Source organism: Neobacillus drentensis (assembly GCF_021560175.1).
In the GTDB taxonomy this organism is placed as follows: Bacteria; Bacillota; Bacilli; order Bacillales; family Cytobacillaceae; genus Neobacillus; species Neobacillus drentensis_A.
Window position 1 is genome coordinate 4,620,623 of sequence record NZ_CP091110.1, and the last position, 57,671, is coordinate 4,678,293.

The window sequence follows — 57,671 nt, forward strand, 5'->3', positions numbered from 1 at the left end:
ACGTCCTCACAAATAGATCATGCAAGGTTGGATAATCAGACAGTCCTTTATCCATTTCCTCTAGATTTAATTGATAAATCCTTGCGAAGGATGGGACAACAAAACGACTGACCGGCGAACGGGCAAACTTTTTTAAAATCCCAGATGACCACCTTCCATTGGTCAATTCTATTAATAGCCGATAAAAACCTTGCAACATGATAATACCCCCAAATAGTGTAAAAATACTCTTTACGGAATGACATAAAACCCGTAGAATTAAATATTATAGAATAATCTAGCTTAAAAATATATTCCCTTCTGTTTTTCAAAAAAAGGAGTGGTGTGGAGAATGTTTTTATTGGATGTATTGGATCTCACAATAAAAAAACTGAAATCGCAAACAGCAAATGTTATTACCATAACAAACCTTTCACTGGGCGGATTTGCAATCGTGCTTGGTTTACATGGAAATTTACGTTTAAGCTTATTGCTCATTTTCATTGCCGCTCTGGCCGATCGCTTTGACGGCATGGTCGCCAGAAAGTTTAATATTGAATCTGAGTTAGGCAAACAATTAGATTCCATGAGTGATATTATATCATTTGGAGTTGCACCAGCACTATTACTATATCAAGGTATTTTATCTGAATTTGGCGGACCTGGTTCATTTTTCACCGTATTTTACATCGCCTGCGGTGCTTTTCGACTAGCACGATTTAATGTTACGGAAAGTAACGGTTATTTTACTGGATTACCCATAACGGCGGCTGGCTGCCTGGCAACCTTAAGTTTTCTGGCAATCCCCTACCTCCCTTCACAAACCTTCTTGTTTATTATGATTATTTTATCATTTCTAATGGTAAGTTCCTTTAAACTAAAAAAAGTATAATGGTAAAAATACTTCAAAAAAAAGTGACCTTTTTAGCGGCAAGCTAGAGGGTCATTTTTATTTTTTGGCAATGTGAATTAAGATTATTTATTTAACACATCTTGATTGAAGCGGAAGGCGCGCAGACTCCTGCGGGAGTACGGAGCAGGGGAGACCCCACAGGCGCATTAGCGCCGAGGAGGCTCCCCGCTACGCCCGCGAACCGCTCGCGCCTGGAGCGGAAATCAACAACCAAGTAAACACACCTTTTTATAAATAAAATTAACAGGACAGACACAATTTTTTGTTTTTTTCATAGGAATTAATAAGTGGGCTAAAGTCCAATAAAGCACGGGGGTGGACGTAGATGACTGGAATCTTAACAGCTCTCGGATATTTAATGAAGGAATTTTTATTTCTTGTTTCTTATGTAAAAAATAATGCCTTTCCCCAGCCCCTCTCTGCGGCGGAAGAAAGAAAGTATTTACGGTTAATGGCAGAAGGGGATGCACACGCACGTAATATGTTAATTGAACACAATTTACGACTTGTCGCTCATATTGTAAAAAAGTTCGAAAATACCGGCGAGGATTCAGAAGATTTGATTTCGATTGGAACTATAGGTTTAATCAAGGCAATCGAGAGCTATTCAGAGGGGAAAGGAACAAAACTTGCAACCTATGCAGCAAGATGTATTGAAAATGAGATTTTAATGCATCTAAGGGCGCTAAAAAAGACGAAAAAGGATGTTTCACTGCATGACCCGATTGGTCAGGATAAAGAGGGCAATGAAATTTCATTAATTGACGTGCTGAAATCCGAATCAGAAGATGTAGTAGATACCATTCAACTTAACATGGAGTTAGAAAAAATCAAGAAATATATCGAAGTACTTGATGACAGAGAAAAGGAAGTGATTATTGGCCGCTTCGGCCTGGATTTAAAAAAAGAAAAAACGCAGCGTGAGATTGCTAAAGAGTTAGGAATATCAAGGAGCTATGTCTCGAGGATTGAAAAACGGGCATTGATGAAAATGTTCCATGAGTTCTACCGTGCTGAGAAAGAAAGGAAGAAGAGATAACCCCATTTGAAAGCGAATAATAATAAAGGATTGTTCCAAAAGAGCAGGATTTCTCCTCCTGCCCTTTTGGTTTGGATTTATTTATTTTTACCGTCCGACAACAAATTGTTCCAAGTTTTCCCGCCATCAGTGGATTCATATAGGTCATTTTTGTATGTTGTAAAAGCGATCTGGTTAGTATTTTTAGGATTAACAGCCAAATAAGTAATGGGATTATCATAATCAAGGAACGGAATAATCAGATTAGCCTGTTCACCTGTTACGGGTGAAATCGTTTTTAATAGAATTTTCTCATCTTCCACACTGGAAAAAAGAAGTGAATCGTCACTGAAGGTTAATGCTGTTACCATAAACGGCCCTGTGATTAGTTTCATGGTGTTCCCGTTATCGGTTGAAAAATAGATACCCGATCTTGTTGACATGGCCATGGTATTTCCATTAGTCGGATGAACCGCCATCATCCCCATAGAATCAGCAGAAAAATTTTTAAAAGCACTTTTCTTCCATGTCTTCCCGTTATCGGTCGAATAGTTTACACCGAGATTGACAGGACCACTTTGCTCTTCACCAATTACATATAGTCCATTTCCTGTGTAACTAGCCGCCGTAAAATGAAAGTTTGCTTTGTCATAAAAAGCCAGCTTCTGAAGGGTTTTCCCCTTATTAACACTTCTTACTAGACCGAGCGGGTCCTTCAAGCCCGAACCTTTTTGCGGATGTCCACTGGCTATAAACCCCGTTTCAATCGCCTGAAACCCAATGTAGTCATGTTGATTTGTTGTTGTTTTGTACCATTTTTTATCTTTATAAAGTTTTAAACCATCATTTGCGGCTATATATAGAGCGGTGTCGTTGCCAGGATAGCCAATCCCGCGGATATTTTTTAGCTTCAGGTCCCCTGCCTCCACGATATGAAAAGGCGCTTTACTTTTCGAACTCGTTACTTTTTTCTCCTGACTCTGATTAGTGCAGCCTGATGTAATTAGCACTACTCCTAAAAGAACAGCAAGAAAAATTTTACTATTAAGCTTCATATTATCCTCCTAATAAGAATTCATATTAAACTATGAGATATTTTTTTGTTAGAAATCGTTATCCATCCACTTATACCCCACTCCCCATACGGTTGTCAAATAATCCTCCACTGGAAAACCAGCTTTCCGTAATTTATCACGTAAATTACGGACATGGGAATCGATCGTCCGATCCTCAGTCAGTGCAGCATAGCCCCAAATCGTTGTTAAGAGATGTTCACGCGTAAATACTTTATTTTTGTTTTTTAATAAAAGAGCCAACAAGGAAAATTCCTTTGGCGTGACCGAAATAGGCTGCTGTTTATAGGATACCTGGAAGGAATCTTCGTTTAAGCTTAATTCGTTAAAGAACACCAAACCACCAGACGCCTGTTTCCTTCTTAAAACAGCCTCAATTCGAGCAATCAATTCATCTTCATCAAATGGCTTAGAAATATAATCATCTGCACCCATGTTTAACCCTTTTATGATATCTACTTTCTCACTGCGCGCCGTTAACATGATGATGGGGATGTCATATTCTTTTCTAATTTTTACACAGGCATCCCAGCCGTTCATTTCTGGCATCATGACATCTAATAAAAGGAGATCTGCTTTATCTTCGTGCAAGTACTGAATGGCCCCCGCTGCGGAGGTTTTTTTTATACATTGATACCCTTTTGGTGTTAAATAGAGGGATAGTAAGTCTAGCATTCTTGATTCATCGTCCACTAGCAAAATCTTGGTCACTTGATTTCAACTCCAGCTTTATAAATGTTGATAAAATTATACTATAAACAAGACCACAAATTTCTAGATTTATTTGTATTAAATGGGACAAACCGTTTGCCAGCCGGCATAGTTGTTCTCAACCTTACTCGCATCGGTCATTTTTATAAAAGTGAAAGTTAGAGAATTTTTCGATAAATGATTATAATGTAAAAGGACATAATTGAGGAGGTACAACGATGACAGTCAATACATATTCAGAAGTATGGAATCTTGATGTATTTTTTCCAGGAGGAAGTGATTCTGAAGAATTAGAAAAATTTTTGGTTCAAACGGAGGAAAGTATTAAAAGGTTGGAAGAAAAGGTAAATAATTGGACACCTGTTAATTCAGTCGAGGACAGCCAATACCTGCAGGAGCTCTTACGTAATTTAGAAGAGGCAGCAAAGCAGTTAACTCAGGCAGGAGCGTTTATTGGCTGCTTATTAGCACAAAACACAAAAGATAAAAAGGCGTATTCTCTTGATGCCAAAGTAACGAGTTTGGGGGCTGTATTTCAAACCGCATTAGGTTCGCTGGACTATCAATTAACGACGATTGATGATTCTGTCTGGGAGCAGTTAGTTGCTAAGAAGCCGTTAAAAGAATTTAGCTTCGTATTAACAGAGAGCCGAGAAAAGGCTAAAGAGAAGCTTTCAAAAGAAGAAGAAGCAATAATCAGCATGCTTGAAGTTGACGGCTATCATAGCTGGGGTCAACTATACGATTTAATTGTAAGTAAAATTAAAATCCCTTTTAATGAAAACGGTATGGAACAACAACTTTCCGTTGGCCAAGCTTTTAATAAATTCTCAACCCCCGACCGCGAAGTTCGGGCTGCGATTTTTAGGAAATGGGAGCAAGCCTGGGGAAATCAAGCAGACATTCTTGCCAAAACGCTTAATCATCTTGCCGGATTCCGGTTAAGTGTTTATCAAAAACGAGGCTGGGAAGATGTTTTAAAAGAGCCGCTCAGCATTAACCGGATGGAAAAAGTCACGTTGGAAACGATGTGGTCAGTGATCTCGGAATCTAAACAAAAGCTCGTTGATTACTTGGAGCGCAAGGCTAAACTATTAGGGCTAAAGAAGTTATCCTGGTTTGATTTAGATGCTCCATATGGTAAAACAGAAACAAAGGTACCTTATCAAGAAGGGGCCAAATTCATTGAAGAGAACTTTGCCCTGTTTGGCGAAAAGCTCGCTGCTTTTACGGAAAATGCTTTTCTCGAACGCTGGATTGAAGCGGAGGATCGCCCAGGGAAAGCACCTGGAGGTTTTTGTACTGATTTTCCTGTGAAAGAACAATCACGGATATTTATGACCTATTCCGGTACGCCCTCCAATGTCTCTACACTAGCACATGAACTCGGACATGCATTTCATTCCTATGCAATGCGGGATGTTCCCTATCTTAATTGCAACTATGCCATGAATGTGGCAGAAACAGCCTCGACCTTTGCCGAAATGATTGTTGCAGATGCGGCTGTAAAAAATGCTAAGGACGAAGAAGAAAAACTGGTTCTATTAGATGATAAAATCCAGCGGACGGTTGCTCTGCTCATGAATATCCATGCACGCTTCTTGTTTGAGGTTAATTTTTATCAAGAGCGAAAACTTGGTACTGTGGCTGCAGATAGAATCAGTGAATTGATGTTGGCTGCCCAAAAAGAGGCTTATGGCGATGCGTTGGAGGAATATCACCCACTATTTTGGGCTTCAAAGCTGCACTTTTTTATCACGGATGTACCGTTTTATAACTTTCCCTATACATTTGGCTACCTTTTCTCGCTGGGTATTTATGCTCAGGCACTTGAAGAAGGCAAAGGGTATGAGGAAAAATACATTGCCCTGTTAAAAGACACTGCCTCCATGAAGGTAGAGGAGTTAGCACGAAAACATTTACAAGTGGATTTAACACAAAAAGATTTTTGGGAAAAAGCAGTAGGCACATGTCTGGCAGATATTGATGAGTTTATTAAGCTTACAGAAAATAAATAATAAATTCATAAAAAATGAGCATTGGCCGTATATGTGCCAATGCTCATTTTTCTTCTTTATTCTACACTAATCTCTGCTGAAATTACGCATCCAATCGCCCCAGTAATAACGAGAGCCATAACAACCATAAACATCATCTTCTCCACCCCTTAGAGATCGGTATATTCTAATTTGAATTTACCATATTTTCATAGTACCAATCTTAAGGAAAATTGAACATTTTGTTAACACTCATATTGCTGTTACCGACTGGCAACAAATTATCTCGTGATTAATTCGTGTTTTTGGTTGTTTTCAGCAGTTTAAATAGTAATGATAAAAATAAGGGGTGCAGCGGCATTTGTTCTACCTCCTATTTTTTCTTGACTAGGTGGTATCTTTCATACCCCATAAGCTAGCTCCTCGGCCTTGCATTAGAAAAAACATCATATAAAAAACCACCTTTCTTCGCGTTATTTTTAGCTGCAACTACATCATGCGATACATTGAGATTTGCCGGTCTTTATTTTGTTCATAAAGCTTTTCAACCATCTCTTGATGGGCAGCTTCTTGTGTGCTGATTTTTCGTTTAGAGATGGTAATCGTTAAAAATAAGATATTTAGCGTCATTTTGTTTCACATCCTTTTTCAAGCAAAATTACATAAAACGATACATGGAAATTTGCCGATCTTTGTTTTTTTCATACAGTTTTTCAATCATTTCCTGTTCAGCCGCTTCTTCCGGGCTATAACTCTTTTTTTTGATTGTAATCGAGAAAAATAGAATATTCAGGGTCATGGACAATACCTCCTTAAATGAGTTTTCTGATAACAGCCAAGCCTAAAGACCGAATGCTCTAAGGCCACAGTTTTACCTTATGCCAAACATATCCATATAGCTCATAAAAAGGGCACAAAAAGGCCGCAGAAAGATATCCCCCTGCGGCCAAGTGAAATTTAGGCACAAAAATACCGCAAGGCGTCATTCTCCCTGCGGCATGGATATGTATTGTCACAGTACGCAAATAAATGCGCTAAGCAATCCATTCCAATCTGGTCGAATGCGTGTTATTCAAATATGCTGTTTTAACTTCAACGCCAGTTGACGCGGGTGTATTTGCAGTTGGATATAACATCATTGTCTTCGACCTCCTTTGGAATAATTAACTTCATATGGTAATTATATCCACGCTAACTAACTTTGTAAACCTTTTTAGCAAACTTTTTGATAAATAAGCAAACTGCCCTTTTATGAAAAGCAAAAAGGCGCCCCAATTAAAAATTGGGTGCGCCTGCCGTTTAATTATATAAATCCTCATTCTCATCTATTTCTAACAGCTTTAGTTGACATTGCTTCGCCTGGATAAAAAACAATATGGACAATGCTATAAATGATGTAGAAGCAAGGACCATCAAATTTAAAGTAAATTCGGTTTTCGTCACAACCGGAATGATAACTCCAAAATAAAAAAAGATTCCAACAGCCAATAAGACAGTTCCGAAACGTTTAAAATCGACCATTTTCTCATACAACACCTTCGTTTGCTGCTTCACTACTTATCACCTGTCTTTCTTAAAATCTACTAACCTACTTTACCATAGAAATCTCAGCTAAACAGTATGTAAATATTAGAAAAGGTGACAGGCACCATGTGAAAATTTCACATGGTGCCTGTCACCTTTGGTTTTGTTGATACTATTTTAATGCTTGCGATAGGTCTTCGATTAGGTCTTCGACGTCCTCGATGCCGACGGAGATTCGTACTAGGCCTTCGGTGATGCCAAGTTCGGCTCTTCGTTCAGCAGGGATTGAAGCATGTGTCATACGTGCTGGTACGGAAATAAGGCTCTCGACTGCTCCAAGGCTTTCTGCCAATGTAAAGTACTTGATTCTGCTCAGGAGCTGATCTGCATTTTCCCCGCTGCCAACATCAAAGGAAACCATGCCGCCAAACCCTCGGCCTTGTTTTTTAGCAATCTCATGATTCGGATGGGTTTCAAGGCCCGGGTAGAATACTTTGTTGACCTTCGGATGGTTTTGTAAAAACTCGACAATCGCCTTTGTATTGGCTTCCGTTTCTTCCATTCGAATTCCTAATGTTTTAATCCCGCGGATTAATAACCAAGAATCCTGTGGTCCTAACACCCCGCCAGTAGAGTTCTGCACGAAATGGAGATCTTCTGCAAGCTTGTCGCTGTTTACTACGGCTAATCCAGCTACCACATCACTGTGACCGCCAATATACTTTGTCGCACTATGAAGAACAATATCCGCCCCAAGCTCAAGTGGATTTTGCCAATACGGAGTTGAGAACGTATTATCTACGATGGTCAGCAAATGATGCTCTTTTGCAAGCTTTGACGCAGCTGGTATATCGGTAATCTTCAAAAGCGGATTCGTCGGTGTTTCAATATAAATCGCTTTTGTATTTGGCCGGATTTCACGCTGTATATTGTCTAAATTACTTGTATCAACAAAGGTGGAATCAATTCCAACCCGTTTTAACACCTTTGTCAGCACACGGAACGTCCCACCATAGACATCGTCTGTGATGATGACATGATCCCCACTGTTTAACAGCATAAAGACAGCTGTAATCGCGGCCATTCCAGATCCAAAAGCAAAACCTGCTGTACCTCCTTCAATTTCCTTAATTAGCTCTTCTAGGGCGTGTCTGGTTGGATTTCCTGTTCGGGAATATTCAAATCCCTTATGGCCTCCAACCCCTTCCTGCTTATAGGTACTTACTTGATAGATTGGGAAAGAGACAGCGCCTGTAGCAGGGTCTTCACTGATTCCGCCATGAATTAATCTTGTCTTCGGTTTCAAGCTATATTCCTCCCTCAAAAATCTTCTTACTTAAATAACGTTCACTACCATCCGGAAAAATAACGACGATATTGGTCCCTGCTTTTGCAGTCCTTGCCTCCTCCAAGGCAGCATAGAAGGCTGCACCTGAAGAGCTTCCACAAAGCAGTCCCTCCTGCATAGCTAATTCCTTTACCAGACGAAAGGAATCATCATCTGAAACGGTATAAATCGTATTAAAATAAGCGGGATCCATATAGCCTGGTAAAAATTCCATTCCTATTCCCTCTGTCTTGTGAGGTCCGGTCTCTCCCCCGTTCAATATAGATCCTTCTGGTTCCACGATCACAGTCTTAACGGCTTGGTTCTGATCTTTTAAATACCGGGCAGTCCCCATAAAGGTTCCGCCAGTACCTGCTCCAGCCACAAAAACATTGACATACCCATCCATTTGTTCCCAAATTTCAGGTCCCAGTGTTTTGTAATAGGTTTCAGGGTTAGCCGGATTCCCAAATTGCCGCGGGTAATAGGCGCCTGGGATTTTTTTTAGAAGCTCCTCCGCTTTCGCAATCGCTCCTTTCATCCCTAGCTCTGTGGGGGTATGGACGACCTTAGCTCCCAACGCCTTCATTAATTCTTGTTTCTCGATACTAAATTTCTCTGGTACACACAAAATAACCTGCACGCCTTTATTAATCGCGGCAAGAGCCAGGCCAATTCCGGTATTTCCAGCAGTGGGTTCAATGACAGTACCGCCAGGCTTCAGTTCCCCGCTCGAAAATGCCTCTTGTAAAAGTTCGATTCCAAGGCGGTCCTTGACACTTCCCCCAGGGTTCATGAATTCAAGCTTTGCAAAAATACGAACGCCTTCAGGCAATGAAAATTGTGTAATTTCAACCATAGGTGTATGCCCAATTAATTCATGGACGTTTTTGTAAAACTGCATTGCTCCACCCCTAAATACTATTTTAAGGCAGCGACCATTTTCATAACCAAAGTAGCCGAATTAGTTGCTGCTTTGTCGATAAACTGATCGAATGAGATCTCAGACTCTTTTCCAGCAATGTCGGAAAGCGAACGAATAATCACAAATGGAACTCCGAAACGGTGGGCCACTTGCGCAATGGCCGCAGCTTCCATTTCTACCGCCTGAAGGTCCGTAAATTTCGACCGAACAAACTCAACCCTGTCCGGGTCTTCCATAAAGGAGTCACCTGTTACGATTAATCCTTTAACAATTTGAAAATTTTCCAGTTCTTTCGCCGCAGATTCAGCCACAGAAATTAATTTGTCATCCGCTAAAAAAGCGGCAGGAAGCTGTGGTACCTGGCCATATTCGTATCCAAAGGCCGTGACATCGACATCATGATGACGAACTTCTGTTGAAATAACGGCGTCCCCTACGTTTAAAGAAGGATTATAGCCACCTGCTGAACCGGTATTGATGATACAATCAGGCTTAAATTTTTCAAGCAGGATCGTCGTCGACATCGCTGCATTTACTTTTCCAATTCCCGAACGAAGTAAAATTACCTCTGAATCATGCATGTTACCAAATGTAAACTCGCAGCCGGCAACCGTTTCTTGTGTTTGATTCTTGATATTTTCTCGTAGTAAGGTTACTTCTTCTTCCATTGCTCCAATTATAGCGATCTTCATGATTGACCTCTTTCTTTTTTGAACCAGCCATTAACCTGGAAAACAAAAACATGTAAAACGTGATTGCTTTATTGTATTCAGTTATGTAGTGTCGGGTTAGTGCTGGCACTTGTTTTTTATTTTCGCATTTATACGATTATAATCTTCCTCTGATTTCGATATCGTATCCGCAAACCCTATTCTATCACCATTTAAAAACAACCTGCTAGACTAATGACAAAGCAATTGTATACAAACAAGAAAATAACTAAAATGAAACATAGGGAAAGGGGGATTTACTTGATGAATTTTCATCTCGACTTTATTGAGGATAAGGTAGAATTTTTCGAAGCCACTAATTTACAGACCTTACAGAAAAAGATTGAATTACAAATTGATGAGAATCGTGCCATTATGTTAGCCGTACACTCTGTTTCACATCAAATGCATGTCAACGAAAACGGTCAAACTTATTTTACAGCTGTTGTGCACTTTAAAAAGAAATAGGATGGTGCTTGAGCGCACCATCCTATTTTCTTATTGTTGTTCAACCTTTGTAGGGACATAGCCTTGGCCATCCACCCATTTTAAATAAACCTTAAATTTCTGTTTCGTATCTTTAGCAGTAACTGTCCCAATGGCTGCATTAGTAGTAGACTTATCACTGCCAAGCCAATTTACGGTCATATTGCTTTGGTCAACACCTGTTGCCTTGGAAATGGCAGCTAACATCGCCTGCCAATCTTCACCCTCAAATGTCATTTTATGCTCGCCTGTTTGAGTTGTAGAAGAACTTCCATCATCCGTAACACCTGCCTGTGTATCCTCTGGCTGTTCAGGTGTGGTTGTTTCTTCGGCTGCCGTTTGATCCTCTGAAGAAGAACTGTCATCACTTGAGACAGTGTCGTCCTTTGTGTTGTCCTCGGTTGTTGCTTCTTTATCAGTTTTTGCTTCTTTATCGGTTGTTTTTTCTTTAGCTGTAGTTTTTGTTTGTTCCGTTTTTGTACTTTTCGTTTTTGACGACGAAGCATTGTCATTTCCTGATGAAAATATATTATATGCAACAAAAATAATTAATAGCAGGACAACCACAATCAAAGTATTTAAAACGACATTTGTTTTTTTTCGTTTCGCTCGATAACCAGAACGAGAATTGGAATCTTTGCTCAAAATTTTTCCCTCCTATAAAATAAGGCTCTTCATATTCTAACATGATTTATAGAGAACTTGAAGGGAAAACCTACTTTCTTCTTTCGTCATGATCATTTTCATAGAGCAGCTTGACCATGTCAGCAAATAACAAATTAACCCCGCCCTCGGAATCATACACATCTAAATTTACAGCAACAAGTGCATATTTTGGATCTTTGTAGGGAAAATACCCGGCAAACCATTTATTATGAAGCTGCTTACCCGCCACATATTTTCCTGTTTCAGCTGTACCTGATTTTCCGGCTACTTCATATGGTAAATCCTTAAACCATCTTCCAGTACCATTGGGGCTTGTAACAACCTCGCGAAGCAATTTTTGGAGCCGCATGGTGGTATAAGGAGAGATGCTATCTCCCTGTAGGCTTTGAACTGGAAAATCGACCATCGTTGTCCCATTCTTATACTCAATTTTTGATACCGCCCTGACCATTTCCTTTTTTCCTCCTCTAGCTATGGTTGCCATCATGTTAGCAACCGCTAAAGGGGTAGCACGGACCTCATTTTGTCCGATCCCGGACATGGCTGCCATATTAGCATCCTTTCTCGCCTCGTCGGATACAAAGACTCTGCCCTTATCTTCGTCAGGAAGCTGCTTAAAATTACTGGTATGATAGACATCTCCCTGCCAGCCAACAGTGTTCGTTAAGGATAATTTGTCAGCATACTCCTCTAATAGATGGGGGTCCTTTTTTAGTAATTCTTTTGCCAATTCACCAAAGGTTCGGTTGCAGCTCCTTGCAAAGCTATTGGTAAAATCCAACATTCCATAATTATATTTTAGTTCCGGTTTTCCATTTATCTTTTTACTGCAATCAAATTGACGTGCAGGGTTATCGAGGTTATGGTCAATTGCTGCCGCTGCAACGACGGTTTTAAACACAGAGCCCATAATCTGCTGCTTCAACATCTTATTGGTGATCCCTGCACCGCTATATGGATCTTTTTTATTAATAACAGGACGAGAAACCATTGCAAGTACGCTATTGTCTTCAATATTCAGAAGGACAAGGCCGCCTTTTTTTATTTGGTACTTGTCTACTAATTCCTCTGCTCTCTGCTGAATACTTTTATCAATAGTGGTACGTACATTAACAGGATAAAATGGATTGGCAGGATCGACATACTTAACATTGATTCCAAATAAAGGACCGCCAGAACCGTCGACATGGTATACAAGCTTAGATTTTCCTTCAGGCAGCAAAAATTCATCAAAGCTCTCCTCCAGCCCAGAAACACCCAATAAGGTCTTCTCAGATAATTCCTTAGTAGGATAACGCTTTTTCACTTCTTTTGGATTTTCACCTGTCAAACCAATTAATTGTTCTGCAGGTACTTGAGAACGCTCAAACTTCTTTTCTATCGCAAAAACACCAGGAATATTTAATTGATTCACTCGCTCCATTTGTGATGCAGTTAACTCCAAGGGCTGTGGATCACCATAGGCAAACGGCTTTTTCGCACCTTTTACAGCATTTTTAAGGACACTTTCTGGGATTCCGATAATGTCAGAAACCTTGTTAGCATCCCAGTCGATTTTTTTTAAAAAAGGAAACAGAACAAGGACGGAAACCTTTTTATGGGTAAGCATTTCTCCATTCCGGTCGAGAAAATTTCCTCTGCCATTATCAATCACTAACTCTTGTGTTCTTTGCTTGACACTTTCCTCAAGTAAATTAACGTTATGCTTTGAAAATGTCTCTGTTTCCATTAATTGAATTTCCATAAGCCGGACTAAAAGCAGTGCCAGTCCTGTAATACAAATAAAAAGCCATCCAAGTGCCCGTCTTTTCCACATAAAAAAACACCTCGTCAAAAGTTTTGACGAGGTGAGAGGTTTTCAAACCATTATTAATTATTTAATGGAAACAATACGAACGCTCATTTCTCCGCCTGGAGTTTGAACCGTTACTTGGTCGCCCACTTTTTTCCCTAAAAGACTTTTCGCAATAGGTGAATCGTTTGAGATTTTTCCTTCAAACGGATCAGCCTCTGCACTGCCGACGATGGAATACGTTTCTTCTTCGCCATCTGGAAGCTCAATAAAGGTAACAGAACGCCCTAGGGCAACTGAATCTCCTGCCATTTCACTCTCAGCAATAATCTTAGCATTACGAATCATATTTTCTAATGTTGTAATCCGGCCCTCTACAAATGCTTGCTCTTCTTTTGCAGAATCGTACTCGGAGTTTTCAGATAGGTCACCAAAGCTTCTGGCAATTTTAATTCTTTCCACCACTTCTTTACGTTTAACTGATTTTAAGTATTCAAGCTCTTGTACTAGTTTTTCTTTACCTGCTTGTGTCATTGGAAATACTTTCTCTGTAGCCAAAACCCTCACTCCTTCTAGTCTTCACAATCCCCCAATAGAATTGTGTATGTAATTTTATGTAGGTATTGTACCATACGGTAAATACATAGTAGCGCGTCCTTTCAAAAAAGGGCGCGCACTATACTATTTATTTTCGTCTATTCTGTTGCTATTGTGTCATAAAAATGACTTTTGTTCAAGAATTGTTTGAATTTTAGTGACCATTAAATCAATTGCCACATGATTTTGACCGCCCTCAGGGATAATGATATCTGCATAGCGTTTAGTTGGTTCAATAAATTGATTATGCATCGGCCGGACAACATTTAAATATTGATCAATGACGGAATCAAACGTGCGGCCGCGTTCTCGAATATCCCGCTCTAACCGGCGGATAATTCTTAAATCGGCATCTGTATCAACGTACAACTTTATATCCATTAAATTGCGAAGCCGCTCATCCTCAAGCACTAAAATCCCTTCAAGGATAATCACTTCTTTAGGTTCAACAGGTATTACCTTATCAGAGCGTGTATGAATCGAATAATCGTAAACAGGTTTATCGATTGCTTCATAACGTAAAAGCTTCTCAATATGATTAATCAGCAGGTCATTATCAAAGGCAAGCGGATGATCATAATTTGTTTTTAATCGTTGCTCAAATGGAACATTTTGCTGATCTTTATAATAATAATCCTGTTCCAGAACTAAGATAGAGAGATCTTTCAAACTTTCATAGATCGCATTTGTTACACTGGTTTTTCCGGAGCCGGAGCCGCCCGTTACACCAATAACAACCGGTTTGCGCATTATGCGTTCTCCTTTCGCATCATGTTGTTAGGGTATACCGGTTTGTCCAATTTAAATTGTACAATCTGAAGTGGGTGTCTAGCTGCGTCCAATTCATTCCCTTTTTCATCCCAAATTTTATCAACTACATGTGTAAAGTTTTCAATTTCAGGACCAAAGAATTCCACTTCATCCCCTGGTTTAAAATGATTCCGCTGCTGCAAGGTTACAATTTGTGTTTCCTCGTTATAATCCAACACAAGTCCTACAAATTCAAAGTTTGTCTTCTTGCTATGATTACCAAACATTTGCTCTTTATACCCAGGAATTCCTTCAAAAAAGGCTGGAGCTGTTTCTCGGTTTGCACACTTGTCAAGCTCTTCCAGCCATTCTTTTTTAATCACAAAATTCTCAGGATCGGCACAATAGGCATCAATGACTTTACGATAAACACTAACAACCGTAGCAATATAATGAATTGATTTCATGCGGCCTTCAATTTTTAAACTATCGATTCCAAGCTCAATCATGTTCGGAATGGCCTTAATTAGGTTAAGGTCTTTTGGGCTCATCGCAAATGGAGCGTCCGCTTCGCCAAACAGGGCAGTCTCCTGATCCGCGCCCTCGAGCTTATACAAATCATAATCCCAGCGGCACGATTGACAGCAGCCGCCTCGGTTTGAGTCCCTTGCTGTCATGTGATTACTTAAAGTACAACGGCCGGAATAGGCAATACACATCGCCCCATGGATAAAGGTCTCAATTTCAACATCAACCTTTTCCTTCATCTCTCTAATTTCATCTGCTCCAACCTCACGAGCTAACACAACTCGCTCTGCTCCTGCTTCTTTCCAAAACTGAGCAGCCTTCCAGTTAGAAAGCGATTGCTGGGTACTAATATGAATTTCAATTTCAGGAGCCAGCCGGCGGCATGTTTCAATAATTAGCGGATCAGCAACGATAATTCCGGCGATTCCGGTTTCCTTTAGGCCAAGAATATATTCTTCTAAGCCTTCTATATTTTCATTGTGAGCAAAAATGTTCGTTGTCACATAAATTTTAGCACCGTATTTCTTGGCAAACTCTACCCCTTCTTTCATATCTTCGAAGGTAAAGTTATCAGCATTCGAACGAAGTCCATATTCCTGGCCGCCGATAAAAACAGCGTCGGCACCATAATGAACAGCAATTTTTAATTTTTCAAGATTGCCTGCTGGAGCAAGGAGTTCCGGCTTCTTTACAATGACACGTTTTCCATCGATTATTTCAGAAATTTTGTCTGTAACGGTATTCACGATTGAACCCCTCCCAATTAATTATTTCTTTATATTTAACTGCATTGCCTGGTTAAGGCACTTCTGGTTTTCATTTAATATACGGTTTCTTTGAAATAGAAGCCTGTATCTAAGGAACGGTTTGCTGGCTGAATTTCTTCGATCGCCTCTAACAGGTCGTCCTTTTTGTCATCATATGCATCCGGGTCGTCAACGCATAAATCAATTGCCGCGCGGTAGGCTTTTGTAACGGCAAGAATATATTCCGAGCTTTTTAAGATCCCATCAATTTTAAAGGAATCGACACCGGCCTCAATCATTTCTTGAAGTTCATCAATGATACAGATATCATTTGGGCTCATAATATGGGTTCCATTTTCGTCTTCAAAAATTGGATATTTATTACCGCGTTCTTTATCATGCAAAAACATATTTTCTTCCATTTTTCGGTTTTCCACTTCCATAACCTTGCCCTGATATTCATAATAGTTTCCCAGTAAGGAACGTTTAGATTGGAACATGCAGCTCATACCATGAACCTGAACTTCAATTTCCACTTCCGCCTTCTCTTTTATCTCAACAATGGCATCCATGTTAATCTCACGGGCTAGAACCGAACGTTTTGCCCCCTTCGAACCCCAATAATTACATGTAAACCAGTTCGTCCCGGTTGTTTCTGTATTCCAATGCAGCTTCATCTCAGGAGCTGTTTCTTTTGCCGTCATTAAAACGGCTGGGTCACCGAAAATAATCGCATCGGCATTGGCATCTTTAGCAAATTGGATATAGTCGCCAAGCTCATCAATTTTTTCATTATGAAAAATAGCATTCATGGCCACATAGACTTTTTTACCTTTACTATGCGCCACTTCAATGGCTTTGCGGACATTTTCACGGTTGAATTCACCGGCAAGTCGAAGACCATAGCGCTGTTCACCCACCACAAATGCATCGGCACCCGCTTCGGCCAATGGCAAAATATCATCCACGGTTAATGGAGTGACAAGTAATTCCGGTTTTTTCATCACACTCACCTCTTCTTTTTACTTATAGCGATTCCGTCACCAACTGGCAAAATAACAGAATCATACTCAGAGTGGCTCATTAACCACTGATTAAATTCAGCTATTTTTTTTACAAGATTGCGTGTTCTTTTTGATTCAATCTCCTCTTCTGCAACAAGTCCTTTAAACAAGACATTATCTGTCACAACCATCCCTTCAGCTGTCAGATATTTTGCATAAAGCTCAAAGAACTTTTTATACTGGCCTTTTGCCGCATCAATAAAAATAGCATCAAAAGGGCCATGTCTACGGACATCTTCTTCTACCTCAAGGGCATCTCCCTCAATTAAGATAATTTGTTCAGCCTTACCGGACCGCTCGATAAATTCTTTTGCTGTTTGAATTCTCTCGATATCCCGTTCAATCGTAACAATTTCAGCTTCAGGAAGGGCTGCGGCCATTCTTAAAGCTGAATAACCAATTGCCGTTCCAACCTCAAGGATTCGCTTTGACCGGTGGATTCTTAACAATTGCAACATCGTTTCAATTCCGGCCAATTCCATAATTGGAACATCGTGTTCACTTGCATAATTTTCCATTTCGCTAAACAAGTCATTCCTGTCAGCAAATAAACCGTCTATATAAGCCTGCAGCTTCTCATTATTTAACAAGCTGCCGTCACCTCTATCCTCATAAGAAAGCCGGCAGCGCGAGACACGCTAAAATCCGGACCGTTCATAAATTCAAATACTTTTATTATTCGCTAAAAAAGAACTCTTTAGACATGAAAAAATAGCGTTCACAGCTTCGGAGCCCTGCAAGCTGAATGGCTTGAGTGCTTTTTAGGGGCAATAATACCGCCATTTTTCCTGTTACTGTGGGTTACGCTATAGAATACTTATTAAAACACCTGAATTATTTTACCATAAAAAAAGGGGGAATGCTAATCTTTCCCCCAAGGTTCTGCTTATTTTTTATTGGAAATATACTCAGCTTTTTTTTGATTATGCTCAGCTAATGTTTTCGTAAAAATAACGGAACCATCAGCTGTCGCTAGGAAATAGTAATAATCAGTTTGATTCGGCTCAAGTGCCGCTTCAATTGAGTCCCTGCCGGAGTTGGCAATCGGCCCCGGCGGCAGTCCGGTATTTTTATAAGTGTTATAAGGGGAATTCACTTCTAAATCCTTATAATAAACTTTTTCTTTGTGTTTTCCTTGTGCATATAAAACGGTTGGATCCGTTTGAAGCGGCATTCCTTGTTTCAGTCGATTGTAAAAAACACTAGCGATCGTTTTCCTGTCAGCCTTACCGGTAGCTTCCTCTTCAACTAGAGAGGCCATCGTTAACAACTGATGAATGGATAGCTTTTTTTCTTTACTCTTTTCCGTGTAATCAGTTAACACGATTCTTGTTTTATCAAGCATTGCCATGACCATTTCTTCAACTGTTGGGTTTGGCTTGTAAAATGGATAGGTTGCCGGGTATAAATACCCCTCGAGTGGATACTTTACGGTAGAATGCAAGATTTCATCTGTTAAGATATCAGGATATTTACTCATAAGAGATTTAATAAATTGTTTATCATTTAGTTTATTAAACACATCCGCTTCATTTTGATGAGTGGCTTTTGCCATAATCCCGGCAATTTCCTTCAGCTGCTTCCCTTCTGGAATGGTAATCTTAAATGTTGCTCCAGCTAGGACCTTACCCGTTTTCAAGCGGCTGACAATTTCAGGTACATCCATGGAAGGACTTAGTTGGTATTTGCCTGCCATAAAGCCGCCTTCGTTTTTAAGCTTTACATAGTATTTAAAAACCTTTGCATTTTTAATAATTCCATTTTTCTCTAATCTTTCACCAATTCCCGTTACAGAAGATCCGATTGGAATATCGACTGTTTTATGCGTCTTACTTTTTGCATCAACAGGTTTTAGGGCAGACTGTATGTAGAGGTAACCCCCACCGCCAATTAAAATGATCAATAATAGCAGGCAAATAGAGATCATTAAAACAATCTTACGGACAAGTTTTGCTTCATAGTGTTGTTCTATCATTTTTTGTCGAATGACATTCTTTTTATTGCCTTTTTCATTTGTTGTCATCCTGTTCCCCCTTCCCAAGGCCAATGTGACATGATCCTATCTATCTATATTATCGTAAAATAGATATCCATAATAATTTGAGCATATAGTAAGAAAAATGTCAATTTAACAATGAATATGTCAAAAGAAAAGCGTAAGCGCCCTGTTCAGCGGCGTATGGCCTGGAGAACTCCAACTGAGATAAAGGAAACACGAAGAGCGTAAGCGATTCGATGTTGACTTATCGTAGGGCGGAGTTCGAAGGACACTAGCCGCAAGGGCGCTGAAGCTGGACAATTCTAGAAGTAAAAGCTATCCAAAACACATAAAAAAACCGGCTAAATCAATAGCCGGTCATGAAACCTATTCTTCTTGTTCCTCGTTAAAGGTATTAAATACTTCTTCCACCATATCCCATTCTTCGTCCGTTTCAATTTCCATTAACTCACCAAAACCGCCGTCTTCAGTAGGTATATAGGCATAAGTAAGGATATCGATTTCCTCTTCCTCATCTTCATTTGCGCCCACTGGGTAAAAGAAAACATAGGACTTTTCAAACTCATCTGAATCAAATGTGAAAAGTATTTCAAATAATTGTTCATCGCCATTTTCATCGACAAGTGTGATGTAACGATCTTCTTCGTGATTATGTTCGTGTGCCATTTTTCCACCTCATTAATTTTTGCTATCAAGAAAACCTTGCAGAATCATTACGGCTGCCATTTTATCAATGACCTTTTTTCTCTTTTTACGGCTGACATCCGCCTCAAGCAAGACACGTTCAGCAGCCATTGTCGTTAACCGCTCGTCCCACAAAACGGTGGGAACAGCATATCTGCTCTCAATTTCAGCAGCATATTGCTGACTAGCTTCACCGCGCGGTCCAATCGTCCCATTCATATTTTTAGGTAAACCGATGACGACCGTATCGACTTGATACTCCTTTATTAATTGCCCAATTTCCTCGAAACCAAACTCTTGTTTTTCTTCGTTTATTTTAAGGGTCTTTAAGCCCTGCGCCGTCCAGCCTAATTCATCACTTACGGCAATCCCGACGGTCTTTGAGCCTACATCTAATCCTAATACACGCATTCATTAACCCTCTCGTTGTTGTTTTAGGTAGGATTTTACCAATTCCTCAATAATTTCATCTCGTTCTAGCTTACGAATAATGTTACGTGCATCACGATGACGTGGAATATAGGCAGGGTCTCCAGATAGTAAATAGCCAACTATTTGGTTGATTGGATTATATCCTTTTTCCTGCAGGGCTTCATAGACTTGAAAAAGAACATCGTTAACATCATGTTCAAACGGTTCTTCCGGAAAATTAAACCGCATCGTTTTATCAAATGAGCTCATTTCATGCACCTCGCTTATAATTTGACGAGAATTATATTGTTTAGCTGCACGGTCTAGGCAGCTTCTCTAGTGTAGTACCTACATTCTACACTACTTTGTCCCATTATCAAATGGATTTCACCCATTCATCAACGAATTGGAGTGCTGCATCCAATTTTTCTGGATCCTTGCCGCCAGCTTGCGCCATATCCGGACGTCCGCCGCCGCCGCCGCCGCAGCGTGTGGCAACTTCTTTAACCAATTTACCAGCATGGAAACCTTTTTCAATTAGGTCTTTTGTCACTGCCGCGATTAAATTCACTTTGCCTTCATGGACACTGCCAAGAATAATAACCGCAGATCCCAGCTTTTGTTTCAAGTCATCGGCCATATTTCTCAAGTTATTCATTTCGGCAGCTTGAACTTTTGCCGATAAAACTGTTACACCTTCAACTTGCTTTGCATTTGAAACAAGGTTGCCTGCTTCGATATTTCCAAGCTTTGCAGCAAGTGATTCATTCTCACGCTGAAGCTGCTTAATTTCAGCCAGTAACCCTTCAATTCGGCTGCCCATATCTTTAGGATTGGTTTTTAACTTTTCGGCTGCATCCTTTAATAAACCAACTTGATCATTTAATGATTGATAAGCTGCTTCACCGGTTACCGCCTCAATCCTTCTAGTTCCTGCACCAATTCCGCCCTCTGATACAATCTTAAACAAACCAATAACAGAGGTATTCGGTACGTGGCATCCCCCGCAAAGCTCTAAGCTGTAATCGCCCACTCTAACAACGCGGACAATGTCCCCATATTTCTCACCAAACAAGGCCATTGCTCCAAGTGCCTTTGCTTCCGCAATTGGCTTTAAGCTAATATCTACGGCGATATTGCGCCAAATTTTTTCATTAACAATTCGTTCAACATGTTCCAATTCTTCTGGTGTAATTTGACCAAAGTGCGAAAAGTCAAACCGGAGACGATCAGGTTCAACAAGGGAGCCTGCCTGGTTAACATGTTCCCCAAGCACATCTTTTAGAGCACGATGCAGAAGATGTGTGGCTGTATGGTTTTTAATAATTTTGACTCGATTTTCCGCATCAACTTCAGCCGTTACCTGTTGATTGGTTTTGAGTTGTCCGCTTTCTACCATAACCTTGTGAAGGTTTTGACCATTTGGTGCTTTTTGAACATCCTTCACCGCAACTGTCACACCATCACCCTTTAGTAAGCCTCGGTCCGCAATTTGACCTCCACTTTCTGCATAAAAAGGAGTGATATCAAGGATTACCTGAACTTCTTCACCTTTTCCAGCCTGATCAACAAGGTTACCGTCTTTAATAATGGCGGCCACGATTGAATCGGTTTTTAATTGATCATAACCAATAAATTTACTTTCAAGCGTTACATCCCGGAGGACACCGCCTTGAACCTGCATGGAATCAACATCTTGACGGGCGGCGCGGGCACGCTCACGCTGCTGCTCCATTTCTATCTCGAAGCCTTCATGGTCAACCTTCATGCCTTCTTCTTCTGCATATTCTTCTGTCAATTCAACAGGGAAACCGTAAGTATCATAGAGACGGAAAATATCTGCGCCAGAGATTGTATCACTGCCTTTTTCTTTTTCCTTGCTGATGACACTAGCTAGAATGGTCAAGCCTTCATGAAGGGTTTCATGGAAACGCTCTTCCTCGTTTTTAATTACTTTTTGAATAAATTCGGTTTTATCCTTTACCTCTGGATAGTAGTCCTGCATAATTTCGCCTACAACCGGAACAAGTTCAAACATAAACGGACGGTTAATATTGATTTGCTTTGCATAGCGTACTGCCCGGCGCAGTAAACGGCGCAGCACATAACCGCGGCCTTCGTTTGAAGGAAGGGCTCCATCCCCAACTGCAAAGGCAACGGTCCGGATATGGTCAGCAATGACTTTAAATGCAACGTCTTGTTCTTTGTCTACGCCATAGCTGACACCAGAGATTTCTTCTGCTGCCCGGATAATTGGGATAAACAAATCAGTATCAAAGTTGGTTGCCACATTTTGTACAACGGAGGCCATCCGCTCTAGTCCCATCCCGGTATCAATATTTTTCTTTGGAAGCGGTGTATAGGTTCCATCAGGGTTATGGTTAAATTGAGAAAAGACAAGATTCCAAACCTCTAGGTACCGCTCATTTTCGCCGCCAGGATATAATTCAGGATCACTAGGGTCGTCTCCATACTCAGGACCGCGGTCATAAAAAATTTCTGTGTTAGGTCCGCTTGGTCCTTCCCCGATGTCCCAGAAGTTCCCTTCCAAGCGGATAATGCGTTCCTCTGGGATGCCAATCGTTTTATGCCAAATTTCATAGGCTTCATGATCCTCAGGATGAACCGTAACACTTAGCAGTTCAGGATCAAACCCCATCCATTTTTCAGAGGTTAAAAACTCCCATGCCCAAACGATTGCTTCGTCCTTGAAATATTCTCCGATTGAGAAATTTCCAAGCATTTCAAAAAAAGTATGGTGGCGGGCAGTTTTTCCGACATTCTCAATATCGTTTGTACGAATCGATTTTTGTGCATTTGTAATCCTAGGATTTTCTGGAACCACACGACCATCAAAGTATTTCTTTAAGGTTGCCACTCCACTGTTGATCCACAATAATGATGGGTCATCGTGCGGGACAAGTGAGGCACTTGGTTCAATATTGTGACCTTTTTCCTCACTAAAAAACTGTAGAAACATGGAACGAATTTGTGCTCCTGTTAATTTCTTCATAAAATTACAGACCTCCTTTAATATAAAAAAGCATACAAAAAAGCCCTCATCCCAAAACAGGGACGAGAGCTGATCTCGCGGTACCACCCTGATTATGAATACAAACATATGTATCCATCTCTCAAAATTCGCCTTAACGCGGCAAGGACGGCAGGGATTAGCTGCACTCCAGATTAGCTTTCTGTTATCCTTCATCTAGAGCCTCTTTCAGCCTGGGAAGCTCCTCTCTTTTACGCAAAAAAGCGTTACAGATGGACTACAACATACTCAATCCTTCTACATTTTTAAACAAATATTCTATATGACGAATTATAGCCACCATCAAAACGTTTGTCAATTTGATTCGTTCATAAGATGGTTTTTTGCATGAACTATGCCCACTTTCAGGACAGCTAGAATGGGCACAGCAAGGATCAATCCTAAAACTCCGCCAATTTCACCGCCAGTTGTTAAAGCGGCCATAATCAATAATGGATGCATATGGAGACTCTTTCCGACAATATAGGGAGATAAAATGTTCCCTTCGATAAACTGCAAGCCAAAGACAATCAAAATTGTAATAATGACTAATTTCATTGAAACAGTAGCCGCAATAAACACGGCCGGTATGGCCCCAATGAGAGGACCAAAATAAGGAATCACATTTGTGGCCCCTACAATCAGACCTAAAAGCAGCGGATAATTCAAATCAAAAATCCAAAATAATAGCGAAGAAATACTTCCGATGATCATACAAACCAGCAGCTGACCGCGAATATAACCGCCGAGTGATTGATCGGCATCCTTTAGAAATAACGTTCCTTTCTTTCGCCATTTCTTCGGTGTTAGGTACCAGACTGTCCTTTTTAATAACGGATAATCCTTTAGCATATAAAAGGTAATAAACGGAATGATCATCATTAGTAAGGCGGAATTTAACAGATTGACAAGGATGTTAACGATAATCGTTAATAAGGAATCAAGTTTATTTTCAAATGCATCAATTCCTTCATCCACCCGTGCCTGAAGACCATCAGGCCATTCTCTTGTATGCTTTTGCAGGAGTGTAATCCACTCCCGATACTGCTCAGCAAAAGCGGGAGCACTTTCTGATAAATCTTTGATTTGATCAATAACAACTGGTATCCCTTTATATAAAGAAAAGCCAATTCCGCCAAAAAAGATAATATAAATGAGGATAATCGCAAGACCACGGTGTAGTCCTTTTTCATGCAATTTCTCCACAATTGGGTGCAGCAAATAGGTAATAAACCCCGAAATAATGAAAGGAAAAATAATCGTTCCAATTATTTTAATAATCGGCATCCATAATGAACTAATCTTAAGGAAAACAAAAATTGCTATTAATAAAAGGAGCAAAAACCCAATTCGATAATACCATTTCACACGAATATCCACGTCAAGGCCCTCCTTCAATTAGTTTTGGAGACTGACGTTGGAAATATACAGCGTTTATGCTAAAAATCCCCCTCAATATCCTTGAGGAGGATGATCCATCTAAAATATCGCCCGCTTTACCTTTTTCTGAATCCTTTTCATATTGCGGGCTGACATCATATTATTTCTTTGGGCAATATTGTAAGCTGCCATCCCTGCACCAAAAACAAGCATTGTCGTCATCATTTTATTCATCGTCTCACCTCTTCGACAGATTGGCCAGACTAAACATCCCGAGGGAACCCCGGTTTAAATCGTATAACGACGTTCTTCTTCTTCAAACAAATCATCCAAGGAACTTAGTGACCCGTCTTCTTCAACCTGATGGGTATTGATAATCCCTTTGTTAACGGAGAGTTCGATAAAACAATTCCAGCAATAATATTGGTTAATACCTATTTTGCCAATATCTTTGCTTTGGCAATTGGGACACTTGAACATGAAAAGACACCTCACGTATTTTTAACATCTACGATAATGGCATCCTTTCCGATCGCAACGGGCTTCCCGGATTGAATGACTTGTTTACCTTCCGTAATCTCCGAAAAGAAGCCATCCGTAATTTCATACCCTACGATTGTGCCCAATTCTTCCTGAAAATATACATCCGTTAACAATCCAAGTGACTCACCGCTCTTAGAGAGCATCATCATCCCATCTAAAGAATGTTGATGGTTTAAGGTATATTCAGGACTCACTTTTAGTTTCTCTAAGTAACTGCCATCCTGGACCATTACCCCATCCCAGCCAAAGGAGGCCACTTTTTCGATCTCAAGGAAATAGAGTTGCTTGAAGAGTATTCCTTTTTTGACCAATAGACCATTCACTTTTCCAGTGCCGGATATACAAAGGTCCGTAATCTCACCTATTTTTGTTCCACTTTTTGTTTCAAAAACAGGCTGCCCTTTTAATAAAGAGAATGTCCGCAAAGAGTTTCCACCCCCGAACATTTCTTAGTTTCCGTCATTTGTTAAAAAATCATAAGGTGTAACGTTTTCCATTCCAACCATAGGATGGACTTGCATTAACTGCTCCTCATAGGATAATTCACTAGAAGGATCTTCTTCTAGTTGAGCGCCAATTGTAATCGATTCCTGAAGCTTTTGGCAGAGTGTCGTTTGTCTTTGAAGCTCATCTGCCCGTTCGACCCCCAGCCTGAAGGCCTCTTCCTCACCGCAAATAATCAACGATTGTTTACTCCTAGTTATGGCCGTATAGATTAGATTCCTTTGCAGCATTCTGTAATAACTTCTCGTGATAGGCATAATAACAATCGGAAACTCACTGCCCTGCGACTTATGAACCGAACAGCAATAGGCATGTGTAATCTGATTTAAGTCCTGTCTGGTATATTCCACTTCTGTTCCTTCAAATGAAATATAGATCATATCTTGTTTTTCAGTATTTTCTTTGGCATAGATAATGGAAATAATTTCTCCAATATCACCGTTAAAAACATTGTCTTCCGGCTGGTTTACAAGTTGAAGCACCTTATCTCCAATCCGGTATTTGACGTCGCCAAACGCTATTTCCTTGCGCTTGCCATCCGGATTAGGATTAAATATTTCCTGTAATAAGACATTTAATCGGTCAATTCCGGCCGGACCCCGGTACATCGGTGCCAGCACTTGAATATCCTTCGCGGTATAGCCTTTATTCTTGGCGTTCTGGGCCACTTTTTCGACAACTTGGGCAACTTGTGCGGTTGAACATCGAATAAAAGAACGGTCTGACTGCTTTGCTGTTACATTTGCTGGAAGATAGCCTTTTTTTATATCATGGGCTAGTTCAATAATGGAAGAACCCTCGGCCTGACGGTAAATATCGGTCAGGCGGACGGTTGGAATCCTTTGTGATTGGAGCAAGTCCTTTAAGACTTGTCCAGGTCCAACGGATGGAAGCTGGTCCTCGTCCCCTACCATGATGACTTGGATATGTTCTGGCAAGGCCTTAAATAATTGATTGGCTAACCAGATATCGAGCATCGAAGTCTCATCGACAATTAATATTTTCCCCTCAAGCGGACTGACTTCATCACGGTCAAACCCTTCTGTCCCATTAAAGCCAAGTAAGCGGTGAATCGTTACGGCAGGCAGACCTGTGGATTCGGTCATTCGTTTTGCGGCTCTTCCTGTCGGCGCTGCTAGTAAAATCGGAAACGGTTCATCTTTTTTAAAATAATCCTTTGGTTCGAGTGAACAGCCGTGAAGTTCACCGTATAGCTCAACAATTCCTTTAATAACCGTTGTTTTCCCGGTACCAGGACCGCCCGTTAAAATGAGCATGGGCGACATGAGTGCCGTTTGAATAGCTTCTTTTTGGGACGGGGCATACTGTACACCCAGACGCTCCTCTAAGCCGCCTAATGCCAGAAGGAATTCAGACTCAGGAAATTGCTCACGATATTCCGTTTGCTGCAAAATTCGGTTGATATTTGTAACTAGCCCTTTTTCTGCAAAAAATAAGGAAGGCAGATAAATGCGTTTTTCTTCACCAATAATCTTTCCTTCTTCTTCAAGCTTAATCAGCTCGCCAGAGATATCCGTAAAGTCAATTTGATCGCGTTTGTTCTCTTCTAAAAGTGACTTGACCTGCTCGAGTAAAGTCTCTGCATGTAAATAAACATGACCTGTTTGCATGCTTTCATTTTCGAGGGTATAAAGGCAGGCTGCCTTTATCCGGTCAGGGTGATTTCCTGAGATTCCCAGCTGGTAACCTAGTTCATCTGCCCGGCCAAATCCAATCCCCTCGATATCCTCAACAAGCTGATAGGGGTTTTTTTGAATAACCGATAGCGTTTCGTCTTTATACGCTTGATAAATGCGCATCGATATTTGCGGTCCAAATCCATATTGGTTCAGGGCTACCATTACCTGTTCAAGCCCTTGATGTTCCATTAAGGTATCATACAGCATTTTCGCTTTTTCAGGAGGAAGCTTTGGAATGGAATCGAGTAAGGATGGCTGATTGAGAATCTTGGAGATGGCATTCTCGCCAAGTGTCTCAACGATGTTTTCCGCTGTCTTTTTCCCGATGCCTTTAAACATTTCACCTGATAAGTAAGCAATAACCCCTTGTTTGGTCTGCGGCATATCCTTCCGAAAATGCTGGGTATGAAACTGAACCCCAAACTTGGGATGTTCTTTAAATTCTCCAAAAAACACATATGTTTCTTGTTCATGAATTTTTGGAAAATATCCCGTCACTACTGCTTCTTTGTCATCATATTGATCATTGGTTTCATCGACACGGATTCTTAGGACCGTATAGAGGTTTTGCTCGTTATGGAAAATGGTTACAATCGGTCTTCCCTTTACGAATTTTCCTTGCTCAGCGAATAAATCAAGGGTGTCTTGTTTTTCCATTCTGCTCCCTCCTTTCCGTTCTAATTAGTTATTAGAAATTTTGTTCAATTAATTTTTTTCCGTGGCCAGCGAGCAGGTGATCCGGCTGGATGTCTAATGCTTTGTTAAACATAGCTAGTGCTTGTGTCTGATCTTCTTTAAATGCATATGAGACGCCCAAGTTATAATAAGCATCGGAATGATCGGGATCTAGTTCGATGCATTTTTCTAGTTGGATGATGGCTTCATCGATGAGTTCATTCTGTGCCAGGCATAATCCATACTGGAACCGGGCTTCTGCATCATTTTCGTTCAGTTCGACACTTCGCTGCAGGTACGGGAGAGCCAGTTTGCCTTGATCTAACTGCAGGAGGGTAAGACCTAACATAAAATATGTGTCACTTGAGTCGAGTCCTTTTTTCATGGCTTGCTCAAAACTATGCTTTGCTTCTGCGAAGAGGTCGTGGCTAAAAAGGACGTTTCCGATACTATAGTAAGCAGCGGCGGCGTTTTCGTCTATTTCGATGGCTCTTTGGTAGAATTTGATTGCTTTTTCATCGTCGCCTACTGCTGACAAAACATTGCCAAAATTAATATAAGCAACTGGGTCTGTTGGGTTTTGTTCGATCGCGTCGTTAAACGCTTTGGCTGCCTCTTCCCAGTTACCTTCTTGCATGTATTGTACACCTAATTGGTTTTTATCCATTTTTCCAACTCCAATCCTAAATGAAAGTATATCATATTTTAGTCAGTATTTTTCCGCCGAATAGCAGAAAAGCCCTGACTCCAGCAAGGGAATCAGGGTCTTAGTTAGCCAACATATGTTAATCGTTCACCATTTTTATAAACTTCGTCAATCGTTCCGCCCCCAAGGCATTCGTCTCCTTGATAAAAAACAGCGGCTTGTCCAGGTGTAATCGCTCTGATCGGTTCATGGAACAAGACTTGAACCTTATCGCCTTCTAATAGGCGAACTGTGACTTTATGGTCTTCCTGACGATAACGGAATTTCGCTGTACAATCAAATTCAGCTGGCTTTTCACGGTTTGAAACCCAGCTGACATTCACAGCTGTAATGGCATCGGAATAAAGTTTTTCATGATGAAAGCCTTGGCCGACATACAGGATATTTCTTTTTAAATCCTTGCCAATCGCAAACCATGGCTCGCCAGATCCGCCAATCCCAAGACCATGGCGCTGACCGATCGTATGATACATCAGCCCCTCATGTCTTCCTTTGACTTCACCCTCAAACGTCTCCATGTTTCCAGGCTGTGCAGGGAGATATTGCCCTAGGAATTCTTTAAAATTCCGTTCGCCAATAAAACAAATACCGGTACTGTCTTTTTTGGCAGCAGTAGCAAGCTCTGCCTCCTTGGCAATTTCCCGAACCCGAGGCTTTTCAAGATTACCAATCGGGAACATTACTTTACTCAACTGCTCCTGAGATAATTGATTTAGAAAATAAGTTTGGTCCTTATTTTCATCAAGACCGCGGAGCATTTTATATTCGCCATCACGGTATTCAACCTGGGCATAGTGCCCTGTTGCTAGATAATCGGCACCCAGGTTCACCGCATGTTCCAGGAAGGCTTTAAATTTGATTTCTTTGTTACACATTACATCAGGATTTGGCGTCCTGCCCGCTTTATATTCATCAAGGAAATAGGTAAATACCTTGTCCCAATATTGTTTTTCAAAGTTAACTGCATAATAGGGTATGCCAATTTGATTGCAGACGCGAATTACGTCCTCATAGTCTTCTGTGGCTGTACAAACGCCATTTTCATCGGTGTCATCCCAGTTTTTCATAAAAATTCCGATGACATCATAGCCCTGTTGCTTTAATAACAGCGCTGCAACAGAGGAATCGACTCCACCTGACATCCCTACTACAACACGTGTATCCTTTGGATCCTTTCTTTCCATGTTTTCACCTCTCTCTTTTAACAACTTCTTCTTCCTCTATTTTTTCAGGCGCTTCACAATTTTCGCTAATTCTTCAGCTGCTTTACTAACATCTTCCTTCGTCGTAGTAAAGCCAAAGCTGAAGCGAATGGAATTGGTCAGCCGCTCTGATTGTTTACCAAACATGGCAACAAGAACATGGGATGGCTCAATCGATCCAGCCGTACATGCTGAGCCGCTTGATACAGCAACACCTGCTAAATCAAGGTTGACTAACATTGCCTCCACACTAGTTCCCGGAAAGCTTAAGTTTAATACATGTGGCAGACAATATTCAAGCGATCCGTTTATGTTAAATTCAACCTGTCCAACATGCAGTTTTTCAAGTAATGTTTCCTTCAGTTCAACGAACTTTTCACGCTTGGCTGGACGAGCTTCACTTGCAATTAAAACCGCTTCATGAAAGCCAACAATTGAGGCCACATTTTCCGTCCCGGCCCGGCGTTTTCGCTCTTGGTCACCGCCAAAAAGACGTGGCGCCAATTTAACCGTTGACCTTGCATAAAGAAAGCCGACCCCTTTAGGGCCATTAATTTTATGAGCGGAAACAGATAATAAATCAATTTTGCTTTCGTCAACATCTATGTCTACTATTCCGTATGCTTGGACGGCATCTGTATGAAATAGGGCTTGATGTCCTTCAAGCAGTTGGCCAATTTCACTAATTGGCTGTATCGTTCCTACTTCGTTATTGCCGTACATCACCGATACTAGAATCGTATCTTCCCTTAATGCCGCTTTCAGGTCACTCATGGAAATTCTACCTGTTTCATCCACTGGCAGATAGGTTACTTCAAAGCCCATTTTTTCTAATCTTTTGCAGGCATGGAGAACGGCATGATGTTCAACCTGGGTTGTAATCACGTGCTTGCCCCTCGTTTGATAGCTTTCAGCTACACCAAATAAAGCCATATTATCCGCCTCAGTGCCGCCGCCTGTAAAAATAATCTCGGTTTCCTGGGCTCCGATGCTGCGGGCAAGTGCAGCCCGCGCTAAATCAATATAATGACGTGCCTCTCTCCCGTAGGAATGAATGCTAGAAGGGTTCCCAAATGTAGCATTCATAATCGTTATCATCTTGTCGATCACCTTAGGGTGCATCGGACTCGTTGCGGCATGGTCGAGATAGATTCGTTCCATTATTACACCTTCAATCAAATAATTCTCATTTATCATTCAGTTAAAAACGGTAAAGTATCGTTGAATTAGTGGTCAGCGCACTAGAACAAACTCACTTTTTATTTTTACCTTAAATATAAAACATATAACCATCTGGCTCCTGGTCTTCACTATGGCTGGCCAAATCTTCTAGCGTTGTATTGTCTATAACATCTCTAATGGCATCGCGAATTCGAATCCAAAGCTCACGCTTAGCAGGTTCTTCGTCCTCTATTCCTTCGACAGGGGTAATCGGTCCTTCTAAGACGCGAATCACATCGCCTGCAGTAATTTTTGAAGGCGTACTTGTTAATTCATAGCCGCCATAAGCCCCTCTGATACTTTTAACCAAGCCTGCATTCCGTAATGGAGCAATTAATTGTTCTAAATAATGCTCGGATAGTTCATTTGCTTGAGCTATCGTCTTTAATGAGGTCGGACCTTCACCATGTTTTTTAGCTAGTTCGATCATAATCGTCAAACCGTAACGACCTTTAGTTGATATCTTCATCTCTTGCACCCCTATTCGTTAATGGATCTATTATATAAAAAAATTCTTAGTAAATTGATAGGCATTCAAAATTATATCATATTCTTGTTTAATATGCTTTTTCAAGGGAAAATGGTAAAGTTAAATTAGGAAAGTCTATTTTACAACCTATAAATTAAAAGCCTATTTACCTTATATCAAAATTTTTAGCAAGGCATGAGTTCAATTTTGGAGAGATGATTATGCAGCAAAAACCATTAGCATTCCGCATGCGTCCACGAACGATTGAAGAAATTGTCGGGCAGGAGCATCTTGTTGGGGATGGAAAAATTATCGCAAGAATGGTGAAAGCAAAACAGCTGACATCAATGATTTTATATGGACCGCCAGGAATTGGCAAAACCTCGATCGCAAGCGCAATTGCTGGAAGTACAAAATATGCCTTTCGAACCTTAAATGCCGTAACGAATAATAAAAAAGACATGGAGATTGTGGCTGCAGAGGCAAAGATGTCTGGGAAAGTCATTTTGCTTTTAGATGAGGTCCACCGTTTGGATAAAGCCAAACAAGATTTCCTTCTTCCCTATCTGGAGAACGGAATGATTGTCTTAATAGGAGCCACAACCAGCAATCCCTATCATGCGATTAACCCGGCGATTCGGAGCCGCTGTCAAATATTTGAGCTAAAGCCCTTAGCGCCTGATGAAGTGAAGCAAGCCTTATTGCGGGCACTCAAGGATGATGAACGTGGTTATGGAAAAGAAAAAGTAGAGATTTCCGAGGAAGCATTACTCCACTTTGCCCAGGGTTCTAACGGGGATGTTCGCAGCTCCTTGAATGCATTAGAACTAGCCATTCTATCAACAGATAAGAATGAGGATGGTGTGATCCCAATCGATGTGGAAACGGCAGAGGAGTGTTTGCAAAAGAAGAGTTTGGTTGCCGATAAAGATGGAGACGGTCATTATGATGTCCTCTCTGCCTTTCAGAAGTCGATTCGCGGGAGCGATGTCGATGCCGCCCTCCACTATCTTGGCCGTTTAATTGAAGCAGGTGACCTTCCTAGTATCAGCCGCAGATTGATCGTGATTGCTTACGAGGATATAGGATTAGCTAATCCCCAAGCAGGGGCACGAACGTTAGCGGCAATTGAAACAGCTGAAAGAATTGGGTTTCCCGAGGCAAGGATCCCACTCGCAAATGCGGTGATTGAACTGTGCTTATCCCCTAAATCAAACTCAGCGGTTCTGGCGATTTCTGCGGCCCTTGATGACATTCAAAAAGGAATAGTCGGCGAAGTGCCAGATCATCTAAAGGATGCCCATTACAAAGGCGCAAAAGAGCTTGGCAGAGGGATCGACTACTTATATCCGCACGACTTTGAAAACGGCTGGGTACTGCAGCAATATTTACCGAACAAACTAAAAAACAAAAAATACTATCAGCCTAAGAAAACAGGAAAATTCGAACAAGCCCTAGCTACTGTATATGAAAAATTAACAAGATCAAAAAAGTAGAAAGAGTTGAAAGAGTAGAAACGGTGACAGGCACCATGTGAATTCTTCACATGGTGCCTGTCACCGTTTGTGTTTATGCTGCTATGTCTCGTTTTTGGAAGACGTAGAAGGCGAGAAATTGGAATAGGGCGAAATAGATGACTAACATGATTATCGAGAAGGGGATCGTCATGCCTTCGACTAGTGGCGTTCCTTCAAAATATTGCATTAAATCTGTGTTGGCAAATAAAACATATTTAGCCCAGTCAAATTTCATTGCTAACAAAGCGGTAAACTGACCACCGGTAAATAGCAAAAATAAGGAAAGTCCGATCGCAAGGGAACTGTTTCGAAACACAGCAGACATCATAAACGCCATTGTTACTAACATGATCGTATCAATGGAGCTTAGCCCATAATAAATGAGTAAATGGACAACCATATTTTGTTCGGTCACATGGCCATTATAATAATTTAAATATGGAACGGCTTTATCTGGCATTCCAAACAAAATTGCACCCAAAAGGCTGGAGAAAATAAACATAATGGCCAACATCAGAATAGCAAATAATAGCACTGTCACATATTTTGCCAATAAAATTTTAGTCCGATTAATCGGCCGGATTAATAATAGCTTAATGGTTCCCCAATTAAACTCACTGGCCACAATACCTGCAGCTATAATAATAATAAAAACACCTGCTAGCAAGATCAGCTGTGATGAATCTTTAACAAACGACCAAACGGTATATTTCTCTTTTGGCGGCATATTATGTTTAATTCGATATTCATTTATCGCTATTTCTTTCTTGAAATACTGCTTTTCCGATTCAGTCCGGCTTTTCACCATCTGTTGCTTTAGGGCATCATTTTCCTCTTTTAAAATTTGCTGCCAATTTTTATCTTGCTGAATGTCCATACTATTTTGTTGAGACTTAATCACAATGCCGACCAGGGCTAAAGATAAAACCAAAATCGCAATCATAACAATGGTTCCTGGCCGTCTAAAAATTTTCATCAATTCGTTTTTGATTAAATTAACCACGTACAGCCGCCACCTTTTCCGCTGTCACTTCAAGGAAGCGATCTTCTAATGTTTTCGCTACTTCTTTTATCCCAAATACCGAAATCTCTTCAGCCACCAATAACTTTACCAAATGAGGGATTTCCTCTTTATCCATTTCAACAGTTAATCCGTTTCTAGAACGGTTTGCTTTATTCTTTGGATAATTGGCCGTTAACAGATCCAACGCCTTATCGCTGGGAACTACTTCCAATTCATATGCGGTTTCAGTCCCATGAACAAATTCTTGGACAAGCTGTACATCTACCAGCCTGCCATCTTGGATAATCCCGATTCGGTCACACATCATTTCCATTTCAGATAATAAATGACTCGAAACAATCACTGCCATATTTTTTTCTCGGGCGAGCAGGCGGACATAGTCACGAATCTCTCTTATACCTGCTGGATCTAACCCGTTAGTAGGCTCATCAAGGATTAAGACATTCGGGTCATGCAAGAGGCACTGAGCCAAACCTAACCGCTGCCTCATTCCAAGCGAATACGTTTTTACCTTTTCATGGATTCGTCCAGATAAACCCACCAATTCTACTGTTTCGGCTATTTTTTCCATTGAGATTCCTTTTGACATTCGGGCAAAATGAACTAAGTTCTGAAACCCGGTCAAAAATTTATACATTTCAGGATTTTCAACAATTGCTCCGACATGACCGACAGCCTGTTCAAACTGTGTTTTAATACTAGCTCCGCCAATAAGAATGTCTCCGGAGGTAATCCCCATTAAGCCAACAATCATCCGAATCGTTGTCGTTTTCCCTGCTCCATTTGGACCTAAAAATCCAAACACTTCCCCTTTATTTACTTGGAAACTAATCTGGTCTATTATTTTTCGCCCTTTAATAATCTTAGTGACATCTTTTAATTCTACAATTGTCTCCAAATTCTTATCTCCTCTCAAAACAAACAATCCAATTTAAGTGTACCTAAATCTAGCAAAAATTTCCTTAGATTCAAGTCTGATCGAAAAATAAAAACCCTAAACCTCAATAGTTTAGGGCTAACAGTTTATTTCTCATCTGCAACACGCTGTATTTTAATGTCTTTTAACAATTGTGTTACCACATAGCTTGCCATAATCAAACCGGCTGCCGATGGAACAAAGGCATTGGATGCTGGCGGCATTTGTGCTTTACGGATTGGGGCATTTTCATTTCCCACTTCTTTTTTGATATCCTCACGAATCACAATTGGGCTTTCATCAGAAAAGACAACTGGAATACCTTTATGAATCCGCTCTTTGCGAAGTCTGGTACGAATGACCTTTGCAATCGGATCTGTGTGCGTTTTCGAAATATCGGCAATCTTAAACCGCGTTGGATCCATTTTATTTGCTGCACCCATACTGGAGATAATCGGGATATTACGTTTAAGGCATTCTTTCATGAGGTGAATTTTATAAACAATGGTATCAGAAGCATCGACAACAAAATCCAATTTATGACTAAAAATTTCTTCATATGTTTCTTCGGTATAAAATATTTTTAACGGAATCACTTCACAATCTGGATTAATATCCTTAATCCGCTCGGTCATGATTTCCACCTTTGGTCTGCCGACCGTTGACAAGAGGGCAATCAGCTGACGGTTGATATTCGTAATGTCAACATCATCTTTATCAATCAAAATTAATTTGCCCACACCGGATCGGGCTAAAGCTTCAGCCGCAAACGAGCCAACTCCGCCGATTCCTAAAACAGCAACCGTGCTGTTTTTCATAATTGTTAATCCTTCTTTACCAATAGCAAGCTCGTTTCGAGAAAATTGATGCAGCATTAGATTCACTCCAAATTTATAATCACTTTAATATATTTTTTCACCATAAGAATATATCATACTCGCTAATAAAAACAAGTAACCAAGTAGGAATTATTCAAAAAGAAAAACCTTCTGCTTCTGCAGAAGGTGATAGTTTAGAAAAGAACGAAGAGTCCCAATGGTGCCGTTGCTAATGATCCTTCGTTTTGATCCCGCTACTAGCAGGTGGGTGCCCTGTTTCCGCGATTGTAAGTCCCTATACCGTATAGGTGGGGCATTTACGCATGGCAGAAAACGCTGGACTCCCGAATCAATTATGTTCGGTCAAAACTTCAGGTAACACAACGAACAGTTCAGGACTCTTCTTTAATTACCTTTATCATACCATAATTTACAACAGTCATCAAGAATTATGAAAGCGAATTCTTGTTATTTATTAACATTTAATGACAAATTTAATTCTTTTAATTGTGCCTCGGAAACTTCACCCGGTGCATCCGTCAGCAGGCAGCTTGCACTCGCTGTTTTAGGAAATGCGATCGTATCCCTTAGGTTAGAACTGCCAGCAAGAAGCATGACCAAACGGTCAAGACCAATCGCGATTCCACCATGAGGCGGTGTCCCAAATTCAAATGCATTTAAGAGGAATCCGAACTGTTCTCTTGCCTCTTCAGGAGTAAATCCTAGAACGCTAAACATTTTTTCTTGAACCTCACGTTCAAAGATCCTTAGGGAGCCGCCGCCAAGTTCATAACCATTTAAGACAATGTCATAGGCTTGAGCACGAACTTTTGAAGGATCCGTATCTAACAGTTCAAGGTCTTCTCTAAACGGCATTGTAAATGGATGGTGGGCAGCATAATAACGGCCTTCCTCCTCATCATACTCTAAGAGCGGCCAGTCCGTAACCCATAGGAAGTTAAACTGACTTGGGTCAATTAGGCCTAATTCTTTACCAAGTTTAAGTCTTAAGGCGCCAAGTGCGTCGGCGACAACACTTTTCTTATCAGCTACAAAAAGAAGTAAATCTCCGTCTGTTGCTTCAAGCGTAGCCTTAATCGCTTGTGCATCCTCTTCAGAGAAGAATTTTGAAATTGGCCCTTTCAATCCTTCAGCTTCAACCTTTAACCAAGCAAGCCCTTTTGCGCCATAAACAGCCACGAATTCGGTTAACGCATCAATATCTTTACGTGAATATTTTTCAGCTGCGCCCTTAACATTAATCGCTTTTACCTGACCGCCATTTGCAACGGCTGCTGCAAAAACTTTAAAGCCAGAATCCTTCACAATTTCAGAAAGATCGACAAGTTCTAAGCCAAAGCGTGTATCTGGTTTATCAGATCCAAAACGGCTCATTGCTTCTGCATAGGTCATCCGCGGAAAGCTTGCAGGGACTTCTACCCCTTTAACTTCTTTCATTAAGCCAGACAACATGTTCTCCATCATGCCCATGATGTCTTCTTGGCTCCAAAAGCTAGTTTCAATATCGACTTGAGTAAATTCTGGCTGACGGTCGGCACGCAAGTCCTCATCACGGAAACAACGCGCAATTTGATAATAACGTTCAACCCCGCCTACCATCAATAATTGTTTAAACAATTGTGGTGATTGTGGCAATGCATAGAACTCACCAGGATGGACACGGCTAGGAACTAAATAGTCACGTGCTCCCTCTGGAGTGCTTTTTGTTAAAATTGGTGTTTCAATATCTAAGAAACCTTCACTGTCAAGGTAATTTCGAATATGTCTTGTTACCTGATGACGCATCTTCAGTGTTTCAAACATAACCGGACGGCGGAAATCTAAATAGCGATACTTTAAGCGGACATCTTCTGAAGCATCTGTCCGATCAGAGATCTGAAACGGCGGAGTTTTCGCTTCATTGATAATTGTTACCTCTTCAGCTTGCACCTCAATTGTTCCAGTTGCAATATTTTGGTTGATGGTTCCTTCTTCACGACGAACAACAGTTCCAACCACATTCAAAACATATTCGTTACGGATTTTTTCTGCTGTTTGCAGTGCTTCTTTTGATAAATCTGGATTAAACACAACCTGAACAATTCCAGAACGGTCGCGCAAATCAATAAAAATTAACCCGCCTAAATCGCGGCGCTTTTGAACCCAGCCCTTTAACGTTACCTTCTCCCCAACTGCTGACTCTGGAACTTCCCCACAAAAATACGATCTGCCAAACATGATTATCCCCCTTTTAAGCTTGCAATTCCTGAAATTGTTTAATAAATGTGTTTAGGTCAAATTCTACTTGTTCACCTGTAGCCATATTTTTAACATTAATTTTATTATTTTTAAGCTCATCGTCTCCGAGTACTGCTACATATTTCGCTTTTAAACGGTCAGCGGCTTTAAACTGGGCCTTGATTTTTCGGTCAAGATAATCTCTTTCCGCTGAAAAGCCAGCCGTGCGGAGCTGCTGCAATAGTCCAACCGTATAATCTTTTGCTTCTTCTCCAAGTGATGCTAAAAACACGTCGATTCCCTGGTTGATTTCCAGTTCAATGCCTTCTGCGTTAAGGGCAGCAATAAACCGCTCAATACTTAAGGCGAAACCAATACCAGGCGTTTCTGGACCGCCAATTTCTTCGGCCAGCCCATTATAGCGCCCGCCTCCACATAGGGTCGTAATGGCTCCGAATCCCTCCGCATTACTCATAATCTCAAATGCTGTGTGATTATAATAATCTAAGCCGCGAACCAAGTTTGGATCGACCTCAAACGGGATATCAAGCAGCGTTAAATACTGCTGTAGTTTTTCAAAATAGGCTTTTGAAAAATCATTTAAGTAATCCAGGATGGAAGGTGCTGTTTTCATTAGTTCATGATCACGGTCCTGTTTGCAATCAAGGATTCGAAGCGGATTTTTTTCGAGACGATTTTGACAATCATGACAAAATTCGCCAATCCGCGGTTTGAAATGATTGACTAGCGCTTCACGGTGGGCTGTGCGGCTCTCTTTATCACCAAGACTGTTGACAATAAGCTTTAACTTACGCAAACCCATTTCTTTGTAGAGATTCATCGCTAATGAGATTACCTCGGCATCGATCGCCGGGTCATTACTGCCTAATGCCTCTACCCCAAATTGGACGAATTGGCGGAAGCGGCCTGCCTGAGGCCGTTCATACCGGAACATTGGTCCCATATAATACAGCTTGACAGGCTGGTTAGGAAGACCAAACATTTTCTTCTCCACAAAAGAGCGGACAACCGCTGCCGTACCTTCTGGTCTAAGTGTTATGCTGCGTTTGCCTCTGTCCTCAAAGGTGTACATTTCCTTTTGGACAATATCCGTGCTGTCACCAACACCTCTTGAAAAAAGGTCTGTATGTTCAAAGATTGGCGTACGAATCTCTTGGTATTGATATTTTTCACATAGTTCTCTTGCTTTTGCTTCAATTAACTGCCACTTTTCAACTTCACCAGGCAGAATGTCCTGCGTACCTCTCGGAATGCTAATAGACATGATGGTATACCTCCTTATAAACATAAAGCTTATGTATATATAGTTAAATGGACACAATAACAGGTGCTTGCTTTTTCTGGAAAAACAAAAAAACTCCCATCCCTTGTAATTATACAAGGGACGAGAGTTTGGTTCCCGCGGTGCCACCCTAGTTGAAGAACATCGTATATGCTCTTCCTCTTAAACAGTTAACGCCTGCTACGTTCATCTTCTACTAAAGCGCTGCTTTTTCAAAGAGAAGCCTACGGAGTGTTCTTTCACTAAGGTACATGGAGAAATGCTCTCAGCCTAAGGCACTTCCTCTCTTTCCATGGATGATCTTAATTACTATGCTCCATCATTGGTTATTCCTAATATGACTTATATTTATTTAATAATACGGAGCAACCGTGGTAATGTCAAGAAAGATTTAAGACCTTCCTAAGTGTTTTTTTAACTTTCTGACATCGCCCATTGTGATCCCAAATTCCGATGCAAGCTCAATCGAGTTTGTATGACCTTCTTTTTGAATAAAGTCATGGAAATCCACCCCAAAAAGACGGCCCTCCATTGATTGTATGTTCATGCCCTTCTCACTTGATCTCATCACCCATCACCTCTGTCTTTTTTACTAGTATTTCCACCAATTACATAAAACTTGCAGGAAATTAATTTTTTTAAGCAAGTTTTCTAGTAAATTTAACTTAATTAGCCATTTTAGGAATGAATTTCTGTACTTTTTACGATAAAATATATACGGATAAAGGAGGTTGTCGATGTCAAAAAAATTCACACTATTTCTCTTCTCTATTATTCTCATTTTCGGTACCTTCCTGCCGCAAGGAAAAGGCATGGCCTCTAGTGGAACTGTAACCATTTCGACTGATACGGTTAATGTTCGCAGCGGCCCAGGATTAAGTTACCCTCTCACTTTCATCGTAAAAAGAGGCGAAAAATATTCGATTGTAAAAGAGACTGGAGATTGGATTGAAATCAAACTAGCACTAGGCCAAACAGGCTGGATCGTTAATTGGCTGGTCACAAAGGATAACGAAACCAACTCTGAACAGGCTTCCACGTCAACAGGAAAGAAAATGGCCAAAGCCAACACTGACCAATTAAGAATTCGTTCTGGTCCTGGGACAAGTTTCCCGATTGTCGGCTTTATCAATCAAGGACAAGAAGTAACCATCCTTGATCAAAATGAAAACTGGTATAAAATCACCTCGTCCTTTGGCGAAGGATGGGTAATCCGAGAATTTTTAGATATCCAAACCGGTAACAGTCCCTCTGCTTCATCTAGCAATCCCAAGATGGGTACAGTCACCGCAGATACTATAAACATCCGAACGGAAGCGTCTGCATCGAGTCCTATTATTGGTAAACTAACATATGGTACGAACGTCACCATTATTTCCAAACAAAATAGCTGGCTGGAAATTAGTTATTCAAGTCTAAAAGGCTGGGTAAAGGCTGAATTTATTGAAACACAATCTGGGACCTCTAAAGACACACCGAAGAACACTTCAACTGGGGAGTACGGTACCGTAACAGCCGAAAGCCTTAGTGTCCGTTCAGACTCTTCATTAAATGCGGCCATTATTGGCAGTGTTGCAAAGGGTCAGCAATTTGCTATTTTAGAAGAAAATAATAATTGGGCAAAAATAGAGTATGAGTCTGGCAGTTACGGATGGGTCTCCGGATGGTATCTGGAGAAAACAACCGCTTCCACTCCTGCCAAGCAGTCATTAAAGGATAGCAAAGTGACCATCTTACATAACGGAACAAATATTAGACAAGAAGCAAAGGTCCAATCGAATGTGGTCGCTCTTGCTAACGAAGGAGATTCTTTTATAGTAAAAAGGATCGTCAACGATTGGTATGAGATCAAGTTAAAGAACGGTCGTACTGGGTTCGTCGCCGGCTGGATTGCTTCAATGAATGGGTCCAATACACAGATTCAAAAGAGCGGCGCCGAAAGCTATCTAAAAAACAAAACGATTGTCCTCGACCCTGGTCATGGCGGAGGGGATAATGGGACTACCGGTGCAAATGGAACGCTTGAGAAGGAACTAACATTAAGAACCGCACGGCTTTTGTACGATAAACTAAGAGCTGCCGGAGCTAATGTCACCTTGACAAGAAGCAGTGATTCCTTTATTACGCTGCCATCAAGGGTAAATGCGGCCACTGCCAATGATGCCGATGCCTTTATCAGCCTGCATTACGACAGCAGTTTAGATCGAAGTGTGCGGGGAATGACAGGATATTATTATTATAACGATCAAGAAGGATTGGCGGATTCGCTCTATACCTCAACAGTTGCTCAAACAAAATTGGAGGGGCGCGGGGTAAGATTTGGTGATTTCCATGTCATCCGGGAAAACAGTCAAAAAGCTGCTCTAATTGAACTGGGATATTTAAGCGACCCACAAGAGGAAATTACTCTTAACTCTGGAGTATTTCAAGAAAACGCCGCCTCAGGGCTTTATGAAGGCTTAGCGAGGTATTTTAAAAATAATTAAACAAAAAGCTCTGGAAGATGACTCTTCCAGAGCTTTTTTGCGGTTGGCTGGCTCAACAAAAAAAGCCCGGCAAGAATGCCAAGGCAGCCTACTTACTTTCTACAATCAACGTAACAGGTCCATCATTGATTAATTCTACATCCATCATGGCGCCAAACACACCCGTTTCAACCGTAATCCCTTTGTCCCGAAGCATCTGATTAAAGGCTTCATATAAGACCACTGCCTGTTCGGGCCTTGCCGCGTCCATGAAGTTTGGCCGCCGCCCTTTCCGGCAGTCACCATAAAGGGTGAACTGAGAAACCGAGAGAATTTCACCGCCCACATCCAATAACGAAAGATTCATTTTTCCCTCACGATCATCAAAAATTCGAAGGTTCGCAATTTTATCCGCTAAATAGAGGGCATCTTCTTCTTTATCCTCATGTGTCACCCCAACCAGAAGGACAAAGCCTTGCTTAATCCTCCCGGTTATTTCACCATCGACAGTAACCTTGGCTTTCTTGCTGCGCTGCACTACTATTCTCATGCTAGAAACTCCTTAATTCATAATCCGGCGAACTGAATAAATGTCCGGGATTTGCTTAATGCGCTCCACAACCTTTTGGAGGTGGCTGACATTATGAATGGCAATTGACATAATAATCGTTGCCATTTTATTACGGTCCGACTTCCCGCTAACAGCTGAAATATTGGTCTTCGTCTCACTAACCGCCTGGAGAACCTCATTAAGCAGCCCCTGTCGGTCATAACCACTGATTTCAATATCAACGTTATACTCTTTACGATCGTTTAAGGAAGATTCCCACTCAACCGGAATTAATCTAGATTGAGCATCGTTCGAATCAATATTTGGGCAATCAGAACGGTGAACAGATACTCCGCGTCCTTTTGTGATAAAACCGACAATCTCATCCCCCGGAACAGGATTACAGCATTTGGATAACCGGATTAATAGGTTATCAATCCCTTGCACACGTACACCTGATTCCCGCTTTTTCGTCGACGGAAAGGCTTTTAAATCGGTAATCGCATTCGCAATGGTTGCTGATTGTTCTTTATCCCGCTTTTTCCGCCACTTCTCGGTTAAACGGTTGGCCACCTGCAAGGCGGTAACACCGTTATAGCCGACAGCGGCATACATATCTTCTTCATTGGAAAAATTAAACTTTTCTGCAACCTTTTTAAGATTATCCGGTGTTAAAATTTCTTTTATATCGAATTCCATTGTGCGGATTTCTTTTTCAACCAGTTCTTTGCCTTTAATGACATTCTCATCACGGCGCTGCTTCTTAAAGAACGCTCGAATCTTGTTCTTGGCTTGTGATGTTTGAGCGAGCTTTAACCAATCCTGGCTTGGTCCGTACGAATGTTTTGAAGTGAGAATCTCAATAATATCGCCAGTCTTCAATTTATAATCGAGTGTGACCATTTTTCCATTCACTTTGGCACCTATCGTCTTATTGCCAATTTCGGAGTGAATCCGATAGGCAAAATCAATCGGAACAGAGCCAGAAGGCAATTCGATCACGTCACCCTTTGGTGTAAAAATAAATACCATATCGGAAAACAAGTCAATTTTTAATGACTCCATAAACTCTTCGGCATTGGCGGTATCATTCTGGAACTCAAGAATTTCCCTAAACCAGGTAAGCTTTTGTTCAAAGGTGGAGCTGTCGCTAATTGTTTTACCTTCTTTATAGGCCCAGTGGGCAGCAACCCCGAATTCCGCAATTTGGTGCATCTCGTACGTACGAATTTGCACTTCAAGCGGATCTCCCTTTGGCCCAATAACCGTTGTATGCAATGATTGATACATATTGGGCTTTGGCATTGCGATATAGTCCTTGAAACGCCCTGGCATTGGCTTCCAGCAAGTGTGAATAATGCCAAGAACGGCATAACAATCCTTAATACTATTGACTACAATCCGTACAGCCAGCAAATCATAAATTTCACTGAATTGTTTATTTTGCAGGGCCATTTTACGATAGATGCTGTAAATATGCTTTGGGCGTCCTGAAAGCTCAGCTTTAATCGATACTTCATTTAAGCGGCTCTTCACTTCATCGACGACATCATCCAAATATTGCTCGCGTTCGGCCCGTTTCTTCTTCATTAAGTTCACAATCCGGTAATACTGCTGTGGATTTAAGTATCTTAATGCGGTATCTTCCAACTCCCATTTAATCTTAGAAATACCTAGACGATGAGCTAAAGGTGCAAAAATTTCAAGTGTCTCATTTGAAATCCGACGCTGCTTCTCTACAGGAAGATGCTTAAGTGTCCGCATATTATGCAAGCGGTCAGCAAGTTTAATCAGAATCACGCGGATGTCTTGTGCCATTGCTACAAACATCTTCCGGTGGTTCTCGGCCTGCTGCTCCTCATGAGACTTGTATTTTATTTTCCCTAACTTTGTAACCCCATCAACAAGCATTGCCACTTCGCTGTTAAAAGCCTCTGTAATATCCCCTAAGGTTACATTGGTGTCTTCTACAACGTCATGGAGAAAACCAGCCGCCACCGTTGCCGGGTCCATTTCAAGGTCCGCTAAAATACCGGCAACCTGAATCGGATGGATAATATAGGGCTCTCCCGATTTTCTATATTGTTCACGATGGGCATGTTTCGCATACTCATAAGCCTTTTTGACTAATTCAACATGCTCATCATTTAAATATTTTCTAGTCTTGTCGATGACTTGGTCGGCCGTTAACACTTGATCGTTCGCCATGAAATCACCTTTATTTTCATCTCATTTTTTATATCAACGTATTTTGTAAGTCCACCTGATGGTCTGAACAAAATATCTATCTATTTGAATGCTTTTCTAAAAAAAATTGTTACTAAATTAGAATGATTGTTACCATTATCGAAAAAATTTGCGGAATTGTAAAGGGATTGGGCTGTTTTTTTACTAAAATACGCTAATTTTGTCGCTTTTGTTGTTTTTGTGACGCCCAATACAAGGTAAAAAGCCCACCTTTTTCATTATATAAAGAGAGCACTCGTATCCTGAGTGCCCTCATGCCTTCATTAATAGTGCATCAATGTTAGAACATCGTAGCCGTCTAATTTATTACGGCCTTCTAAATAGCTTAATTCCACTAGAAAAGCGATTCCGGCTACCACACCGCCAAGTTCTTCTACCAATTGAATCGTTGCTTCGATCGTACCGCCTGTTGCCAGCAAGTCATCGGTAATTAACACTCGTTGACCAGGTCGGATTGCATCTTTGTGGATGGTTAAAACATCCTTACCATACTCCAATCCGTAGCTTACCTTAATGGTTTCTCGTGGCAGCTTACCTTCTTTGCGGACTGGGGCAAAGCCTACTCCTAACGAATAGGCAACCGGGCAGCCAATAATAAAGCCACGTGCTTCCGGTCCAACGATAATATCGATTTGCTTCTCTTTTGCATATTCAACAATTTGGTCTGTTGCGTATTTATAGGCTTCACCATTATTCATTAAAGGGGTGATGTCTTTAAATTTAATCCCCGGTTTTGGCCAATCGGGTACGATTGTGATAAATTCTCTTAAATCCATTCTTTAATTGCCTCCTCAGATTCAACCGATCCTTGAATGACTTGATCGAACCAGCCTTTTAATTCTTGAAAGGAGGAAAACAATAATTCTCTTTCAAGAGCATACTGGGCCTGTTTTGTTTGATAAGTTTGGGAATCAGTCAGGTCACGCTTTGGCGCGCCCGTATTTAAAGTGATAAATCCATTGTTTATTGTAACAAAATCTAGTTCAGAAAACACCTTTGACATAAATTTAATCGTTTCCTGCGACCAGCCGCGATGTTTCGCTATGGTTTCACCATGAAGCTTCAAGTCGATTGGGCCTTTTTTTAGCAGAAAGGCATAGAACCATTTGAAGTGGTCGCGGGTTGGCAGAGTGGAAAAATAATCGCTTGCTTCTTTATAAAAATAAGTATAAATCCTTGCAGGCTCTTTTCCAGATACTAATTCTTTTACATGATCCTTGGTTGGCGGGAAATCAACTAAAGCAATATTGGCTCCTAATCCATCAAAGGATTTGGCATCTTCAATAGTTTGAATAAGGATCGTCTCAGACCGCAACTCTGGGTTTATTTTTTCAAGGTGCTCTTGATTAAAAATAATAATTTTCCTGTTTTCAGCAGGTACAATCGTTTGGAAGTGATCCGCTCGTTTTTGTCCGCGCAAATCAAATAATTGCCACGAATGGACAGCCATATCGTGAATAAAGATTTGTGGTTTACGATTATTATTCCATTCATTAATAGATAATTCTCCAATTAATGAAATTTTTGAGACAGGAGAAATTTGGTCAGCAAGCGCACCTAAACCAAACCCTACACCATCAAGGGTGGAGCCTTCTTCATTTACTAAGACCTTTAAATGATTTTGTCCACTGCCAATCTTTCTCATACTCGTAATCGCCACATTATCGATTAACACTTTTGGCTTCGGGTTATCCATGCCAAACGGGGCGAGCAAACTTAGTTCATCTAAGGAAGATAAACTGATATCTTGAAGATGTAACTTCTCATCAAGCTGCGTTAATGGGATTAAATGTTCATCTGTCAGCTGCTCGTCAGCGAGGCGGTTAAGGCGCTCACGGAGTTCAGCAACGTCTTCAAGTTTTAATGTCATCCCAGCTGCCATCGGATGTCCGCCAAAATGGGGCAGAAGTTCTCTGCATGTCGATAAATTTTTAAATAAATCATATCCGAGAATACTTCTTGCCGAACCCTTAGCGACACCTTTGTCCGGGTCAAAATTTAGCACGATGGTTGGCCGATAGAACTTTTCGACAAGTCTTGAAGCCACAATTCCAATAACACCGGGATTCCAGCCTTCTTTCCCAATCACCAATACTTTATTGGTCTCAATCGGGTAGTTTTTTTCAACCTCAGCGATTGCTTCGGCCGTAATGGTGTTGACGATCTCCTGCCTTGTTTTGTTTAACGCATCCATTTCTTCAGCTAGACTTTGAGCTTCCTCCGGGTCTTCTGTTAATAACAAATGAACGGCTAAATCTGCATCTTCGAGCCTGCCGACCGCATTAATTCGTGGTGCAATGGTAAACCCAATCGTTTCTTCATTAATTGCCTTAAGGTCAACCCCAGCAACTTTTAAAATAGCTCGGAGGCCAATATTTTGGGTTACTCTCAGTTTTTCAAGACCTTTTTTGGCGATCAGGCGGTTTTCGCCTTTCAACGACACTAAGTCAGCAATTGTTCCGATGACGGCAATTTCAAATAAATGATCGGGAACTTCCCCATATAAGGCATGGGCCAGTTTAAAAGCGACACCGACTCCAGCCAGTTCGCGAAATGGATAAGTGCTATCAGGCAGTTTGGGATGAATGATGGCGAGTGCCTCTGGTAAAACCGGTCCAGGTTCATGGTGATCGGTAATAATTAAGTCCAGGCCAAGTTCTTTTGCAACAGCTGCCTCATGCACAGCCGCTATTCCTGTATCTACAGTGATAATCAATTTAATACCATTTTCCGCCGCTTGACGGAAAGCAGATTCATTTGGTCCATATCCTTCTCTAAAACGATTAGGGATATAAAATTGGACATTTGCCCCTAAATCGCGAAGTGTAATCATTAACACCGAGGTGCTGCTTACTCCATCGGCATCGTAATCCCCAAAAATAAGAATAGGTTCTTGTTTATCAATCGCCTCTTTAATTCGTTCAACCGCTGTTTCCATTCCTATAAGTAAATATGGATCATGAAACCCATCTTTTCCAAATAAAAAATACCGAGCAGAATCTACGGTATCCAGTCCACGGTTTACAAGCAGGGATGCAACCAGAGGTGTTATTTTCAATTCATTTACAAGCATTTGGGCAAGTTTATGATCAGTTTTGCGAACAATCCAGTTAGTTTTTGATTTTAACAATTGTACGTTCACCCCTCAGACTTTCTAATTATACAGGAGCGAGGATAAGCTTTCAATCAAAAGAAAAAACTGCAAATGGTTTGCAGTTTTTCTTTTAATATTGCTGTGTTAATCTTGAATGTTGATTTCCGCTCCAGACGGCTTCGCTTTCCGCGGGCGTGCCGGGGAGCCTCCTCGGCGCACTTGCGCCTGTGGGGTCTCCCCTGCCCCGTACTCCCGCACGAGTCTTCGCCGCCTTCCGCTCCAATCAACATGTTAGAAAATCAACCATAACCTTTAACACAAACTTTAATATAAGACTTGTCTAGCTTCGCATTCAGCAGCTAGTGGACAGCGCTTTTCTAAACCTGTGGCTGATCCGAATATTTTCTCTTTTCTTTAACCGTTCTAATAACACCCTTCTTTTTCAGTTCTTTACACTTCATTACATACCATAAAGAACCTGCGATAAAGATAGATGAATATACACCAACGATTAGACCGACAAATAAGGCAATTGAGAAGTTACGAATCGATGGACTTCCAAATATCATTAAGCACGCTGTCGTTACAAGTACCGTAAGAACTGTGTTAATGGATCGGGTTAATGTTTGACGAATACTTACGTTTACCACTTCCGCAATATCTTGAACGGTTTTAAGACGCTTTTTCTTCTGCATGTTTTCACGAACCCGGTCAAACGTGACAATTGTATCGTGGTTTGAATAACCGACAATGGTCAAAATGGCCGCGATGTAGTTTAAATCTACTTCAAGTCTTGTGATACTGAAAATGGCAATCATAAAGAATGCATCATGCAGGATAGCAGCAATCGCTGCAATGGCCATATAGGCTTCAAATCGTAAAGAAACATAAAGAATGATGATGATCGACGCCAGCAAGACGGAAATAAAGGCATTCTTCGCCAGCTCTTTTCCGATCGTTGGAGATACGGTGCTGACATTCGGCTCAAAGCCAAATTCCTTTTTGAAATCTGCCTTTAAAGACGCAATCTCATCTTTTGTCAGAACACCAATCATTCGAACAGCACCAATTTGATTTTTGTTTCCTGAGATGACGACATCATCAGGTTTTAAACCGCGATCAGTAAAAGCACTTTTCACTTCTTCTGCGGTTAATGGTGTTTTCGATTGTACTTCTATCCGAGTACCACTTGAAAAATCAATCCCTAAGTTCAAGCGGAAAATGGCAAGACAGATAATACCTGCAACAATGAGCGTACCTGATAAAATAAATACTTTCTTTCTCATTCCAACAAAATCAAATTTATCAAATCTGGTAGGCAGGTCGACCGTATCAACGTTATCCGTAATTTTCCTAATTTGTGAAGGATGTACGGCAAACCAGCCCGGTCTTTTATTAAAGAGACCGCTCTTCACCCATAGTCCTAACAGGAGTCTTGAACCGTAAACATTGGTCAAGAAACTCATTAGAACACTCACGATTAACATGGTCGCAAACCCTTTAACAGAACTTGTCCCATAGAAAAATAACACGCATGCTGTCAGAATGGTTGTTAAGTTGGCATCAAAAATGGCTGTAAAGGCATGTTTTTCACCAGCTTCGAACGCGGATTTAAGGCTTCTTCCTACCTTCAATTCCTCGCGAATCCGCTCATAGGTGATGATGTTGGCATCCACGGCCATACCGATCCCGAGGATAATGGCGGCAATTCCCGGCAGCGTCAGGACCCCATTCATCCAATCGAAAATTAATAAGACCAGATAAGTAAAAATCGTTAATGTAATCGTAGCAATGAACCCTGGAAAACGATAATAGAAAATCATGAATAGGTAAATGATTGCCACACCGAGAATTCCAGCGAAAATAGTTTCATTTAATGCTTGTGCCCCAAACTTAGCCCCAACTGAAGTGGAGTATACCTCTTTCAGTTTAACTGGCAGTGAACCAGCATTTAGTAGAGAAGCCAAGGTTTGCGCTTCTTTCGTTTTAAAACTGCCGACAATCGAAACGGTATCCTGATTAAAGACTTCTTTTACAGTAGGAGCCGATAAAAACTTAGGCTTTGCTTTGGTTACTTCCGTTTTGAAGGAATCTTTGCCTTCTTCGAAATCAAGCCAAATAACTAGATAATTGTTAGGCGCCATATTCAAAATTTCCTGAGAAACTTTGCGGAATTTATCTGCACTTTTTAATGTTAACGAAACACTTGGTGCACCGTTTTGATCAAAGGTTTGCTTAGCTCCTCCTTGTTTCAAATCGGACCCATCCATCATTAGTTTGTCATTCGCATCACGGAAAGTTAAATTTGCCTGTGTGGACAAAATTTCCCTTGCTTTATTTTGATCTTTAACACCGGCAAGCTGCACGCGGATTCGGTTTGTACCTTCAATTTGAATACTAGGTTCACTTACCCCTAGAACGTTAATCCGCTTATCAAGAGCTTCAGCGGTGCTCGCCAAAACATTTTTGTCAATTTTTTGACCCTTTTTCGCAGGCTGAACCTCGTACAAAACCTCAAATCCACCTTGAAGGTCTAGTCCAAGCTTCATATTATTTAAGATGTTCTTTGTTGTTGCTCCTATTGTGCCTCCAATTATTAGGATCACAAGAAAGAAAGCAATAATTCTACTACGCTTTACCATTATGTATTGTTCCTCCTTAGTGCTTGTGCATGTAGCACTGTACGTCTATCTCTAACAAAAATAATGAAAAAGTCACTGCTTTCATTATGAAATAACTTATAAGTGCTGTCAATTTACATAAATGAAAACAATTTCTTATTTTAAAAGTTCTTTAAGCTCTGCTTCATTATCAAATGAGAATTCGGAAGTTTTATAGGATTCAATTGTTACATAGTTTAGATAGTCACTTACCCTTACAGAGAGAATATCTTGGATCATTTCATAAAGCTTCATCTCATGTTTTACTTTTTTCCACTTTTTCTTTACTAAGAATTCCCAAAGACCTTGTTCTCTTACAGAATCAACGCCGAGCAGGCGAAACTCCTCCAATTTGCTCTTTAATGCCGGCTGTACTTGGGTACGAAAGTCTTCGTTTACGTGACTATTATCCATTCTCACTGCCTCCCAGAAATCTCGTTTGCGCTTTCACTTGAATGAAATCATTTAAAAAGCTTTTACAACTTGTCATGCTTTGTCCACCCTAAGGCATATAGTTAATTGTATATGAATTCTTCTTATTTGAGAAGGTGGGAACCTAAATGTCGAAGTTTTTAAAAGGGACTTTCATCCTTTTAGTTGCGGGCTTTATCACAAGAGTCCTTGGCTTTATTTATCGCATCGTTCTGGCAAGAAGTATTGGTGAAGAAGGCGTCGGTTTATATATGATGGCCTATCCTACGTTCATTCTTGTGGTAACGATCATTCAGTTAGGCCTTCCAGTTGCCATCTCGAAAAACATTGCAGAGGCAGAGGCCAAAGGGAATTATGCCGAAATCAAAAAAATTCTCGTCGTATCCTTGGCGATCACGGTGGGTTTATCCATAGTCCTGACACCAGCATTGATTTTACTGGCACCCGCTCTATCTAGCACTCTCTTCACCGACCAAAGAACCTACTATCCGCTGATCGCGATTGCCCCTGCCATGCCTATTATCGCCGTGGCCTCTGTTTTACGCGGATACTTTCAAGGCCGGCAAAATATGCGGCCCTCAGCCATTTCGCAAATACTCGAGCAATTTGTCCGAATTACGTTAATCGCAACTGCTACTAAAACATTCCTCCCATATGGAGTGGAATATGCAGCAGCAGCAGCCATGGGGGCTTCCGTTTTAGGGGAACTGCTTTCGCTTATCTACTTGCTGACAACATTTAAATTAAAAAAACGATTTAAGCTGCGAAAAAACTTTTTCCAATTTGTTCACAAAGGGAAACGTACATTTAAAGAATTAATGGAGATTGCTCTGCCAACGATGGGCAGCAGAATGATCGGCTCGATCTCCTGGTTTTTTGAACCGATTGTCGTGGCCCACAGTCTTGCCCTTGCAGGTGTTCTGGCTGTCAATGCCACCAAACAATATGGCGCCCTAACCGGCTATGCTATGCCGTTGTTAATGCTGCCTTCCTTTGTAACCTTTTCGCTGGCAACCTCCCTTGTTCCTGCCATCAGCGAAGCCAATTCGAAAAATAATCATAAATTAATTGAATATCGACTTCAGCAAGCGTTGCGGTTTGTTTTTTTAACAGGCGGTCTTGCCGTTATTATTCTCTATGTATTAGCGGACCCGCTCATGCAGCTAATGTACGGCTCAACAAAGGGAGCCTATTTTATCCGCTTGATGTCTCCCTTTATGCTGGTTTATTACTATCAAGGTCCCCTGCAGGCAGTATTACAGGCATTAAATCTTGCTCGAGCAGCGATGCTTAATAGCCTAATCGGTTCTGTAGTTAAAACCGCTGTCATTTTCTTACTTGCTTCACAAGCTACATTTGGGATTACTGGAGCTGCCTTAGGAATTGTCGTAGGTTTTGTCCTTGTAACTGGATTACATTTTGCAACCGTCTTAAAGAAGGTGTCCTTTTCCTTCTATGCCTGGGAATATTTTAGGGGTTTCCTCGTGATGGGGCTTTCAGGCTGGCTGGGCTATTATCTTTTTGAACATTTCCTGTTACAGGAGCATTTAATCATCCGTGTCATCACTTCTGCACTTGCTATGGTTGTTTCTTATATAGTGATGCTCGTTTTATTCCGCCTCATTAAAAAAGAAGAACTAAAACGGATCCCTTGGTTTGGGAATTTAATTCCCAGCTAAGCAGCTTAATAAATCAAAAGAAGACATGCCTTATGGGCGTGTCTTTTTTAATCGATGTCCTTTAGATCGATATAGAAATTTCCATTTTCAAAACTGCAAAAAGAAATATCTTTAATATCGCGATATCCCTTCTTCTTCAATTCCTGGCGCAGCCACAGGTTGGTTTTATTGATTCTCTTTAGATTTTCTTCATCAATTTGTCCATCCATTATTAAAGGAATTGTAATATCGCCTTGCTTGGTTGGGTCTTCAGGATTTTTTAATTTTTCAATAACAGATAAACTTCCAGACGGCTCCAAAATAGCAAATTCGACGTCAGCAATACTGCGGATGTCCTTTTCTCTTAATTGCACCATTAAATCATCAAAATTATAGCGCTGCTTCCGCATCGCTTTTTCATCAATTTTTCCTCTGTTTATAATAATAATCGGTTTGCCATCAATCAGATCACGAAACCTTTTACTCTTTAAGGATAAAATCGCCATAATAATTTGGATAGCCATTAAAGCTAACATTGGAACCATTGTGTGAAGTAACGGAGAATGATGATTCTCGATAGCAACGACCGCCATCTCACCTATCATAATAAATACGACTAGATCCAGTATACTTAATTCGCCAATTTCGCGTTTACCCATCATCCGAAAAATAATAAGGATGAGGATATAAAACAAAATGGTCCGAGACACGATCGATACATATTCCACAATTGGTCGCCCCTTTTTTTAAATCAAAGAATAGTATCGGGTATTTGATAAGCATTTATGAGAGGAAGTTAGTTCCAAAAATTAAATAGGCAAGCAGAAATATTTTATTCTACTTTGCGCTTAGCCTGAATACGCTTGTACTAGGAAGAATAACTGTCTAGGACTTGCCGGCTAAAAAAACAGGAAGGTTTAGTCTTGGAACGAAGGGGGAGAGTTAAAATCGAATCGAAAAGCTTTGGGATATCCATTTTGTATGGATTAATTTTTATTTTTGCCTTTGCTTTAATTTCCAGTCTTATATTTGCCTTTATCCTTCGATTTACATCCGCTCAAGAAGGATCACTTCAATATGTAATAACAGCTTTGTCTTTCATTGGGCTGTTCGGCGGCGGTTTTCTTTCAGGCGGAAAGCGAAAAGAAAAAGGCTGGCTAATTGGAGGATTTACAGGGCTCATTTATTCATTTGTAGTCTTTTTGTTTCAATACCTTGGCTATGACCGCTTGTTTGATGCAGAACAAGTCATTTATCACACCTGCTATACATTGATTGCGATGATGGGTGGAATCTTAGGAGTCAATATTTCTTCTAACAATTCACGTAGAGCTGCATAATAAAAAAGGAAGCCATCTTAATACATATGGCTTCCTTTTTATTATTCATTATTTCGTAAGATTTACGCTTCCTTCACTTGAACCCGCTGCGGATTCAGTTACCTCACGGATGGCATTGCGATCATATGTAAGACGGCTGCCGTCACCACATTTAATGACCACTTTATTATCATCAATCGAATCAATAAAACCATGCAGACCACCAATCGTGACGATTTTATCCCCTTTTTTCAATTGGTTTTGCATATTCGCAACATTTTTTTGACGCTTTTGCTGTGGGCGAATTAATAGGAAATAAAATAAAACAAACATTAGTATTAATGGAATGATTGTACCGATACCTTGCATCTTGTTTCCCTCCTTTCAATAAATATTCTATTAGAAATTTTTCGCGTTTGGTTTATTAAAACCATAACGTTCAAAAAACTCTTCACGGAAATCTCCAAGCCTGTCTTCCATAATAGCTTGTCTGACCTTCTCCATTAATCTTAACAGAAAATAGAGATTATGGTAAGACGTTAAACGAATTCCAAAGGTTTCATCACATTTAATTAAATGACGGATATAGGCTCTGCTATAATTACGGCATGTATAGCAATCACATTCGGGATCTAGCGGCCCAAAATCACGGGCATATTGCGCATTTTTCACCACTAGGCGTCCTGCGCTTGTCATTAAGGTCCCATTTCGGGCAATCCGGGTTGGCAATACGCAATCAAACATATCGATGCCGCGAATCGCTCCATCAATCAACGAATCCGGTGAGCCAACTCCCATTAGATAACGCGGTTTATTTGACGGTAACATTGGGGTTGTAAACTCAAGGACACGGTTCATGACATCCTTCGGCTCTCCCACGGATAACCCGCCTACTGCATAACCAGGGAAGTCAAGCGAAACAAGATCGTTTGCACTTTGTCTGCGAAGCTCTTCATATTCGCCGCCTTGGACGATTCCAAAAAGCCCTTGGTCTTCTGGTCGCTGGTGAGCGTTTAAACAGCGCTCAGCCCACCTTGACGTTCTCTCAACGGATTTTTTCATATATTCAAACGTAGCAGGAAATGGCGGGCACTCATCAAATGCCATCATGATATCGGAACCAAGAGCATTTTGAATTTCCATTGCCTTTTCCGGTGATAAAAATAGTTTCTCACCACTCATGTGATTGCGGAAATGAACGCCTTCTTCTTCAATTTTACGAAATTCACTTAAACTGAAGACCTGAAAACCACCCGAATCTGTTAAGATGGCCCGGTCCCAATTCATAAATTTATGAAGACCGCCAGCCTCTCTAATGATTTCATGTCCTGGTCTGAGCCATAGGTGGTAGGTATTACTTAAAATAATCCCCGCACCCATTTCTTTTAAATCTTCAGGTGACATTGTTTTTACGGTTGCCAATGTTCCAACAGGCATAAATGCAGGTGTGTCAAACGAACCATGTGGTGTATGTACCCGTCCAAGCCTGGCCCCTGTTTGTTTACATGTTTTAATTAATTCATATCGAATTGCAGTCAAATTGTTGTCTCCTTCCAAAGGCGGTGTGAGCAGAGCTATGTTAAATCTTTCTAAATTGATGACTATATATTACAGAAAATATGATTTACAAGGAAATCTACTTGCGGCGCTCCGCCCTTTACCACTAGATGATGAACATTGCATCACCAAAGCTGAAAAAACGGTACCGTTCCGCAACGGCTGTGTTGTACGCATGCAAAATATTCTCTCTGCCGGCTAACGCACTGACCAGCATGATCAGCGTTGACTTAGGCAAGTGGAAATTCGTAATCATTCCATCAATCGCTTTAAATTCATAACCAGGATAAATAAATATACTTGTCCAGCCGCTTCCGGCGGTAAATTTTCCATCGTTTGCGGACGCAATTGTTTCTAAAGTCCTTGTCGATGTGGTTCCAACAGTTATGATTCTGCCTCCGCTCTGTCTTACTTCATTTAGCAGTTGGGCCGTACCTTCTGTAACCATATAAAATTCAGCGTGCATATCGTGTTCCAATACATCATCCACACTCACAGGGCGGAATGTCCCAAGACCTACATGAAGCGTAATAAAGGCAATATGTACCCCTTTTGCTTTAATTTCCTCCAAAAGGGACTCCGTAAAGTGAAGACCTGCGGTTGGAGCAGCGGCAGATCCCGGTTCGCGGGCATATACCGTCTGATAACGATCACGGTCATCAAGCTGTTCTTTAATATAGGGTGGCAGCGGCATTTCTCCCAACTGATCAAGTACCTCGTAGAAAATTCCCGAGTATTTAAACTCTAATACTCTTCCGCCATGGTCAGATTCCTCGGTGCAAACAGCTGTAAGCATTCCGTCCCCAAAGGTGATTTCTGTACCTATCTTCACTCGTTTTGCCGGTTTCACAAGTGTTTCCCACTGATCATTCTCAAGTTGTTTTAAAAGCAGGACTTCGATTTTTGCCCCTGTATCATCTTTTACACCAAAAAGGCGTGCCGGCAATACCTTTGTATCATTTAAGACAAGGCAGTCCCCTTCACGCAAATATTCGGTAATATTTTTAAACACTTCATGCTTTATTTCGCCTGTTTGCTTATTTAAAACCATTAATCGGCTGTCTGTCCGGTTTTTTAATGGGACCTGAGCAATTAGTTCCTCAGGTAAATGAAAATCAAATATATCTACTTTCATCACTAACACACCTTACTATTTTTTATAAAAAGATCAATCCATCGGCACTTCCATGCCAAAATGGTGATAAACTGCTCCAGTTACTACCCTGCCGCGCGGAGTACGCTGCAAGAAGCCAATTTGTAACAGATATGGCTCATAAACATCTTCAATTGTTTCCGCCTCTTCTCCAATCGAGGCCGCAATGGTATCAAGACCGACTGGACCACCGCGGAATTTTTCGATAATTCCTTTTAAAAGCTTGTGATCGATATGGTCAAGTCCTAACCGGTCAACCTGCAGTAACTCAAGAGCCTCTCTTGCAAGGGCCAGGTTAATTGTACCATTTCCCTTTACTTGTGCAAAATCCCTAACCCGGCGGAGGAGCCGATTGGCAATTCTAGGGGTTCCCCTCGCCCTCCTGGCAATTTCAACGGCAGATGGTTCATCAATTTCCGTTTCAAATAAATCCGAGGTTCTGACAACAATATTTTTTAACTGATCTTCCTTATAATACTCGAGCCTGCACAAAACTCCAAATCGGTCGCGTAAGGGAGCTGATAAGGAACCTGCCCTGGTAGTTGCACCGACCAGTGTAAACGGCGGCAGGTCAAGCCGGACCGACCTCGCACTTGGCCCCTTTCCGATGACAATATCCAGACAAAAATCTTCCATTGCTGGATAAAGTACTTCTTCGATCGTCCGTGGCAGCCGGTGTATTTCATCGATAAATAACACGTCCCCAGGCTCGAGAGAGGTTAGAATAGCTGCTAAATCTCCTGGCCGTTCAATCGCAGGCCCTGAGGTTGTCCGGATATTTACCCCCATTTCATTGGCAATAATTACCGCTAGTGTGGTCTTGCCTAATCCTGGAGGCCCATAAAGGAGAACATGGTCAAGGGTCTCCTTCCGCATCTTTGCCGCTTTTATAAAAATCTCAAGATTTTCTTTTACTTGAGTTTGCCCAATGTATTGCTGTAAAGTTTGCGGCCGCAGGCTTTGTTCAAGACTGACCTCGCTTTCATTCACTTCACCAGATATGATTCGCTCTTCCATGAATTATCACCTATTTTAAAAGCCGCTGAAGGGCTTTTTTAATATATTGATCGGTTGAAAGCTGTTCTTTTTGTAATTCAGATGAGATTTTTTTAATTTCTTTATCGGAATAGCCAAGAGCTTTCAAGGCGAGGACAGCTTCTTCAAAAGCCGCATTGGCCGCTTGCTGTGGAAGTGGGAATTGATCAGCATTGAATAGGTTAGGAAAGTAATCCGGTACAATATCTTGTAATTTCCCTTTTAGATCAAGAATCATTTGCCGGGCGGTTTTTTTACCAACGCCAGGGAATTTAACAAGAAAGCTTTCATCCTCATTTTCAATGGCATTTACCACCTGCTGGACTTCGCCTGAAGCCAAAATGGCCAGTGCAC

General features: G+C 41.0%; 56 protein-coding genes, 1 other RNA gene and 1 other annotated feature (2 of these 58 running past the window's edge). Of the genes, 8 read left to right on the forward strand and 49 right to left on the reverse strand.

Going from position 1 to position 57,671, the window contains the following annotated elements:
• Positions 1-199: the 5' end (the start) of a phosphatidylserine decarboxylase gene (locus tag L1999_RS22065; protein WP_235740524.1), read on the reverse strand. The gene continues 584 nt to the left of window position 1, outside the view; only the first 199 of its 783 coding nucleotides appear in the window; the start codon lies at positions 197-199; its stop codon lies off the left edge, out of view.
• A gap of 132 nt (positions 200-331) precedes the next feature.
• Here L1999_RS22065 and pssA point away from each other — a divergent pair, with 132 nt between their 5' ends.
• Positions 332-871, forward strand: coding sequence for a CDP-diacylglycerol--serine O-phosphatidyltransferase (gene pssA / locus L1999_RS22070; protein WP_215043789.1), 540 nt, complete (start codon positions 332-334; stop codon positions 869-871).
• Between the two features lie 346 nt (positions 872-1,217).
• Complete coding sequence (gene sigK / locus L1999_RS22075; protein WP_101651908.1) at positions 1,218-1,931, forward strand: RNA polymerase sporulation sigma factor SigK; 714 nt, start codon at positions 1,218-1,220, stop codon at positions 1,929-1,931.
• Between the two features lie 77 nt (positions 1,932-2,008).
• Here the strand turns inward: sigK and L1999_RS22080 are convergent, their stop codons facing one another.
• Positions 2,009-2,965: a F510_1955 family glycosylhydrolase gene (locus tag L1999_RS22080; protein WP_235740525.1), complete on the reverse strand. Its 957-nt coding sequence runs from the start codon at positions 2,963-2,965 to the stop codon at positions 2,009-2,011.
• Positions 2,966-3,013: 48 nt separating this feature from the next.
• Positions 3,014-3,694 carry a response regulator transcription factor gene (locus tag L1999_RS22085; RefSeq protein ID WP_235740526.1) on the reverse strand — a complete coding sequence of 227 codons (681 nt, stop codon included), beginning with the start codon at positions 3,692-3,694 and terminating at the stop codon, positions 3,014-3,016.
• Positions 3,695-3,912: 218 nt separating this feature from the next.
• Between L1999_RS22085 and L1999_RS22090 the strand changes: the two genes are divergently transcribed.
• Positions 3,913-5,712 (forward strand): M3 family oligoendopeptidase, encoded by a 1,800-nt coding sequence (locus L1999_RS22090; RefSeq protein WP_235740527.1) that lies wholly within the window; start codon positions 3,913-3,915, stop codon positions 5,710-5,712.
• Positions 5,713-6,180: 468 nt separating this feature from the next.
• On the opposite strand, the gene L1999_RS22095 is transcribed toward L1999_RS22090, so the two are convergent.
• From L1999_RS22095 to mtnN, 6 genes are all read right to left on the reverse strand, one after another.
• Complete coding sequence (locus L1999_RS22095; RefSeq protein ID WP_215043800.1) at positions 6,181-6,321, reverse strand: YrzI family small protein; 141 nt, start codon at positions 6,319-6,321, stop codon at positions 6,181-6,183.
• A gap of 28 nt (positions 6,322-6,349) precedes the next feature.
• On the reverse strand, positions 6,350-6,490 hold the full coding sequence (locus L1999_RS22100; protein ID WP_235740528.1) for a YrzI family small protein: 141 nt from the start codon (positions 6,488-6,490) through the stop codon (positions 6,350-6,352).
• A 500-nt stretch (positions 6,491-6,990) separates the two neighbouring features.
• Positions 6,991-7,245 carry a YrhC family protein gene (locus L1999_RS22105; RefSeq protein ID WP_235740529.1) on the reverse strand — a complete coding sequence of 85 codons (255 nt, stop codon included), beginning with the start codon at positions 7,243-7,245 and terminating at the stop codon, positions 6,991-6,993.
• Between the two features lie 142 nt (positions 7,246-7,387).
• A complete protein-coding gene (locus L1999_RS22110) occupies positions 7,388-8,521 on the reverse strand; it encodes a bifunctional cystathionine gamma-lyase/homocysteine desulfhydrase (protein ID WP_235740530.1) in 1,134 nt (377 codons plus the stop codon).
• A gap of 1 nt (position 8,522) precedes the next feature.
• Positions 8,523-9,446, reverse strand: coding sequence for a PLP-dependent cysteine synthase family protein (locus L1999_RS22115; protein WP_235740531.1), 924 nt, complete (start codon positions 9,444-9,446; stop codon positions 8,523-8,525).
• Between the two features lie 17 nt (positions 9,447-9,463).
• Entirely contained in the window at positions 9,464-10,159 is a 696-nt protein-coding gene (gene mtnN, locus L1999_RS22120; RefSeq protein ID WP_235740532.1) for a 5'-methylthioadenosine/S-adenosylhomocysteine nucleosidase, read from the reverse strand.
• A 282-nt stretch (positions 10,160-10,441) separates the two neighbouring features.
• Here mtnN and L1999_RS22125 point away from each other — a divergent pair, with 282 nt between their 5' ends.
• A complete protein-coding gene (locus L1999_RS22125; RefSeq protein ID WP_235740533.1) occupies positions 10,442-10,645 on the forward strand; it encodes a DUF2536 family protein in 204 nt (67 codons plus the stop codon).
• A gap of 30 nt (positions 10,646-10,675) precedes the next feature.
• Here L1999_RS22125 and L1999_RS22130 read toward each other — a convergent pair whose 3' ends face one another.
• From L1999_RS22130 to cymR, 21 genes are all read right to left on the reverse strand, one after another.
• Positions 10,676-11,308 carry a YrrS family protein gene (locus tag L1999_RS22130; RefSeq protein ID WP_235740534.1) on the reverse strand — a complete coding sequence of 211 codons (633 nt, stop codon included), beginning with the start codon at positions 11,306-11,308 and terminating at the stop codon, positions 10,676-10,678.
• 70 nt (positions 11,309-11,378) lie between these two features.
• Positions 11,379-13,145 carry a peptidoglycan D,D-transpeptidase FtsI family protein gene (locus tag L1999_RS22135; RefSeq protein ID WP_235740535.1) on the reverse strand — a complete coding sequence of 589 codons (1,767 nt, stop codon included), beginning with the start codon at positions 13,143-13,145 and terminating at the stop codon, positions 11,379-11,381.
• Between the two features lie 57 nt (positions 13,146-13,202).
• On the reverse strand, positions 13,203-13,679 hold the full coding sequence (greA, locus tag L1999_RS22140) for a transcription elongation factor GreA (RefSeq protein WP_215043817.1): 477 nt from the start codon (positions 13,677-13,679) through the stop codon (positions 13,203-13,205).
• A gap of 156 nt (positions 13,680-13,835) precedes the next feature.
• Positions 13,836-14,471: a uridine kinase gene (gene udk, locus L1999_RS22145; RefSeq protein WP_235744430.1), complete on the reverse strand. Its 636-nt coding sequence runs from the start codon at positions 14,469-14,471 to the stop codon at positions 13,836-13,838.
• Positions 14,468-15,742, reverse strand: a complete 1,275-nt coding sequence (locus tag L1999_RS22150) for a peptidase U32 family protein (RefSeq protein WP_235740536.1) — start codon at positions 15,740-15,742, stop codon at positions 14,468-14,470. Before L1999_RS22150 ends, udk begins: the two co-directional genes overlap by 4 nt.
• 74 nt (positions 15,743-15,816) lie before the next feature.
• The gene (locus tag L1999_RS22155; protein ID WP_235740537.1) at positions 15,817-16,746 is read right to left on the reverse strand and encodes a peptidase U32 family protein; all 930 of its coding nucleotides are present in this window, start codon (positions 16,744-16,746) and stop codon (positions 15,817-15,819) included.
• Between the two features lie 5 nt (positions 16,747-16,751).
• Positions 16,752-17,396 carry an O-methyltransferase gene (locus L1999_RS22160; RefSeq protein ID WP_235740538.1) on the reverse strand — a complete coding sequence of 215 codons (645 nt, stop codon included), beginning with the start codon at positions 17,394-17,396 and terminating at the stop codon, positions 16,752-16,754.
• Positions 17,397-17,692: 296 nt separating this feature from the next.
• Positions 17,693-18,829 carry an endolytic transglycosylase MltG gene (mltG, locus tag L1999_RS22165; RefSeq protein WP_235740539.1) on the reverse strand — a complete coding sequence of 379 codons (1,137 nt, stop codon included), beginning with the start codon at positions 18,827-18,829 and terminating at the stop codon, positions 17,693-17,695.
• A 342-nt stretch (positions 18,830-19,171) separates the two neighbouring features.
• Positions 19,172-19,471 (reverse strand): DUF1292 domain-containing protein, encoded by a 300-nt coding sequence (locus L1999_RS22170; RefSeq protein WP_215043825.1) that lies wholly within the window; start codon positions 19,469-19,471, stop codon positions 19,172-19,174.
• Between the two features lie 12 nt (positions 19,472-19,483).
• Entirely contained in the window at positions 19,484-19,900 is a 417-nt protein-coding gene (gene ruvX / locus L1999_RS22175) for a Holliday junction resolvase RuvX (protein ID WP_235740540.1), read from the reverse strand.
• A 3-nt stretch (positions 19,901-19,903) separates the two neighbouring features.
• Positions 19,904-20,170: an IreB family regulatory phosphoprotein gene (locus tag L1999_RS22180; protein ID WP_101579205.1), complete on the reverse strand. Its 267-nt coding sequence runs from the start codon at positions 20,168-20,170 to the stop codon at positions 19,904-19,906.
• Between the two features lie 106 nt (positions 20,171-20,276).
• On the reverse strand, positions 20,277-22,913 hold the full coding sequence (alaS, locus tag L1999_RS22185) for an alanine--tRNA ligase (protein ID WP_235740541.1): 2,637 nt from the start codon (positions 22,911-22,913) through the stop codon (positions 20,277-20,279).
• 333 nt (positions 22,914-23,246) lie between these two features.
• Positions 23,247-24,311: an AI-2E family transporter gene (locus L1999_RS22190; RefSeq protein ID WP_235740542.1), complete on the reverse strand. Its 1,065-nt coding sequence runs from the start codon at positions 24,309-24,311 to the stop codon at positions 23,247-23,249.
• A gap of 99 nt (positions 24,312-24,410) precedes the next feature.
• Complete coding sequence (locus tag L1999_RS22195) at positions 24,411-24,545, reverse strand: YrzQ family protein (RefSeq protein WP_215043833.1); 135 nt, start codon at positions 24,543-24,545, stop codon at positions 24,411-24,413.
• 54 nt (positions 24,546-24,599) lie between these two features.
• The gene (locus L1999_RS22200) at positions 24,600-24,791 is read right to left on the reverse strand and encodes a hypothetical protein (protein WP_098529891.1); all 192 of its coding nucleotides are present in this window, start codon (positions 24,789-24,791) and stop codon (positions 24,600-24,602) included.
• Positions 24,792-24,802: 11 nt separating this feature from the next.
• Positions 24,803-25,279 (reverse strand): PRC-barrel domain-containing protein, encoded by a 477-nt coding sequence (locus tag L1999_RS22205; RefSeq protein ID WP_235740543.1) that lies wholly within the window; start codon positions 25,277-25,279, stop codon positions 24,803-24,805.
• Positions 25,280-25,303: 24 nt separating this feature from the next.
• Entirely contained in the window at positions 25,304-27,715 is a 2,412-nt protein-coding gene (gene recD2 / locus L1999_RS22210) for an SF1B family DNA helicase RecD2 (protein WP_235740544.1), read from the reverse strand.
• A gap of 31 nt (positions 27,716-27,746) precedes the next feature.
• Positions 27,747-28,400, reverse strand: a complete 654-nt coding sequence (locus L1999_RS22215; RefSeq protein ID WP_235740545.1) for a tetratricopeptide repeat protein — start codon at positions 28,398-28,400, stop codon at positions 27,747-27,749.
• 104 nt (positions 28,401-28,504) lie between these two features.
• On the reverse strand, positions 28,505-29,623 hold the full coding sequence (gene mnmA, locus L1999_RS22220) for a tRNA 2-thiouridine(34) synthase MnmA (protein ID WP_235740546.1): 1,119 nt from the start codon (positions 29,621-29,623) through the stop codon (positions 28,505-28,507).
• Positions 29,624-29,659: 36 nt separating this feature from the next.
• Entirely contained in the window at positions 29,660-30,802 is a 1,143-nt protein-coding gene (locus L1999_RS22225) for a cysteine desulfurase family protein (protein ID WP_235740547.1), read from the reverse strand.
• A gap of 109 nt (positions 30,803-30,911) precedes the next feature.
• The gene (cymR, locus tag L1999_RS22230) at positions 30,912-31,331 is read right to left on the reverse strand and encodes a cysteine metabolism transcriptional regulator CymR (protein WP_235740548.1); all 420 of its coding nucleotides are present in this window, start codon (positions 31,329-31,331) and stop codon (positions 30,912-30,914) included.
• Positions 31,332-31,552: 221 nt separating this feature from the next.
• Here cymR and L1999_RS22235 point away from each other — a divergent pair, with 221 nt between their 5' ends.
• Entirely contained in the window at positions 31,553-32,827 is a 1,275-nt protein-coding gene (locus L1999_RS22235) for a replication-associated recombination protein A (RefSeq protein ID WP_235740549.1), read from the forward strand.
• A gap of 73 nt (positions 32,828-32,900) precedes the next feature.
• Here the strand turns inward: L1999_RS22235 and L1999_RS22240 are convergent, their stop codons facing one another.
• From L1999_RS22240 to L1999_RS22270, 7 genes are all read right to left on the reverse strand, one after another.
• Complete coding sequence (locus tag L1999_RS22240; protein WP_235740550.1) at positions 32,901-33,851, reverse strand: ABC transporter permease; 951 nt, start codon at positions 33,849-33,851, stop codon at positions 32,901-32,903.
• Entirely contained in the window at positions 33,844-34,770 is a 927-nt protein-coding gene (locus tag L1999_RS22245; protein ID WP_235740551.1) for an ABC transporter ATP-binding protein, read from the reverse strand. The genes L1999_RS22240 and L1999_RS22245 overlap by 8 nt, the downstream gene beginning before the upstream one ends.
• 125 nt (positions 34,771-34,895) lie before the next feature.
• Positions 34,896-35,663 carry a tRNA threonylcarbamoyladenosine dehydratase gene (locus tag L1999_RS22250; RefSeq protein ID WP_235740552.1) on the reverse strand — a complete coding sequence of 256 codons (768 nt, stop codon included), beginning with the start codon at positions 35,661-35,663 and terminating at the stop codon, positions 34,896-34,898.
• Between the two features lie 150 nt (positions 35,664-35,813).
• Positions 35,814-36,008: non-coding RNA, 6S RNA (gene ssrS / locus L1999_RS22255), on the reverse strand.
• 66 nt (positions 36,009-36,074) lie between these two features.
• Positions 36,075-37,844 (reverse strand): aspartate--tRNA ligase, encoded by a 1,770-nt coding sequence (aspS, locus tag L1999_RS22260; RefSeq protein ID WP_235740553.1) that lies wholly within the window; start codon positions 37,842-37,844, stop codon positions 36,075-36,077.
• Positions 37,845-37,857: 13 nt separating this feature from the next.
• The gene (gene hisS, locus L1999_RS22265) at positions 37,858-39,129 is read right to left on the reverse strand and encodes a histidine--tRNA ligase (RefSeq protein ID WP_235740554.1); all 1,272 of its coding nucleotides are present in this window, start codon (positions 39,127-39,129) and stop codon (positions 37,858-37,860) included.
• Between the two features lie 113 nt (positions 39,130-39,242).
• Positions 39,243-39,479, reverse strand: a binding site (T-box leader).
• 59 nt (positions 39,480-39,538) lie between these two features.
• Positions 39,539-39,715: a hypothetical protein gene (locus L1999_RS22270; RefSeq protein ID WP_215043858.1), complete on the reverse strand. Its 177-nt coding sequence runs from the start codon at positions 39,713-39,715 to the stop codon at positions 39,539-39,541.
• Between the two features lie 169 nt (positions 39,716-39,884).
• Between L1999_RS22270 and L1999_RS22275 the strand changes: the two genes are divergently transcribed.
• On the forward strand, positions 39,885-41,633 hold the full coding sequence (locus L1999_RS22275; protein ID WP_235740555.1) for an N-acetylmuramoyl-L-alanine amidase family protein: 1,749 nt from the start codon (positions 39,885-39,887) through the stop codon (positions 41,631-41,633).
• Between the two features lie 88 nt (positions 41,634-41,721).
• Here the strand turns inward: L1999_RS22275 and dtd are convergent, their stop codons facing one another.
• From dtd to L1999_RS22305, 6 genes are all read right to left on the reverse strand, one after another.
• Positions 41,722-42,162 (reverse strand): D-aminoacyl-tRNA deacylase, encoded by a 441-nt coding sequence (gene dtd / locus L1999_RS22280; RefSeq protein WP_235740556.1) that lies wholly within the window; start codon positions 42,160-42,162, stop codon positions 41,722-41,724.
• Between the two features lie 12 nt (positions 42,163-42,174).
• On the reverse strand, positions 42,175-44,370 hold the full coding sequence (locus L1999_RS22285) for a RelA/SpoT family protein (protein WP_215043863.1): 2,196 nt from the start codon (positions 44,368-44,370) through the stop codon (positions 42,175-42,177).
• 302 nt (positions 44,371-44,672) lie between these two features.
• Entirely contained in the window at positions 44,673-45,185 is a 513-nt protein-coding gene (locus L1999_RS22290) for an adenine phosphoribosyltransferase (protein WP_235740557.1), read from the reverse strand.
• On the reverse strand, positions 45,176-47,539 hold the full coding sequence (recJ, locus tag L1999_RS22295; protein WP_235740558.1) for a single-stranded-DNA-specific exonuclease RecJ: 2,364 nt from the start codon (positions 47,537-47,539) through the stop codon (positions 45,176-45,178). Before recJ ends, L1999_RS22290 begins: the two co-directional genes overlap by 10 nt.
• A gap of 341 nt (positions 47,540-47,880) precedes the next feature.
• Positions 47,881-50,145 carry a protein translocase subunit SecDF gene (secDF, locus tag L1999_RS22300; RefSeq protein WP_235740559.1) on the reverse strand — a complete coding sequence of 755 codons (2,265 nt, stop codon included), beginning with the start codon at positions 50,143-50,145 and terminating at the stop codon, positions 47,881-47,883.
• Positions 50,146-50,280: 135 nt separating this feature from the next.
• Positions 50,281-50,577: a post-transcriptional regulator gene (locus L1999_RS22305; protein ID WP_215043871.1), complete on the reverse strand. Its 297-nt coding sequence runs from the start codon at positions 50,575-50,577 to the stop codon at positions 50,281-50,283.
• Positions 50,578-50,723: 146 nt separating this feature from the next.
• On the opposite strand from L1999_RS22305, the gene spoVB reads away from it, so the two are divergent.
• Positions 50,724-52,274 (forward strand): stage V sporulation protein B, encoded by a 1,551-nt coding sequence (gene spoVB / locus L1999_RS22310; RefSeq protein WP_235740560.1) that lies wholly within the window; start codon positions 50,724-50,726, stop codon positions 52,272-52,274.
• Between the two features lie 47 nt (positions 52,275-52,321).
• Here spoVB and L1999_RS22315 read toward each other — a convergent pair whose 3' ends face one another.
• Positions 52,322-52,984, reverse strand: coding sequence for a DUF421 domain-containing protein (locus L1999_RS22315; protein WP_235744431.1), 663 nt, complete (start codon positions 52,982-52,984; stop codon positions 52,322-52,324).
• Between the two features lie 192 nt (positions 52,985-53,176).
• Here L1999_RS22315 and L1999_RS22320 point away from each other — a divergent pair, with 192 nt between their 5' ends.
• On the forward strand, positions 53,177-53,593 hold the full coding sequence (locus L1999_RS22320) for a TIGR04086 family membrane protein (RefSeq protein ID WP_235740561.1): 417 nt from the start codon (positions 53,177-53,179) through the stop codon (positions 53,591-53,593).
• A gap of 48 nt (positions 53,594-53,641) precedes the next feature.
• Here the strand turns inward: L1999_RS22320 and yajC are convergent, their stop codons facing one another.
• From yajC to ruvA, 5 genes are all read right to left on the reverse strand, one after another.
• Positions 53,642-53,941: a preprotein translocase subunit YajC gene (gene yajC, locus L1999_RS22325; protein WP_215043875.1), complete on the reverse strand. Its 300-nt coding sequence runs from the start codon at positions 53,939-53,941 to the stop codon at positions 53,642-53,644.
• Positions 53,942-53,971: 30 nt separating this feature from the next.
• Positions 53,972-55,111 (reverse strand): tRNA guanosine(34) transglycosylase Tgt, encoded by a 1,140-nt coding sequence (gene tgt, locus L1999_RS22330; protein ID WP_235740562.1) that lies wholly within the window; start codon positions 55,109-55,111, stop codon positions 53,972-53,974.
• A 124-nt stretch (positions 55,112-55,235) separates the two neighbouring features.
• Positions 55,236-56,264, reverse strand: a complete 1,029-nt coding sequence (gene queA, locus L1999_RS22335) for a tRNA preQ1(34) S-adenosylmethionine ribosyltransferase-isomerase QueA (protein WP_235740563.1) — start codon at positions 56,262-56,264, stop codon at positions 55,236-55,238.
• A 33-nt stretch (positions 56,265-56,297) separates the two neighbouring features.
• Positions 56,298-57,299, reverse strand: coding sequence for a Holliday junction branch migration DNA helicase RuvB (ruvB, locus tag L1999_RS22340; protein ID WP_235740564.1), 1,002 nt, complete (start codon positions 57,297-57,299; stop codon positions 56,298-56,300).
• Between the two features lie 10 nt (positions 57,300-57,309).
• Positions 57,310-57,671: the 3' portion of a Holliday junction branch migration protein RuvA gene (gene ruvA, locus L1999_RS22345; protein WP_235740565.1), read on the reverse strand. It continues 250 nt past the right edge of the window; the window shows 362 of its 612 coding nt (coding positions 251-612); its start codon lies beyond the right edge, outside the window; it ends in the stop codon at positions 57,310-57,312.

Bases quoted from the DNA above. Each gene is read 5' to 3' on its own strand.
- pssA (WP_215043789.1), top strand. From the start codon at position 332: ATGTTTTTATTGGATGTATTGGATCTCACAATAAAAAAACTGAAATCG.
- sigK (WP_101651908.1), top strand. From the start codon at position 1,218: ATGACTGGAATCTTAACAGCTCTCGGATATTTAATGAAGGAATTTTTA.
- L1999_RS22080 (WP_235740525.1), bottom strand. From the start codon at position 2,965: ATGAAGCTTAATAGTAAAATTTTTCTTGCTGTTCTTTTAGGAGTAGTG.
- L1999_RS22090 (WP_235740527.1), top strand. From the start codon at position 3,913: ATGACAGTCAATACATATTCAGAAGTATGGAATCTTGATGTATTTTTT.
- L1999_RS22095 (WP_215043800.1), bottom strand. From the start codon at position 6,321: ATGACGCTAAATATCTTATTTTTAACGATTACCATCTCTAAACGAAAA.
- L1999_RS22100 (WP_235740528.1), bottom strand. From the start codon at position 6,490: ATGACCCTGAATATTCTATTTTTCTCGATTACAATCAAAAAAAAGAGT.
- L1999_RS22115 (WP_235740531.1), bottom strand. From the start codon at position 9,446: ATGCAGTTTTACAAAAACGTCCATGAATTAATTGGGCATACACCTATG.
- mtnN (WP_235740532.1), bottom strand. From the start codon at position 10,159: ATGAAGATCGCTATAATTGGAGCAATGGAAGAAGAAGTAACCTTACTA.
- L1999_RS22125 (WP_235740533.1), top strand. From the start codon at position 10,442: ATGAATTTTCATCTCGACTTTATTGAGGATAAGGTAGAATTTTTCGAA.
- L1999_RS22135 (WP_235740535.1), bottom strand. From the start codon at position 13,145: ATGTGGAAAAGACGGGCACTTGGATGGCTTTTTATTTGTATTACAGGA.
- L1999_RS22155 (WP_235740537.1), bottom strand. From the start codon at position 16,746: ATGAAAAAACCGGAATTACTTGTCACTCCATTAACCGTGGATGATATT.
- mltG (WP_235740539.1), bottom strand. From the start codon at position 18,829: ATGACAACAAATGAAAAAGGCAATAAAAAGAATGTCATTCGACAAAAA.
- L1999_RS22170 (WP_215043825.1), bottom strand. From the start codon at position 19,471: ATGGCACACGAACATAATCACGAAGAAGATCGTTACATCACACTTGTC.
- ruvX (WP_235740540.1), bottom strand. From the start codon at position 19,900: ATGCGTGTATTAGGATTAGATGTAGGCTCAAAGACCGTCGGGATTGCC.
- L1999_RS22180 (WP_101579205.1), bottom strand. From the start codon at position 20,170: ATGAGCTCATTTGATAAAACGATGCGGTTTAATTTTCCGGAAGAACCG.
- alaS (WP_235740541.1), bottom strand. From the start codon at position 22,913: ATGAAGAAATTAACAGGAGCACAAATTCGTTCCATGTTTCTACAGTTT.
- L1999_RS22195 (WP_215043833.1), bottom strand. From the start codon at position 24,545: ATGAATAAAATGATGACGACAATGCTTGTTTTTGGTGCAGGGATGGCA.
- L1999_RS22200 (WP_098529891.1), bottom strand. From the start codon at position 24,791: ATGTTCAAGTGTCCCAATTGCCAAAGCAAAGATATTGGCAAAATAGGT.
- recD2 (WP_235740544.1), bottom strand. From the start codon at position 27,715: ATGGAAAAACAAGACACCCTTGATTTATTCGCTGAGCAAGGAAAATTC.
- L1999_RS22215 (WP_235740545.1), bottom strand. From the start codon at position 28,400: ATGGATAAAAACCAATTAGGTGTACAATACATGCAAGAAGGTAACTGG.
- mnmA (WP_235740546.1), bottom strand. From the start codon at position 29,623: ATGGAAAGAAAGGATCCAAAGGATACACGTGTTGTAGTAGGGATGTCA.
- L1999_RS22225 (WP_235740547.1), bottom strand. From the start codon at position 30,802: ATGGAACGAATCTATCTCGACCATGCCGCAACGAGTCCGATGCACCCT.
- cymR (WP_235740548.1), bottom strand. From the start codon at position 31,331: ATGAAGATATCAACTAAAGGTCGTTACGGTTTGACGATTATGATCGAA.
- L1999_RS22235 (WP_235740549.1), top strand. From the start codon at position 31,553: ATGCAGCAAAAACCATTAGCATTCCGCATGCGTCCACGAACGATTGAA.
- L1999_RS22250 (WP_235740552.1), bottom strand. From the start codon at position 35,663: ATGCTGCATCAATTTTCTCGAAACGAGCTTGCTATTGGTAAAGAAGGA.
- aspS (WP_235740553.1), bottom strand. From the start codon at position 37,844: ATGTTTGGCAGATCGTATTTTTGTGGGGAAGTTCCAGAGTCAGCAGTT.
- hisS (WP_235740554.1), bottom strand. From the start codon at position 39,129: ATGTCTATTAGCATTCCGAGAGGTACGCAGGACATTCTGCCTGGTGAA.
- L1999_RS22270 (WP_215043858.1), bottom strand. From the start codon at position 39,715: ATGAGATCAAGTGAGAAGGGCATGAACATACAATCAATGGAGGGCCGT.
- L1999_RS22275 (WP_235740555.1), top strand. From the start codon at position 39,885: ATGTCAAAAAAATTCACACTATTTCTCTTCTCTATTATTCTCATTTTC.
- dtd (WP_235740556.1), bottom strand. From the start codon at position 42,162: ATGAGAATAGTAGTGCAGCGCAGCAAGAAAGCCAAGGTTACTGTCGAT.
- L1999_RS22285 (WP_215043863.1), bottom strand. From the start codon at position 44,370: ATGGCGAACGATCAAGTGTTAACGGCCGACCAAGTCATCGACAAGACT.
- L1999_RS22290 (WP_235740557.1), bottom strand. From the start codon at position 45,185: ATGGATTTAAGAGAATTTATCACAATCGTACCCGATTGGCCAAAACCG.
- secDF (WP_235740559.1), bottom strand. From the start codon at position 50,145: ATGGTAAAGCGTAGTAGAATTATTGCTTTCTTTCTTGTGATCCTAATA.
- L1999_RS22305 (WP_215043871.1), bottom strand. From the start codon at position 50,577: ATGGATAATAGTCACGTAAACGAAGACTTTCGTACCCAAGTACAGCCG.
- spoVB (WP_235740560.1), top strand. From the start codon at position 50,724: ATGTCGAAGTTTTTAAAAGGGACTTTCATCCTTTTAGTTGCGGGCTTT.
- yajC (WP_215043875.1), bottom strand. From the start codon at position 53,941: ATGCAAGGTATCGGTACAATCATTCCATTAATACTAATGTTTGTTTTA.
- queA (WP_235740563.1), bottom strand. From the start codon at position 56,264: ATGAAAGTAGATATATTTGATTTTCATTTACCTGAGGAACTAATTGCT.
- ruvB (WP_235740564.1), bottom strand. From the start codon at position 57,299: ATGGAAGAGCGAATCATATCTGGTGAAGTGAATGAAAGCGAGGTCAGT.